The sequence below is a fragment of the Rhodoluna sp. genome (assembly GCF_024641065.1).
Lineage (GTDB): Bacteria > Actinomycetota > Actinomycetes > Actinomycetales > Microbacteriaceae > Rhodoluna.
Window position 1 is genome coordinate 1 of the sequence record NZ_JAHEDV010000004.1, and the last position, 57107, is coordinate 57107.

A 57107-nucleotide genomic window follows, 5' to 3' on the forward strand; every position below is an offset into this window, starting at 1 on the left:
TCAATGATCAGGTGAGTTTCATGGCACAGGGCAGCTCTACTACTTCTTACATGTATGACGCTTTGGGTCGTCGTGTTTCTGAGTCTTCTTCTGGTGTGGTTTCTACATCTCATTACAGTGATGGTTCTGATAATCCTGCTTGGGTTACTCAAACAGGTGGGGTTGATGCTGTGACAGAGATTTACAGTGCTTCTTTGGGTTCTGGTTTGCGGGTGTTTACTAAAGAGGTTTCTGGTTTAGTTTCTGCCAGTGTTCAGTTATCTGATGTGCGGGGCAATACGGTTACTAGTTTTGATTTGGGTTCTAAAACTGTTTCTGGTTGGTCAACTTTTGATGCATTTGGTAATGCTGAGGGTGTTGTTTCTAAGTCTGGTTTGTTGGGTTATGGGGCTTATGGTCAGATGCAGAGGGCTACAACTGCCTCTGGTTTGATGTTGATGGGTGTGAGGGTTTATAACCCGGTTACTAATCAGTTCTCTAGTGTTGATGCGGTTTCTGGTGGTAATGAGACACCGTATGGGTATCCGAATGATCCGGTGAATAAAAACGACTTCAGCGGGCTGCTTGGTTGGTTTGAGGCTGCTGGGTTGGCCGTGGGTATGGTGATTGCTGTTGGCGCTGCATCGCTCTTCTGCGGAGTTACTCTCGGTGCGGGTTGTCTACTGGCGTTAGTAGTTTCTGGCGCGGTTGGAGGGGTCGTGCAAGGTGTAGGCCATGTCGCCGACAAGAAGCAGACTGGCGCGCGAGCACAAAAAACTGTTGCAGACTATGCGATTGCTGGTGCTATCGCGGGGCCTATGAAACTACCAGCATGGAAACAACTCGCAAAGATTCCTGGATATCGACCTAGTTCTGGAAAGCTTTCCCTACCTAAGGCAGCGACTAAGGCGGTATTGAGCGCTGCGACGTCGGGCTCAGTTGGCGTTACCATTCATTACGCGCAACATGCGAGAAACAGGTGGGCCGATGCCAGGTGAAGCTCTAATTATGACCGTTGTGGGCGGATTTATTTTTGGCATCATGCCAGGAAAAAGTCGCCTCTGGTGGGGGATGGTATACGCAGTTTTTGTTTTTATCACGTTCTTGGCGTTGCCGCGGAACGAGTTTTTGGTTCTCTTTGGCGTTTCATTTGTCGCAATGCTTTTAGGATTCGTGCTGTGCTGGTTACTCTTTGTTAGGAAGTCTCGATGAGGATAACGGCCAGAATCTGGAGCGTGATTGATGGATTGTGTTGATTTTTGTAATAGGGACTTACCATTCGGTGTTCACTTGGCCTGGTTCAGCGCCTGGTAAATTTTCGCAGTCATGCTTTACTAAATATGGGTTGCAAATGATCCCTTTGACCATGGGCTGGGATTAAGATTCAAGTTACCGCTCGAAAGCCAGTGGCTTTGTTAGCCGGTTTGAAAGGGGGGCGCTTGGACATATTTTTGTTTCTTGGAATTCTAGGCTGGGCAGCTGCAGCAGCTGTGCCTATGGCTTTTATGCTCAGATCGCGCGCAATCCTATGCGTCGTTGTTGCTATAGCGACCCTGATTATGGTTCTCAACACCGAAAAGTCCCTCGGAATCGCATACTGTGCGTCGCTGGTACTTTTCGCCTCATTTGGCTATTGGTTTAGGGATTTGAATTGGTGGCGTCATCAGATCGACGACGCCCTAAGGCTCAGTTTCGATGACAAAGACGAGGAAATTCCTGCAAAAGAGCCCACCACTCCGTTCGGAACGGTTATCTGGCATTGGTATTCAGAGGCAGACATTCTGACGCTTGACCAATGTCGTCCAAGACATTTGAAAATACTCAAGAAATTGTTGTCGACTCGGGGTCTGCCAAGGAGAAAATTGGCCCGGGCCAGGGCTAGCGTCACCAGAAAATATGCCGAGTTGCCGATCTTTTTGCTTGTTGCCGATTCGAATTATCCCCATATTCAAAAAGATCAACCCACTCTTACGGCAGCACAAATGGATGAGGCTTTTCAAGCGATATCCAAAGCCTGCGATGAGCTGAAAATTCCGTCCAAAGTTGAGCTCGGGCAGTTAGCGCTAAAAGATCAACAATGGATTTTTATTGGCTTCCTTAAATTTTTGGCATTTTGGTTTCAGTGATTTGGGCTGCAAATCAGTCTTGCACTGATTAGCGCCCAGCGCGCTCAAGCGCATCCATGCCCGCTTGCCAAGTGATGAAGCCGCCATCGAGATTGCGCACCTGCTTACCACGACCTTTAAGAATCTGAACTGCGGTGTGACCGCGCTGGCCAACAGCACAGTGAACAATCACGTCGTGGTCTTGAACCTCGGCTAGGTGCTCGCGAAGGTCGTTCACGTCTATGTTGATGGCTCCGGGAATGCTCGCCGCACTGTGTTCGGCTTTGGTTCGCACGTCGATTAGTTGAGCCCCATTTGCCATAGCCGAGGTCAACTCATGCCACTGAATGCTTGGGGTGTTGCCGGTGATTACGTTGTTGCCAACATAACCGGCCTGGTTAATCGCGTCTTTAGCCGAACCAAATTGTGGGGCATAGGCAAGTTCAAGATCCATAAGGTCATCAATGTTTAGGCCTGCATAAATAGCGGTCGCAATCACGTCGATGCGCTTATCTACGCCGTCTTCACCGGTGGCCTGACCGCCGAGAATTTTGCCCGTTTCAGGGTCGAACAATAACTTGAGTGAAACGCGCTTTGAGCCTGGGTAATAGCCTGCGTGGTTGCTTGGGTGTAGGTGAATCACCTGGTGTTTGATTCCAGCTTTGATGGCTGCTTTCTCGGTTAGACCAGTGACTGCAGCTGTGAAACCAAATGCACCGATGATTGCTGTTGCAACTGCTGGGTGGGCTTTGGTTTCGATGCCGGCAATTGCGTCAGCAACCAAGCGGCCATGACGGTTTGCCAAGTTGGCCAGTGGCACCAAGATGTGCTCACCGGTTAATTGACCGTTCTTCTCAACGGCATCACCTGCGGCATAGATGTTCGGGTCGCTGGTTCGCTGTTGCTCGTCTACCCAAAGGCCGCCGGTTGTGCCGATTTTTAGCCCAGCTTCTCGAGCAAGTGCGTTATCTGGTGCAACACCAGCTGCAGAGAACACCAACTCGGCGGGCAGGCGCTTGCCGTTAGCCAAGACAACCTCGTCGGCAGTGATCTCAACTGGCTCATTGCCAAGCTCGAGCTTTACTCCGTTAGCAACCAGTCTGGCCTGCAGGGGCTCAATAACCTCTGCATCAAATTGGCTCAAGACGGTCGTTGAACGCTGAACAATCGTTGTGCTGATGCCCATGTGCTGAAGGTTTTCGGCCAGTTCAATGCCAATGAATCCAGCGCCGAGAATTACCGCGTGCTTGCCAAGATTTGCCTGGGCGGCAGACTTGACCTCGTCGGCGTCAAGAACGTTGCGCAGCACCATGGCCCGCTCAATTCCGGGTATGTCGAGCTTTCGTGGCTTGGCACCGGTAGAGATGATCAATTTGTCATAGCTGTCGGTTTTGGTTTCGCCAGTGGCAAAGTTGAGCACGGTGACGGTTTTGGCATCTTTGTTGATCGAAGTCACCATGTTGTTCACGCGCACATCGATGCGGAATCTGGCCCAAAGCGATTCTGGGGTTTGCAACAAAAGAAGTTCTCGCTTGGCGATGACATCACTAACGAAATATGGAAGGCCGCAGTTGGCATAGCTGACGTGCTCGCCCATTTCATAGACCACAATTTCGGCGTCTTCTTTGAGTCGACGCAAACGGGTAGCTGCTGACATTCCGCCAGCAACTCCGCCAATAATGATGATCTTCAAGGTGAACTAACCTTTCGTTTTACTTAGAGATGGTGAGGCCAGCGTTGCGCCAGCCGTTGGTGCCGCCAGAAACATTGATTACTTTGTAGCCTTTGCCTGCCAGAAAATTGGCTGCCTGAGCTGAACGCGCGCCACTCTGGCAAATCACCAGAATCTCGCGTTCGATCGGCAGATCGCGCAGGCGGTTTGAGATTGAACCGAGGGCAATATGCTTAGCGCCGGCTGCATGCCCCGATTTGTATTCGTGGTTTTCGCGCACATCAATCAGCAGCGCACCAGCATTCTGAAGTTCTTTTGCCTTTGCTGGTGAAACAGTTTCGTATTTCTTTTTGAACAAGTTGCCGAATAGGCCCATGAGAGATCCTTTGGGGTTGAGTTTGGCTAAGCCAGAGACATGAAAGCTTTTTCGAGAGTTTCTCGGTTTGCGGTGCCCTCGGGGTCATTGCCGCACTTGGCCATGCCGGTTGAGATGATGGTGAAGCCTGCTCGGGTCAGGGCGGTGCTCGCGGCTGAAAGTTGTGTTAGCAGCTCAGTGCAGTCGCGACCTTCATCCAGCATTTTCACAATGCCGCCGATTTGGCCCTGAACACGAACAAGTCGGTCGCGGGCCTTTTTTAGTTCTGCAGGTTCAATTTGCATTCGTTGCTCCTTTAACTTTGCTGCTATAGTTTTAGCATACCCTAGGGGGTATAACAAACGATAACTTTTTTTCGAGAGGTTTTGCAATGAAGAAGAATTTTTTCAAGCTAGTGGCTACCCTTGCAGTAGCGCTATTCGCTACTTTCTCACTTTCGGCTTGCAGCAATCAAGGATCAATCGACATGGCATCAGTATCAGCAGTAATTGACGTTCGCACCCCGGCAGAAACCGCAGACGGTTATCTAGAGGGCGCACTACTAATCGACTGGCAGGGCCCAGATTTCGCAACCGAAATCGAGAAGCTCGACAAGGCAGCCAACTATGTCATCTATTGCCGCTCGGGCAACCGCGCTGGCCAGGCAATTGAGCTTATGAAGACTTTGGGTTTCACCGGCACTCTAACGAACGCAGGTGGGCTTGACGACGCAGCAGCGTCAACCGGCTTGCCAATCGTTTTCTAAACGAGAGGCAATAGTCAATGCTCGATGCAGAATATTGGAACAAAAAGTTCGAAGTCGATGAATACATCTATACCAAAGATGTAAACCGCTTCGTCAAAGAGTTCGGTACCGAGATCATTGCCAACCGACCAGTGGGCAAAATGATTGACCTTGCTGGTGGCGAAGGCCGAAACTCAGTTTGGTTTGCCGAACACGGTTGGCAGGCTGAAATCATCGACTTCTCGCGAGCAGCACTAACCAAGGCATTGGCTTTGGCCGAGGAGCGCGGAGTTGCCGATAAATATTTTGCTCACGTTGCTGACGCAACTGGTTTTGAATCGGTGCTAACCCCGGTTGATGTAGGTCTAATTGCTTATCTTCAGGTTTCAAATGAGGACCTGTTTGATGCTCTCGACACTTTAATTGAGAACATCAAACCCGGGGGATACCTGCTTGGTGTCTGGCACGCGCGCGAAAACCTTACAGAAGGTTTCGGCGGCCCTCAAGACCTAAACATTTTGCCAACTGCCAGTGAAGTTCGCGAGTTTTTAGAATCACAACCGGTTCAGATTGAAGTGCTTGAAAACCGCGAGGGGCAAATTCAGACTCGCGAGGGTTTGAAGCCTTCAACCACCTTGGTCCTTCGGGCCAAGCACCTCTAAACCATCGGTCAAAGAGAGTAAACTCAGGAACATAAACATCCCTGGGAGCATCAATTGACGCGTGAATACAAGATTGCCGTTATCGGCGGCGATGGCATTGGGCCAGAAGTAACCAAAATTGCACTTGAGGCTATGACTCGTGCAACTGCTGACTCTGGCGTGAGCTTTAAAACCACCGAGTTTGATCTTGGCGCGCGCCGCTATTTGGCAAATGGTGAAACCCTCACCGATGCCGACATGCATTCACTTAAGCAGAACGACGCAATTTTGCTCGGTGCAATTGGAGACCCAAAGGTTCCATCTGGTGTGCTCGAGCGCCAGCTGCTTTTGAAGCTTCGTTTCTCTTTTGATCACTTTGTAAACCTGCGCCCAACCAAGTTGTATCCGGGTGTGGTTAGCCCATTGGCTAAGCCTGGCGAGGTTGATTTTGTTGTTGTTCGCGAGGGCACCGAGGGGCCTTATGTTGGCAACGGTGGCGCTATTCGAGTTGGCACCCCGGCCGAGGTGGCCAATGAGGTTTCAGTGAACACCGCATATGGTGTTGAGCGTTTGGTTCGCTATGCCTTCGAGCTTGCGCAGACCCGCGATCGCAAAAAGGTCACCCTGGTTCACAAGCACAACGTTTTGGTTCACGCCGGTTGGTTGTGGCAGCGCACCGTTAATAAGGTTGCCGAAGAGTTTCCTGGCATCACCCACGACTACCTTCACATTGATGCCGCAACCATTTTTATGGTCACCGACCCACAGCGCTTCGATGTGATTGTTACCGACAACCTGTTTGGCGACATCATCACCGACCTAGCCGCTGCAATCGGCGGCGGAATCGGTCTCGGCGCATCGGGCAACATTAACCCGACCGGCGAGTTCCCAAGCATGTTTGAGCCGGTTCACGGTTCAGCCCCAGATATTGCTGGCAAAAACCTTGCCGACCCAACCGCAGCCATTCTCTCGGCTGCACTGCTGCTAAGTCACCTAAACCACCCGGTGGCGGCTGCGCGAATTGAAAAAGCCGTTGCGGCCGACCTCGCAACTCGCGGCGACCAGAAGCGTTCAACCACTGAGGTAGCTGAGAGCATTTTTGCTCTTCTCTAAACCAAAGACTCAAGAAAGTAGCAGATCATGGCTGATCTAAAGTTTGCAGTAACTCGCAACCCTAACCCGACCCCGGAGGCTGAGCGCGAGGCTATCCTTGCTGCACCGGTTTTTGGTGCCAAACTAACCGACCACCAGGTAGTAATCGTTTGGGAGAAAGACAAGGGTTGGCACAGTGCTGAGGTCATTCCTTATGGCCCAATCATGATGGACCCTTCTGCTGCGGTTTTGCACTATGGCCAAGAGATCTTCGAGGGCATCAAGGCTTATCGTCACGCTGACGGTTCAATCTGGACATTCCGCCCAGAGGCAAATGGTGCGCGTCTGCAGAAATCAGCTCACCGCATGGCCTTGCCGGAATTGCCGGTTGAGCTTTTTGTTGAGTCGCTTCGCCAGTTGATTGCTGTTGACGGAGCCTGGGTTCCACAGCCGGTTGATGAGAAGACGCTATACATTCGCCCGTTTGAGATCGCTGCTGAAAACTTCTTGGGTGTGCGAGCAGCGCACCGCGCCGAATATCGCGTGATTGCATCACCGGTTGGCCCATATTTCACCGGTGGCCTAAAGCCTGTTTCAATCTGGATCGCCCTTGATTCAGCTCGAGCTGGACGCCACGGAACCGGTGAGGCTAAGACCGGCGGAAACTACGCCGCGTCTCTTTTGGCTCAGACCGAAGGCTATGAAAACGGCTGTTCACAGGTGATGTTCCTCGACGCCGAGTCGGCAACCTACATCGAAGAGCTTGGTGGCATGAACCTGTTCTTCGTCTATAAAGATGGCCACGTGGTTACCCCGGCACTAGACGGCACCATTCTTCACGGCATCACTCGTGCTTCTGTGGTTCAGCTAATCAAAGACCGCGGCCTTGCGGTTGAAGAGCGCAAAATCACCTTGGATGAAGTTCGCACCGGCATCAACTCTGGCGAAATCGTTGAGGTTTTTGCCTGCGGAACCGCTGCAGTTATTACCCCAATTGGCCAGTTCAAGTCTCGCGAAGAAACCATTGGTTCAGCCGAGACCGAGCCGGGCCAGCTAACCGCCAGCCTTCGTGCCGAGCTAACCGGAATTCAGTATGGAACGGTCGCTGACCGCCACGGCTGGATGGTAAAGCTAGCCGACTAACCGGCTCAACAGAAAGCAGTGCAACATGCGCGTAGCGCGCTTTAGCCTCAATGGTGAACCAAAGTTTGGTGTTCTCGACGGCCCAGAGCTTGTTGTACTTGCTGGTCACCCTCTGGTTAGCGGTTACGAAACCACTGGGCAGCGAGTGCCGCTCAAAGAGGTCAAGTTGCTTGCGCCCACCATTCCATCCAAGGTGGTTTGCGTTGGCAAAAACTATGCCGATCACGCAAGCGAATTGGGCCTCGAACTAAACGGTGACCCAACCATTTTCTTCAAGCCGTCAAGCTCGATTGTTGGCCCTGGCGACCCGATTGTTATTCCGGTTCAGAGTGACCGCATTGAGCTTGAAGTTGAGCTAACCGTTGTGATTGGCCAATTAGCAAAAAACGTGAGCGAAGAAGACGCCCTCGACTATGTTTGGGGCTTCACCATCGCCAACGACGTCACCGCGCGCGATTTGCAGTTCAGCGATGACCAGTGGGCTAGGTCAAAAGCTTTCGACAGTTTTTGCCCGCTTGGCCCATGGATCGAAACCGATTTTGTGCCCGACGGCCAACTGCTCGAGAGCCGCATTGATGGCGAAACCAAGCAGTCAGCCTCGATTGATTTGATGCTTCACGATGTTCCTAAAATCATCTCTTTTGTGAGCCACAACATGACTCTCTTGCCCGGCGATGTGATTCTCACCGGCACCCCGGCTGGCATTGCGCAAATTCGAAGCGGCGAGATTGTTGAGTGCGAGATCGAAGGCATCGGAACTCTGCTGAACCCAGTCATTTAGACTTGAGGCATTATGTCTTCAGTCATCACAGCACCTTTTACCGACGCAACCGGCCCTGATGTTAAGGTTCGTTTTTGCCCTTCACCGACTGGTTTGCCGCACGTTGGTTTGATTCGCACCGCACTTTTCAACTGGGCCTATGCCCGTCACACCGGCGGTTCATTCTTGTTCCGCATTGAAGACACCGATGCCGAGCGCGACAGCGAAGAGTCTTTTGAGATGATTCTCGATGCCCTCAACTGGCTTGGTTTGAACTGGGATGAAGGCGTTAACGTTGGTGGCCCGGCCGAGCCTTATCGCCAAAGCGAGCGCAGCCACGTTTATCTTGATGTGATCGAGAAGCTGAAGGCATCAGGTCACATTTATGAAAGCTACCTCACTGGCGAAGAGCTTGATGAGCGCAACAAAGCAAACGGCCGTGCAGTTCAGCTCGGCTATGACAACTCAGAGCGTGAGCTGAGCGAAGAGTCTAAGGCTGCTTATCGCGCCGAGGGCCGCAGCCCTGCTTTGCGTTTGCGAGTGCCAGATGTAGACATCACCTTCAACGACCTAGTTCGTGGCGAAATTACTTTTCCGGCCGGTTCGTTCCCTGACTTTGTTGTGGTTCGCCCTAACGGCCAGCCGCTTTACACACTGGTTAACCCGGTTGATGATGCCCTGATGGGTGTCACCCATGTGCTTCGCGGTGAAGACTTGCTTTCTTCAACCGGTCGCCAAATTGCCCTCTACAACGCACTTTATGAGGCTGGCGTAACCAAGTTCATTCCGCAGTTCGGTCACCTGCCTTATGTGATGGGTGAAGGAACCAAGAAGCTTTCGAAGCGCGACCCTGAGGCAAACCTCTTTCACCACCGTGACCGCGGATTTATTCCAGAGGGTCTGCTCAACTATCTAGCCCTGTTGGGTTGGGGTCTTAGCGCTGACCAAGACATTTTCACCATGGATGAACTTGCTGCCGCCTTCGACGTCACCAACGTAAACCCAAACCCGGCCCGCTTCGATCAGAAAAAGGCCGATGCAATCAACTCGGCACACATTCGACGCCTTGATGTAAATGACTTCAAGTCACGCCTGATGCCTTACCTTCAGAGCGCTGGAATCGTCGGAGCCGAACTATCGGCGGCTGAAGAGAGCATCTTGACCGCGGTTGCTCCGCTGATTCAAGAGCGCCTAGTGGTGCTTAGCGAGGCTCCTGACCTGATCAGCTTCTTGTTCAAGACTGCCGACCAGATTGTGGTTGAAGAAGATGCCAAGGCTGGCCTGCCAGAAAACACCGTTGAAGTTCTAAACGCTGGTGTGGCTGCGCTTGAATCCATGGATGAAAGCGCCTTCAAAACTGAGGCTATTCAGGCTGCTCTTCAAGCTGCCCTGATTGATGGCTTGGGCCTAAAACCTCGTGTTGCTTTTGGCCCACTGCGTACTGCAATTTCGGGTCGCCGAATCTCTCCACCGCTGTTTGAATCGATGGAAATTCTCGGAAAATCTGAAACCATCGCGCGTTTGAGCGCGTTTGCTCGCATCGCCTAAAAAGGCTAAGATTGGAAGTCGAGCCTCGGCTCGGTTTCATACTCTGGGGTATGGTGTAATTGGCAACACGGAGGTTTCTGGTACCTTTGTTCTTGGTTCGAGTCCAGGTACCCCAGCTTTAGAAAATGGCTCTTCTCTCAACGAGAAGGGTCATTTTTCTTTAAACTCGAAGCATGACTGCTCTTCAAATCTCAGCCCTAATTTTGGTCGGAATTCAAGTTTGCGTGGCTATGTTTCAGCTGGCTCTAGCGCTTGGTGCGCCGATGGGTGAGTATGCCTGGGGTGGCCAAAATGAGGCTGTTCTGCCTAAGCGCCTGCGAATCGCCAGCGCGGTGAATCTTCTGGTCTATGCGGCAATCGGTGGCCACTATTTGGCGCAAAGCGGCATTTTGAAGCCGCTGCTAGAGCCAAGCTTGAACACCATAGCCAACTGGGTTTTGGTCGGGTTCATGGCTTTGGGTCTATTGATGAATGGCATTTCAAAAAGCAAAAAAGAACGTCAGATGTGGGTTCCGGTGCTTTTGCTAAGCGTGGTTTGCTCGGTGATCGTGGCCCTAGGCTAATTGCCTCAAACCTGAGTAGATTCACCTGGCTGCAAGTATTCAAAACTGCCGCCGCCGGCTTCGGTAATCGCCTGAATTCGACCGTTATTTAGTGCGTGCCCGTTTTCGCTCAGCAGCGAGTTGTGAGTTGCAAAACTGCGCTTCGGTTTGATGGCATCAACAAAATCGATTACGTCGCCAATCTTCAACCATGGCGCCGATGCTGGGCAGGCCAGCAGTTCAACTGGGCGGTCGGGTTGGGTGTAGCTATCTCCTGGGTAATACAACTTGTCGTTGATCATTACGCCGCAGTTTTGCAGCAACGCAATTGATCGGTGAATTTCGGCGTGCAAATCGCCAAAGAATTCAATGGTGAATGAGCCTTCATTAAAAAAGTCTCCGTGGTGCACTGCGATTACCTTGAGGTTTGGGCGTGAGGAGGCTAGGCGAGCGCGAACTTCATCGGTGCCATAAATAACCAAGGATGCATTCTCTGCGCTGATGCGATCGAGTTGGGCTTCGAAGCAGTGATCGTCGTGCATGTGGGTAATGACAACGGCTCGAACATTCTTGAAACCAGCCATGTCGCGGGTGTAGAAGCCAGGGTCGATGATTAGTTTTTCGCCGTCTTGCTCAAGCACTAGGCAAGCGTGTTCGAATTTGGTGATCTGCATGCTCTCATTGTGCCAAGTATTGTTCGGCTCGGCATAAGATTTGGAGGTGAATCAGAATCAGCCAGCCCACCAGCACCTGCAGGCCCTAGCGCCAGGCGTTACGCCAGCGCTAACTTTGCAGCCGCGGGTTTATCGCAACAACTTTTTTGTTGCCCTTGGTCTGACTCTGGCCGGCGTGGTGCTGAGTGCGTTTTTTCAAGCCTTGATCGGTGTTGATTATGGTGTGCCGGCATTGGCAGAAATCGCCTCGCCCGCTCTGTTTGGCTTGTGCATTCTGATTTCAGGGCGAGTGTTTTTTATTCGTGCGGTTCGTGAAATTCGCGATGGGCTAATTGCCTCACACGGCTTGGTCTCGCTGGCAATTTTGCTGTTGTTGGCTACCGCTGTTGAATCTGGGCTAGCTGCTTGGTGGCAGGCATCCGCGGCAATCACCTTAGCGCTCTTGTTCAACTGGTTGACTGCTCGTCAGATTTATCAGGTGACCCAAGTTCGTGGTCAGTTGCGCAAATTATTGCCTCAGCAAGCCGTTCGCTTGGTTGGCGAAGGCGATGATCAGCTCGAAGAAGTAGTTTTTGTTGCGAATCTGCAACACGGTGATTTGATCGTGGTCAAGCCTGGTCAGCGAATAGCTGTTGACGGTGTTGTGGTTGAAGGCTCAAACGATGTCGATGAGTCGGCCATAGACGGCGTTGCCAAGTTTGTTTATAAAGAGGCCGGCGACAGTGTTGTAGCCGGGGCGCTCACGAAGGGTGAGCTACCTCTTGGGCAAGGCGTTCTCAAGATTCGAGTAACCGGAGTTGGTTCTCAAACCAAGCTGGGCATGCACCTAGAAATTCTTGATCGAGTTGAATCTCAGATTTCTCCGGGGCAGATTGGCGCATCGCACATTGCCAAATTTGTAGCCCTCGGCTTGTTGATCTTGGCAGGAATTGCTGCGGTTCTATGGGGCTTGGCCCCTGCGTTTTCGCTTAGTCAAATTCTTGCCCTTGCCGCTGCGGTGCTGCTAATTTTTGCCCCTGAGAGTTTGGCTCAAATTATTCCGTTGAGCATCGCTGCAGCAGTTCAAAAAGCCAACCGCGAGGGCGTGCTGGTGCACGATCGCGCGGCATTCGCACTCTTAGCCAAAGCCGACGTTGTTGCTTTTGAAAAGACCGGAACCCTGACTACGGCCGAGCGAACTTTTGAAGGTGCCTATTTGGCAGTTGGTTCTTCGTTGACTTCGGTAGATCAGCTGCTGGCACTGGCCGCTGGTCTTGAATCTCATGCCAAGCACTCGGTTGCCAGCCGCATTGTGCTCGAGGCTTCAATGCGCAAGCTCGACTTGCCCGAAGTTCTCGACTTTAGGGCAATTCCTGGCCAGGGTGTAACCGGAATCATCGAGGGCGACAACCTGAGCATTGGCTCGGCCGCTCTGCTTACCGCCAGAAACATCGACATCCATGTGTCTGACTTGGTGAGGGCAGATGCTGCCAACCAAAAAGGGAACACCGTGGTTTTTGTGCTGCGAAACAGTGAAATTCTGGGCTATTTCGAGCTTGGTGACGCCTTGAGGGCTTCGGCCAAATCTGCGGTTTATCAACTGCACGCTAACCGCAATCGTGTTGCTCTGCTAACCGGCGATGCCAAGGGTGTTGCTGACTGGATCGCCTCGCAACTGGGCATCGTTGAGGTGCATTCAGAACTTTCGCCGCTTCAGCGCCCGGCAACAATTCAAAAATTGAAGGCTGACGGCTCGATTGTTGCCGTGGTTGGTGACGCTCAAAATGATGCCGCTGCGCTGGCAGAAGCCCAGGTGCCCATCGCAGTTGGTGACGAAACGGTGTCGAACTTTGGTCTTCAGCTGCTTTCGCTTGACCCTCTTGCAATTGCTCACACAGTGCGTCTTGCTCAAAAAACTAGTCGTCGCATTTTCTGGTCTTTTGCTTGGGCGGTGGCAACCGGGTTGATTTCTCTTGCCCTTCTCGGGGCATTCAGCGCATTTGCGTTTAGCGCCGCACTGGCAGTAATTGCCGCTGCCCTAGGGCTAGTGCCTTCGTTGTTGGTTGCTGCTCGAGCCAAAGGGTTGGGTCGCTAGTGAAACGCATCGGGCTCATCGTCAACCCAACCGCAGGTAACGGGCAGGGCAGAATTGATGGTTGTGTTGCGAATAAGCAACTCGCCAAGCAAGCTGAAATCATCGATTTGTCAGGCACCAGCCGAGCTGAGGCTGAGGCCAATGGCACACGCGCAATCAAAGAGCATTTGATTGACGGGCTTGTGGTGGTGGGCGGCGATGGCACTGTGAATCTCGGTGTGAATCTTTGTGCCCAAACCGATGTGCCTCTAGGAATAATTCCGTCTGGCACCGGTAATGATGCAGCGCGCTCACTAGATTTAGTGGTCGGCGATGCTGAGGCTGCTGCCTGCCAGGTGATTTCATCCTTGGATAACCCGCGAATTGTTGACCTGGGCAAGGCACAGACCCGCAATCAGTCGTTTTGGTATTTCTGCACCATCTCGGCCGGTTTCGACGCTTTGGTAAACCAAACTGCAAACCGCTGGAAATGGCCCAAAGGCCCAAGCCGCTACAAGTTAGCTATGCTCGCCGAGCTGGCAAAGTTCAAGCCCATTCACTACCGTGCTGTGATCGACGGGGTGGCGCGAGAATTCGACGCCATGCTGTGCTCGGTAAACAATTCAAAGGCCTTCGGTGGAGGCATGCTGGTTACCCCAGACGCCAAAGTCGATGACGGTTGGCTCGATGTTTTCATCGTGCACAAAATCAGCCGGCTCGAGCTAATCAAGGTGTTCCCAAAGGTTTACACCGGCGAGCACGTGAGTCACCCGGCTGTTGAAATTATCCGTGCCAAAAAAGTTTCTATAGAGTCGGGCAACATGCCAGCGTTTTCAGATGGCGAGGCGAGAGGCTATTCGCCAATATCGGCAGAAATTGCGCCTCAAGCGTTGCGAGTTTTCGCGCCAAAGTAGGTCAATAGGCCAAGTGGCGAAGCAGGCTCACTTATGGCATAATTGTCAGGTTGCACAAAACGGTCCCATCGTTTAGCGGCCTAGGACACCGCCCTCTCACGGCGGCAGCAGGGGTTCAAATCCCCTTGGGATCACGAATTCTCCCTCTCGATGACTTGCTCTCGGGAGGGAGTTTTTTCTTAACTTGCCAGCACTAAAGGGCGGTAGGCGCTTTGAGTTTGCCGAAGGTTGCCGCCAACACAATCAAAACCACCGGTATCAAGGCCGCGGCATTCACACCCACAAAGGCAAATACCGCAAGGATGCTTCCGGCAACCCCTCCACCGAAGGCTCCGGCCAGGTTCATAGAAGAGTCACTCAGGCCTTGAACATTGGTCTTCTCAAGCGGTGGCAGGGTTTCGGTTAGAAGTGCTGAACCGCCAACCGTAGATGCCGACCATCCCAGGCCCAGCAAGAACAAACCGAGTGTAACCAAGAAGCGATCATCGGCACCAAAACCGGCAAAGGCAAGGGCTGCGACATAAATTAACTGGCCGAGCAAGATGGTGCGCATGCGCCCAAATTTGTCAGCGAACCAACCGAATATTGGGCTGAAGGCATACATTCCGGCAATGTGAAGGCTGATGGTGAAGCCAACCACCACTAGGTCATAGCCCATGCTCTTCATGTGTATCGGTGTCATGGCCATTACCGAAACCATCACCATGTGGCTCAACGCAATCGACATAACGGCGAAGGCTGCCAATGGATAGGCCTTGAGGGTCGCAATCGCCGAGGCAAATGAAACCTTGGGTTTGATGCCTTTGATTTCAACCTGTTGTGATTTCGCAACAAGTAGGGGGTCTGGTCTCAAACCAAACCAGAAAACCGTGGTTGCACCCAGTTGAGCCATGATGGTGAACAAAAACGGCCCGGTAAGGGTTGGCAAGCCGAGTGCGTGGCCAACAATTTCTCCAGGTCCAAACATGTTTGGACCAATTACCGCGCCAATGGTGGTTGCCCAGACCACAATCGACAAATCGCGAGCTTTTGAACCTTCGGTTGGAATATCAGTAGCGGCAAATCTAGCTTGGAGGCCAACCGCTGACCCACCGCCGAGCAAGAATAACGCCACCAGCAGTAACGGAAAAAAGTGAATTGCGGCCGCTGTGATGACTAACATTGCACCCGAAATGGCCAATGCAGCACCGGTGGCTAGCGAAACCCTTCTGCCCTTGGCAAAAGCCAATCTTGCGAGGGGTATGGCCCAGGTTGCTGCGCCCAAGGTGCTGAAGGTAGCGGCAGAACCAGCCCAAGCCTCAGACCCTGAAAGTTCGGCGGCTAGCAGTGAGCCAATTGAAAGGGTTGAACCAAGCCCAAACCCACCCAAAATCTGCCCAGAGGTTAGTACTTTGACGGTTTTACGCTGAAGAATATCCAGCTCTGAAGGGCGCATCCTCTCAGCCTAAAGGTAAACTTGAGACCTAAACGTTTTGAGGTGTTTGCATGACAAATAAGCCATTGACTTTGGCTGAGAAGGTATGGAACGACCACTTGGTGGTCAAGGGCAAAGACGGCTCTCCAGACCTGCTCTACATCGACCTGCACTTGGTGCACGAGGTAACCAGTCCACAGGCTTTTGACGGTTTGCGTTTGGCTGGTCGCCCAGTTCGCCGCACCGATCTGACCATTGCAACCGAAGACCACAACACCCCAACCTGGGATATCGACAAGCCAATTGCCGACCCGGTTAGCCGCACGCAGATTGAGGCCCTTCGTCACAACGCTGCCGAGTTTGGTGTTCGAATTCACTCGCTCGGTGATGCCGAGCAGGGCATTGTTCACGTGGTTGGCCCGCAGCTTGGTTTGACCATGCCTGGCCTAACCGTTGTTTGTGGCGACTCACACACTTCAACCCACGGTGCTTTTGGCGCCTTGGCCATGGGCATCGGCACCAGCGAGGTTGAGCACGTGCTTGCCACCCAAACCTTGCCACTAAAGCCTTTCAAGACCATGGCAATCAATGTCGAGGGCACCCTTCGCCCAGGTGTTACAGCCAAGGACATCATCCTTGCGGTTATTGCCAAAATTGGCACCGGTGGCGGCCAGGGCTATGTGCTTGAATACCGCGGCAGTGCTATCCGTGCGCTTTCAATGGAAGCCCGCATGACGATTTGCAACATGTCTATTGAGGCTGGAGCCCGTGCCGGTATGGTCGCGCCTGACCAGATCACCTATGACTACCTCGAGGGTCGCCCACACGCACCGATTGGTGCTGACTGGGATGCAGCGGTTGCTTACTGGAACACTCTGCCTACCGATGAGGGCGCCAAGTTTGACACCGAGGTTTTCTTGGATGCCAACACGCTTGACCCATTTGTCACCTGGGGAACCAACCCGGGCCAAGGCGTTAGCTTGAACGAAAACGTTCCAAACCCTGACGACATTTCAGACCCAAATGAGAAGGCTGCTGCACTGCGCGCCCTTGAATACATGGATCTAAAAGCCGGCACCCCAATGAAAGAAATTGCGGTGAACACCGTTTTCTTGGGCTCTTGCACCAACAGCCGCATTGAAGACTTGCGTGCTGCAGCAGCGATCATCGAGGGCCAGAAAAAGGCCGAGGGCGTTCGCTTTATGGTTGTGCCAGGTTCTGCTCGAGTGCGCTTGCAAGCTGAAGCCGAAGGTCTAGACAAGATCTTCAAAGACTTTGGAGCCGAGTGGCGTTTTGCCGGTTGTTCAATGTGTTTGGGTATGAACCCAGACCAGTTGGCACCGGGTGAGCGTGCAGCTTCAACCTCAAACCGAAACTTTGAGGGCCGCCAGGGCAAGGGTGCTCGCACCCACTTGGTTTCACCGCTGGTTGCCGCAGCTACTGCTATTCGCGGAACCCTTTCTAGCCCAGCTGACCTACTTGAGCAGAACGCAGGAGCCAACTAATGGAAAAGTTTGAAATTTTCACCGGCGTTGGCGTACCTCTTCGTCGCAGCAACGTAGACACCGACCAGATCATCCCTGCGGTTTATTTGAAGCGAATCACCAAGACTGGCTTCGAAGACGCGCTGTTCTCGGCTTGGCGCAACGACCCTGAGTTTGTGCTGAACCAGGAGCCTTATAAGGCAGGCCAGGTTTTGGTTGCTGGCCCAGATTTTGGAACCGGTTCGAGCCGCGAACACGCGGTTTGGGCTCTTCGCGACTATGGCTTCAAAGCTGTTTTCTCTAGCAAGTTTGCTGACATCTTTCGCGGAAACTCTGGCAAGCAGGGCTTGGTCGCTGGCGAGATTTCTGAAGAGGACACTGAGAAACTTTGGGCTGCGCTTGAGGCAAACCCGGGTGCCGAAATCACCGTGAATCTAATCGAGCAGACCGCCACGATTGGTGAGCTATCGGTTCACTTCGACATCGACGAATACACTAAATGGCGTTTGCTAGAAGGCTTGGATGACATCGGTCTGACCCTTCGTGACGAGCAGGCGATTACCGATTTTGAAGCCAAGCGACCAGCTTGGATGCCAAAAACCCTTCCAGCGAAGCACTAAGGAATCAGATGAGCCAGATCACCGTAAATGGTGGCAAGCCACTTCTTGGCCGCGTTGACGTCAAGGGTGCAAAAAACCTTGTTACCAAAGCCATGGTTGCTGCACTGCTGGGTGAGACCGAGAGCGTTCTCAAGGATGTTCCGTTCATCAGCGACGTAGACATCGTTTCAAGACTGCTTCAGCTTCACGGTGTGGCAATTACCCACTCTGAAGACGGCGTGATGACTCTTGACCCGAGCAATGTTGCCTCGGCTCGCATGGTTGACATCGATGCGCACGCTGGTTCATCACGTATTCCAATTTTGTTCTGTGGCCCGCTGCTTCACCGTTTGGGCGAGGCTTTCATCCCCGGTCTTGGTGGCTGCCACATTGGCGACCGCCCAATCGACTATCACTTTGAGGTGCTGCGCAATTTTGGTGCAGTTATCGAAGAGCTTGAAAACGGCACTCGACTTTCGGCCCCAAAGGGTTTGAAGGGCGCAAAAATTGCTCTCCCTTACCCATCGGTTGGCGCAACCGAGCAGGTATTGCTAACCGCAACTCGTGCTGAGGGAATCACCGAGCTTTCTGGCGCAGCAATCGAGCCAGAAATCATGGACCTAATCGCCATCTTGCAGAAGATGGGTGCGATCATCTCGGTTGACACCGACCGCGTCATTCGCATCGAAGGCGTAAAAGAACTTCGTGGCTACACCCACCGCGCATTATTTGACCGCAACGAGGCTGCATCTTGGGCCTGTGCCGCACTGGCAACCAACGGTGACATCTTTGTTGGTGGCGCGCGTCAGCAAGAGATGATGGCCTTCTTGAACGTGTTCCGCAAAGTTGGCGGCGCTTTTGAGATCGAAGATGACGGCATTCGTTTTTATCACCCTGGTGGCGAGCTTCGCCCGGTAGTGCTCGAGACCGACGTTCACCCAGGTTTTATGACTGACTGGCAACAGCCTTTGGTGGTTGCCTTGACTCAGGCAAAGGGCCTGTCGATCATTCACGAAACCGTGTATGAAAACCGCTTTGGTTTCACCGACGCCTTGGTTCAGATGGGCGCTCAGATTCAGATTTATCGCGAGTGTCTCGGTGGCACAGCTTGTCGTTTTGGTCAGCGCAACTTCAACCACTCGGCAGTTATTTCGGGCCCAACACCGTTGCACGCAGCAGACATCCGTGTGCCTGACCTTCGCGGAGGTTTCAGCCACATGGTTGCTGCACTGGCCGCAAAGGGCACCTCGAACGTCACCAATGTTCAGCTAATTTCACGTGGTTACGAGCACTTCTTGAAGAAGCTCGAAGCCCTCGGCGCAGACTTTAGCTACACCGAATAGTCATCATGGCCAAGCCAAAAAAAGAATTGCCAATGCCGAAGATCAGCTCTTCGGAACGTCACTTCACTCTTGCGCTGATTGCATCGATTCTGATTCCGATTGTGCGCGGGCTGTTTCGCCTTGAAGCTAAGGGCGTCGAAAAGCTTCCGAAGCAGGGTGCCTACATTTTGGTGGCAAACCACGTAACCAACGTTGATGCACTTGCCGTTGCTTATTTCGTTTATCGCGTGCTTCGTCGTGCTCCGCATTTCTTGGCTAAAGAGAGTTTGTTTCGCATCCCAGTGATTGGCCGCATTTTGCTAGCCGCTGGCCAGATTCCGGTCTATCGCTCGGGTCACCGCAACGATGCACCGATGCGCGCTGCAAATTCATACTTAGATGCCGGTCACTCGATTGCGATTTTTCCGGAGGGCACTCTCACCCGCCACCCAGACCTTTGGCCGATGCGTGGCAAGACCGGTGCGGTTCGCCTAGCTATTGAGACCAATGTGCCGGTTTACCCGATGGCTCAGTGGGGCAGCGAAAAAGTTTTGCCGCAGTATGGCAGCAAGTTTCGCCCTGGCTTCTGGAAGCCGGTGCAGATTTTGGTTGGCGATGAAATCAACCTGGATAAATATCGCAAGAAGCAGCTAACCCCGGCTGAGGTGAACGAAGCCACCGATTTGGTGATGCGCGAGATTACAGCTTTGGTCGAAAAGCTTCGCGGCGAGAAGGCTCCGGCTGATCTTTGGGACCCAATCAAGGCAGGTCAAACCACTTCAGGAAACTTCAAGAAAGCGGGCAAATAGTCATGGCTAAAATCGCAGTGATGGGTGCCGGTAGCTGGGGAACCACCTTTGCCAAAGTTCTTGCTGACAACCCTGAAAATGAAGTTACCCTTTGGGCTCGTCGCGCTGACGTTGCCGAAGAAATCAATGACGATCACCGCAACGGCGACTACCTGCCAGGCATCAATCTGCCACAGAATTTGAAAGCATCAACCGATGTTGCCGCGGTGCTTGAAGGTGCAGAGCAGGTTTACCTTTCAGTTCCATCGCAGACCCTGCGTGCCAACTTGGAGGAGTGGGGCCCGCTGCTTCCATCCAAGGCAATTTTGGTCAGTTTGATGAAGGGGGTTGAAAAAGATACCGGCCTTCGAATGAGCGAGGTAATCGCTCAGGTAACAGGCTTTGCCGCCGCTCAAATTGCCGTAGTTTCTGGCCCAAACCTTTCGCTTGAAATCGCGGCAGAACAGCCAACCGCTTCGGTTGCGGCTAGCCAAAGCCAGGAAACTGCATCGGCCGTTGCACATGCTGCCAGCAACAGCTATTTCACAACGTTCACCAACACCGACGTAATCGGCACCGAGTTTGGTGGCATTCTCAAAAACCTAATCGCGGTTGCCATCGGCATCGTTAATGGCGTTGGTTATGGCGAGAACACCAAGGCTTCGATCATGACCCGCGGCCTCGCTGAGATTTCACGATTCGCAGTTGCCTATGGGGCGCAGGCCCAGACCATGGTCGGTTTGGCCGGCCTCGGCGATCTAATAGCAACCTCAGAATCACCGCTTTCGCGCAATCACAAGGCTGGCGAAATGCTGGGCAAGGGCTACACCCTCAAAGAGGTAAAAAAGCGCATGTCACAGACCGCCGAAGGTCTCGCTTCGGTTGCGCCGATTTTGCAATTGGCCGCTGCTAAGAACGTTTCAATGCCAATTGTTGAGCAGGTTCAAGGTGTGCTCGATGGCACTATGAAACCCCGTGACATTGCTCCGCACCTGACTCACGAAACCGACGGCCCGAAGGGCGAATAACTTGGCCAAGCTAAAAGTTGTCATTCTGTTCGGCGGCAAATCGAGCGAGCACTCTATTTCTTGCGCGACTGCTGCCGGAGTTTTGGGCGCGATTGATCGAAGCAAATACGAGGTAATTCCGGTTGGTATCACCCAGCAGGGTGTGTTTGTGCCAGCCGAAGACAACGCTGAGCGTTGGGCCCTTCGCAAGGGCGAGCTGGCCACAGTTACCGACGAGGGTGCTCGGGTTGAATTTGCCATGGATGGCTCACGCCAGTTGTTCCGCATCGCAATCGACGGCAGCAAGGCATCACTCGGTGCCATCGACGTCGTGTTCCCAGTGCTTCACGGCCCATTCGGCGAAGACGGCACCATGCAGGGCTTTCTCGAGCTAGTCGGTGTTCCTTATGTTGGCAACGGAGTTCTGGCCTCAGCCGCCGGCATGGACAAAGAATTCACCAAGGCGCTGTTCCAAGACGCCAAGATTCCGGTAACCCCTCACGTGGTGATTCGCGCTAACCAGTGGCAGCGCGACCCAGAGACTTCGCTTGAGGCGGTTCGTGGCCTAGGCGGGTTGCCAGTGTTTGTGAAGCCTGCACGCGCAGGTTCATCGGTGGGTGTTTCAAAAGTAAAAACCTGGGATGAATTCGCAGCAGCGGTTGCCCTGGCATTTGAGCACGACAACAAATTGGTGGTCGAGCATGGCTTGGTCGGTCGCGAGGTTGAGTGTGCAGTAATCGAAGGGCGAGAGGGCGCACGCCCTCGAGTTTCGGTTGCTGGCGAGATTGTGGTTACTGGCCGCGATTTCTATGATTTTGAGGCTAAATACCAGGATGAAGATTCAGTTGACCTGATCATTCCGGCCAAGCTCAGCGAATCTGAATTACAAGAAATGCAGTCAATTGCGCGCCGAGCTTTTGAATCGCTTGGTTGCGAAGGCCTAGCCCGAGTTGACTTTTTCTTGACCGCCGATGGGTTCTTTGTAAACGAGATCAACACCATGCCTGGGTTCACCCCGCTTTCGATGTTTCCTTCGTTGTGGCAGGCAACTGGCCTTGAATATGTCGAACTAATCGACGAATTGATTGGTTTAGCGCTAGCTAAAAACTAACCCAGGCAGCGTTCGGTTGCCTTGATGTTTTGAATAGCCCCGGCTACTGCCTCAAGTGCGCTAACACCGGCAACGGCTGTTGAATCAACAATCACCTCGGTTGCCGGCTTGCGGCCAAAGGTAATGAATCGGTAAGACGGCTTTTGGGTGTCATCGACCAGCCAGTCGACATCGCCCGCTGTTACGCAAGGCAGTGTGCTCACATCAGCAGGCTCTAAACCGCAACGCAAAATAACCGCGGTGGGTTCACCCCAGGCGGCAGTTGCTTGAGCATTCGTGTTGCGAATAGGCAACAGGGCTACTTCTTCGGGCAGGCGCACGATGATTTCAGCGCAGGTCGGGTCATTGGCCAGCTCAGCGGCATCTAGATTCACGGTTGCGGTGCAGGCGCTGAGGCTCAAACCCAAAGTCAAACCAACCAGGGCAACTGCTACGGCACGAAAAATTCTCATCTCCAACAGGCTACCTTTGTTATGTGACTCACACAGAAACCATTCGCACTCTTGGCGAAAATGAAAGCCTAAAACGCACTATCGCGCGCCTGAATAGCTCTGATCACGCACTGGTAGGCCCTGGCGATGACTCAGCTGTCATTGCCGCTCCAGATGGTCGTTTTGTGGTCACCACCGACACCATGATCGAAGACCACGATTTCAAACTCGACTGGTCAACCGGTTATGACCTCGGATGGAAGGCTGTGGCATCTAACGTTGCCGATGTAGCCGCCATGGGTGCAGTGCCAACTGCTTTGGTGGTTGCTCTTGCGGTTCCGGCTGACACTGAAATTTCTTGGCTCGAAGCTTTTGCCGACGGTTTGCGTGATGCTTGCCAGAAGCTTGCACCGGGCTGCGGTGTTGTCGGGGGAGACCTAGCCGCTGCGAATCAGGTAATGATTTCGGTTGCCGCTCATGGCTCTCTAGAGGGGCGCGAACCGGTTTTGCGTTCTGGAGCCCAGGTTGGTGACATTGTTGCCGTAGCCGGCACTCTGGGGCGCGCTGCCGCTGGTTTGGCGCTTCTGCAAAGTGGCAACACCGACGCGATTAACTCTTATGACGCTGTTGTGAATACACAACGCCGCCCAAACCCGCCGGTTGCCGAGGGAGTTGCTGCCGCTATTGCCGGGGCAACATCCATGCTCGATTTATCAGACGGCTTGGCCAAAGATGCCGCGCGCATTGCCAAGGCATCAGGAGTTTCGATTCAAATTGATCGCTTGCAGTTGCAGGGCTTTGAAGCCATTCTCGAAGAGCCGGCGCGAGCAATCGAAGCAAATGAGTTTGACTGGGTGATTGGCGGGGGAGAAGACCACTCGCTGTTGGCGACCTTCTCGCCAGAGGCAAAATTGCCACGGACGTTCAAACCAATTGGCGTGGTTATTCCTGCTGGCCCAGCGCCTGTTTTGCTTGGCCTACAGCCACTGCCCGAGCATGGCTGGGATTCAGTCCGCGGCTAATTCAGCATTGAGGCTTTAGCCGTGCAGTTGGCTGTTCAGCACAATGCCAACACCTGCGCGAGGCAAAACCTCCACGCGGCCGCTCACCGAGTTTCTGCGGAACAAAAGATTTGCAACGCCAGATAGCTCGGCTGCCTTTGCGCTGCGCTCACCTTCAGCATCGATAATCGTCACCTTGGTGCCGGCGGTTACATAGAGGCCAGCCTCTACAACCGAGTCGTCACCGATTGAAATTCCTACGCCGGCGTTTGCGCCCAAAAGTGCCCGTGCGCCAATAGCAACGCGCTCTTTTCCGCCGCCAGAAAGGGTTCCCATGATTGAGGCGCCGCCACCGATGTCAGCACCATCGCCAACTGCAACACCCTGAGAGATTCGACCTTCGACCATAGAAACGCCAAGTGTGCCGGCATTAAAGTTCACGAAACCTTCGTGCATGATTGTGGTGCCCGGGCTGAGGTGTGCACCCAGACGAACCCGAGATGCGTCAGCGATGCGAACCTTGCGCGGAGTCACATAGTCGACCAAACGCGGAAACTTGTCGATGGCATAAACGCTTATTCCAGCGCGGGTTAGTGCCGGGCGAAGCTCATCAAGATCATCAAGCGCAACTGGGCCAACGTTGGTGAAAGCAACAATTGGTAGTGCCGGAATCAGGCCATCCAAGTTGATGGTGTTCGGCTTTACCTGAAGGGTTGAAAGCAGGTGCAGACGCAAATAGGCATCTGCGGTGTCGGCAACCGGAGCGGTTAGGTCGACCTCGGTAAGAACCACCTTGCTGCTCACGCGACGACGTGCGTCTTCGCCAACCATCGAAGAGATGGTCTCAGGTGCAACCGCATCGCTCGGTGCTGTGCCTAGCTGAGGGTTTGAATACCAAACATCCAGGATGCTGCCATCGCTTGAAATGGTTGCCAGGCCGAAGCCCCATGCTTTTGAATCTAGAAAACCTGCTTGAGTCATAGGTTCAAGGTTACAAGTTAGGCTCGTTATATGGCGCCTGTAACCCTGAATCTAGAAGCTGATGTAGTTGAACTGACTCGCGATATTTGCGACATTGAGTCGGTTTCTGGCAATGAAAAAGCACTTGCCGACGCGATTGAGGCTGCACTGCGTGGTTATTCCCACCTCGAAGTCATTCGCGATGCCGATGCGATTGTTGCCCGCACCAATCTTGGTCGTTCTTCGCGCGTTGTAATCGCCGGCCACATCGACACTGTTCCGGTTGCCAATAATTTGCCGGTCAAACTGCTTTCAATGGAGCGCGAACAGGTGCTTTATGGTCGCGGAACCGTAGACATGAAGGCTGGTGTTGCGGTTCAACTCAAACTTGCCGCCACCGTAGCCGAGCCTCTGGTTGACGTCACCTGGATCTTCTATGACCACGAAGAGGTTGAAGCCACCAAGAACGGCCTCGGCCGACTATCACGCAATCGCCCAGACCTGCTTGAGGCAAACTTTGCCGTACTTTGCGAACCAACCAATGCTCAGGTTGAGGGTGGTTGCAACGGCACCATGCGCGTTGACCTGACCTTTAGCGGTGTGAAGGCACACAGTGCCAGACCATGGATGGGCAAGAACGCGATTCACGCAACCGCCGAGGCGCTCACTCGTTTGGCTGCCTACCAGCCGGCTGAAGTCGAAGTTGATGGCCTGGTTTATCGCGAGAGTTTGAATGCCGTTTTGATCAACGGCGGAATCGCAACCAATGTGATTCCTGATCTTTGCAATGTGACCGTGAACTACCGATTCGCTCCGAGCAAATCTGGTGCCGAAGCCGAGGCGCACCTGCGTGAGGTTTTTGCCGGCTTTGATTTGACCGTGACCGATCTAGCCGAGGGTGCTCGCCCAGGGCTTGACCGAGAAGAAGCGAAGGCATTTGTGGCTGCGACCAACTCGGTAGCACGGCCAAAATACGGCTGGACCGACGTAGCGCGTTTCAGTGAACTTGGCGTGCCAGCGGTGAACTATGGCCCTGGTGATCCGAGCAAGGCGCACGCCGATGACGAGGCGGTTCCGGCCAGCCAGATCTATGCCTGCGAAACTGGGCTTCGCAACTGGCTAACCGTGGGATAATAGAACTTCGGCCCGAAAGGGTCAGTTATTCAAGGAGTTCTCAATGGCAGCAATGAAGCCACGTACCGGCGACGGACCAATGGAAGCAGAACGCGAACCTCGCGGACTGATTATCCTTCGTGTACCTCTAGAAGGCGGAGGTCGCTTGGTAGTTTCAGTGAATGACGAAGAGGCGAAGAACCTACACGAGGTTCTAGCGGGGGTCGTCAAAAAATAAGTTTCAATAAAAAAGTCCAGTCAGTGATGACTGGACTTTTTTTATGCTCGAAAGTTTGCGGTGTCTAGTTTCTTTTGCTCGCCAACAGAAGGCCATCGCCAACCGGTGACAGTGCCGAAACAAAAGCCTCGTTGTTGCTAAAGAATCGCAGAACGTCTCGATAAATTGCAGTGGCATCGTCGCGCATTGCTGGGTCAGGAACCCGGTCGCGCCAAAGAGCGTGGGCAATCGCGACCACGCCGCCTGGGCGCAATAACCTTGACGCCTCGTGCAACTGTGATTCAAGGGTTTCGCGATCTGCATCCAAGAAAACTAAGTCATAGGCGGCATCCGCCATGTTCGACATGACATCAATTGCGCGACCGTTGATAACACGAGTGCGATTAGCTGGGATGCCCGCCTCAGCAAAAGATTTCTTAGCGGCAAACTGAATTTCTGGCTCGTTGTCAATGGTTGCCAAAACGGCTTCGGGTGCGCCTGATAGCAACCAGAGGCCTGATACTCCGGTTCCGGTTCCGGCTTCAACAATTGCTTTGGCGCCGAGCGCCGAAACCAAAAGGGCAAGGTGTGCGCCAACTGCTGGAGTGATGCATTCGACCCCAAGTTCTTCAGCTCGAACGCGCGCGTCTCTAAACGCTTCTGGCTCTGATGTGAAGTCTTCTGCAAACTTCCAGCTGCTGATTTTGTCTACCAATTGGGCTCTCCTTGCTCAAAGCATAAACGGCACTTTGCCCAATGCTCGGTAGCGAGGCGGTAATCTGAAAGGGTGTTTGGTCTAAGCGGCGAGAAGCTCCTCATCCTGGGGTTAATTGCTGTTTTTGTAATCGGCCCAGACCGACTGCCCGGCTATGCCAAAAAACTTGCAACGCTGATTAAGCAATTGCGAGTTATGGCTGAAGGCGCCAAGGGGCAAATCGAAAATGAAATCGGCGAAGAGCTCGATTGGCAGAAGCTCGACCCACGTCGTTATGACCCTCGTCGAATTATTCGTGAGGCACTAGCCGAAGAAATTGAACCGGTGAAAACTGCAGTTGGTGGTGCGGTTGCATCGGTTAACGCTGCTGGCGCTCCGGGCAATTCAACGCCCGCTCAATCTAAGGTTTCTGCTGCAGAACCGCTCAAAAAGGGTGACCCTGCGCCTTTTGACTCAGAGGCAACCTAAGCTCAAATCAAGCTCGCTGTTTTAGCGTTTCTGTTTAGAGCGTGATGCGGCGAAGAACTTTGAGCAGCACTCGCATCAGCGGGGCCATTTTTTCGTAATCTTTTGCGCGGCTTGGCAGACGCAATGCTGTGCTGGCAATTCCAATGACCTTGGTTTCGGTGAATCTAAGCAGCCCGCCTGGCCCATTGCGGCGACCTTGGCCTGAGGTTTTGGTTCCGCCCATCGGTGATTGCATGGATGCAAAGCTTGCCCTGAAACCCTCGTTGATGTTCACGCTTCCTGCGTGCAAATAGCGAGCAACCTCTTTAGCCGATTTCACCGGACCAACCACCGATGCGTTCAAACCAAAATCGCTGTCGTTGGCTTTCTCGATTGCCTCATCGATGCTGTCGTAACCCTCAACGTTGACCACTGGGCCAAAGACTTCACGCCGAACCATCCGGGCAGTTTCAGGAACATCGGTGATCACTGTTGGGGCATAAAAGTATGGGCCGATCTCTGGCAACGCTTTGCCGCCGGCTACAACCTCGGCACCCTGCGCCACAGCATCGTTGATGAAACCTGAAACTCGCTGAAGTTGGTTATAGCCACCGAGCGAACCGATGTCGACGCTAAAGTCGTTTGATTTGCCAACCTTGAGCTCTTGGGTTTTGGCAGCCAAGATCTCTAAGAACTTAGCTTTGTCACTGTTGGCCACATAGACACGCTCGATTGAAACGCATAGTTGACCGGCCGAGCTGAACGCGCCGCTCAAGACAATTTCGGCGGCACGTTTGAGGTTGGCACCCTCGAGCACGATCATCGGGTTTTTGCCACCAAGTTCGAGTGAACATCCAATCAGGCGCCCGGCTGCACGCTGAGCAACCTTTCGCCCAGTTTCGGTAGAACCTGTGAACGCCACATAGTCAACGTTGTCGACAATGGCATTGCCCACCGTTGCGCCGTCGCCGGTGACCACAGTCCAGGCATCCTCGGGAATACCGGCTTCAACGGCTAGGTGTCTGGCAAACAACACTGTGAGCGCTGTTTGGTTGTCAGCTTTTTGAACCACGGCGTTACCTGCGGCGAGCGCCGGCAGGACATCAAGCATGGTGAGAGCTAGCGGATAGTTCCACGGAGTGATCACACCAACCACGCCAACGGGAATGTGGTCGACATAAGTTTTGGTCAGCAATGGAACGCCAGCTTTCGTTCGCTTGCGTGCCAGAGTTTTGCCAGAAATTTTGCCGTAGTAGGCAGCTGCCGAAATCGCTCCAGCGGTTTCTTCAAAAGCGTGTGCGCGTGATTTGCCAGTCTCTAGCTGCAGCAGGTCAAGAAGTTTCTCTTCGTTGGCAAGCAAAATATCGTGAAGTCGCAATAACGCTCGCTCACGTGTGTAGACCGGGGTTTGCGACCAATCATCCTGGGCGGTTTTTGCATTTTTTACCGCGGCAACCACTTGGTGCTCTTGAAGTTGCGGCAGATCAAAGATCTTTCGGCCATTGCTCGGGTTCAAAACCGTGGCAGCTGCTTCGGTTGAAGGTAGGTGTGCAATCAGGGTTGCAATGCTGGTTTCGCTCACACGCTAACTCTAAGCAGTTTGCCCGCCAAACCAATCTTGTCTTGGCTGATTTTCACAGCAATTTCACGGATAGCCTCGGCAGCTGGGTCGGTCGGATTCGAGCTCACCACCGGCTTGCCGGCATCTGAACCTTCACGCAGGGCCACGCTGATGGGTATCTGCCCTAGAACCGGCACAGGAGCGCCTGAGATGCCCGACAAGCGGTCAGCAACAGCTTGCCCGCCTCCGGCACCAAACAGCTCGAAACGGCTGCCATCGGGCTGCACAAGCCAGCTCATGTTTTCGATTACCCCGAACACGCTCTGACCGGTTTGTAGGCCAACTGAACCAGATCTCTCGGCTACCTCAGCGGCTGCAACCTGCGGTGTAGTAACCACGATGGTTTTGGCTGTTGGCAGCAATTGACCGAGGCTGATGGCGACATCGCCGGTGCCCGGAGGTAGGTCAACCAACAAGAAATCAAGGTCGCCCCAATAGACATCACATAAAAATTGTTCAACCGCGCGGTGAAGCATCGGGCCACGCCAGGCCACCGGCTTGTTGTCTTCGAGGAACATGCCAATCGAAATGACTTTTACGCCCCACGGGCCAGCCTCTGCTACCGGCGGCAGAATGAGTTCGTCAACCCTGGTTGGTTTGTCGGTTATGCCTAGTTGACCCGGAATCGAGAAACCAAAGATGTCAGCATCAACTAGGCCGACACGAAAACCTAGCTCGGCAAGCGCAATGGCAATGTTTGCCGTGGTCGAAGATTTACCCACGCCACCCTTGCCCGAACCGATTAGATAAACGCGGGTGAGGGTGTCTTTGCCAAAAGGATTGAAGCGCGGTGGCTTGCCATCACGCAGCTTCACTCTTAGTGCATCGCGTTCTGCAACGCTCATGACGCTCATGATTACTTCGAGGTTGAATTCGGCTACGGCCTTGCGAACATCGACTTCAATTCTTTGAGCAGCTGGGCAACCGGCAACGGTGAGTTTTACGGTCACCGAGTTCTCGCCAATTTCAACCATGTCCAGTTCGGTCAGTGGCAACCGAAGCTCAGGGTCAATAACGGTGGCGAGGGCGCGCTCAATCGCGCTTGCGCTCATCCAAGATCTCTTTCAACAGGTCGCGAAGTTCGTCGCGAACAAAGTCTTTGGTTGCCAAATCTTCAATGGCCAAACGCAGGGCAACCACCTCGCGAGCCAGGTACTCGGTGTCGGCAAGGTTTCGCTCAGCACGCTGGCGGTCCTGCTCGAACTGCACGCGATCGCGGTCATCCTGGCGGTTTTGAGCCAAAAGAATAAGTGGCGCAGCATAAGAAGCCTGCATCGACAAAATCAAAGTCATGAGGGTGAAGTTAGTTGCGCGCGGGTCGAACTGCGCAGCCTCGGGTGCCAGGGTGTTCCATATAAGCCAAATGGTGACCACAACGGTCATGCCAATCAAAAACGCGCCGGTGCCCATTGCGCGCGCAAAAGCCTCGGATGCGCGGCCAAACTGCTCACGGTCAATCGAAATCTTTGGAGCCAAGCGCTGACGTGAGCGCAGCGGTGAATCTAGGCGGTCGTTAGCCATGCTGTGCCTCCTCATCTTCGGTTCGCCAGTCATCAGGCAATAGGTGGTCAAGTACGTCGTCAACGGTAACCACACCAATCAGGCGGTGGTCTGCGTCAACAACCGGCAGCGCTACCAAGTTGTAGTTCGCCAGGGTTCGGTGAATTACCGAAATGTGAGTGTCTGCCTTTACCGGTTCGAGCTCGGTATCAAGCAGGTTTCCGAGGCGCTCATGAGGCGGGTAACGCAACATGCGCTGAAAGTGAACCACGCCGAGGTATCGCCCGGTGGCAACTTCATAGGGTGGCAAAGTTACGAACACCGATGCCGCTAGCGCGGGAGCAACCTCAACGCGACGAATCAATGCCATTGCCTCGGCAACGGTCGCGTCAGCCGCACAGATGATTGGCTCAGTGGTCATCAAACCACCAGCGGTGAACTCATCAAACTGCATCAACATACGAATGTCGTCAGCTTCTTCTTCATCCATGAGATCAAGAATTGCCTCGGTGCGAGCTTCTGGCAGATTTGCCATAAGGTCGGCGGCGTCATCAGGTTCCATCAGGTCGAGAACCTCTGCGGCGCGCTCGTCATCAAGCTCGGTGATGATGTCAATCTGTTCGTCTTCTGGCAGCTCTTCAAGAACATCGGCAAGACGCTCGTCGTCGAGCTCTTCGGCAACCTCAAGCATGCGCTCGTCAGGTAGGTCTAGAAGCGCGCTCGCCAAGTCGGCAGGGCGAAGGTCTGAATAGGTAGCAATCAGCTGCTGTGCGCTCTGGCCTTCTTCACCGCGAGCTTCTTCAGAAACTTGCTCCCAAGCAGCAAAAAGGGTGGCTCCGCGGGCAAATGGTGAAGCCGAGGTCTTTGGGCGGCGAAGGAACAGTTCAGAGATGGTCCACTCTTTGTTCTTGCCCTGTTCAATAGCGAGGTCTTCAATGCTCGCTGCGCCGCTGCCATCTAGCAAGCGAACTTTGCGGCCGAGCATCTCGGCAATTACGCGAACCTCTTGGCCTCGTTGAGTAAAACGACGTAGGTCAATCAGGCCGGTGGTGATTACCTGCCCGGCTGAAATAGAGGTAACTCTTGAGATCGGAACGAAAACTCGGCGTCGACCAGAAATCTCAACCAACATGCCTGTTGCGCGAGGCGATCCAGATTTACGGTAGGCCACAAGAACGTCAATGACCTTACCTACGCGGTCTCCCGCAGGGTCAAAGACGCCACAGCCAGCCAATCTGGCGACGAATACTCTAGTTGCGCTCACCGTTCAACCTTAGACGAGAGGCAAGAGCCATGCCAGAATGAAAAGGTGAACAACAAGCCAAAGAATTCAAGAAACCAGCCGCCAGCCCTACCAAAGGGTGAAGTGCTCGCCACTTTTAAGACTCATCCAGAGGCGGCCGCTTTGGTAGAAAAGCTAATCGCCGGCAAGTTTCCGGCTGGTGCGATTGCCATTGTGGGTTCAGATTTGCGTTCGGTTGAGCGAGTGCGCGGCAAAATCAATTACGCCCGCATGGCCATTGCCGGTGCAACAACCGGTGCTTGGGTTGGTTTGGCCTATGCATTGTTGTTTGGCGCAAACCCTGACCCAGCAAATTTAAACTCAAGCATCAACCAGATTTATTCAGGTCTTGGGTCTTCAATCGTTATTGGTGCCGGCATCGGAATGCTGGCTAACGTTATTCGCTACAGTCTGGCCAAAAACAAGCGAACCTTTATTGCGCAGTCAACTTTGGTAGCCGCGAAATATCAGGTTCAGGTGCCAAGCAGTCTTTTTGAGCAAGCCAAGCTAATCGAAGCTCAGCAAATCATTACCGAATAACTAAAGCCTGATTAGCTGTATTTTTTCAGCCATTTTTCAACGGCCTTTGACTCCCTAGGCAATGCAGCGCTGAGGTTTTCAGCACCTTTTTTGGTGATCAAAATATCATCTTCAATTCGAACGCCAATGCCTCTAAATTCTTCAGGAACCAAAAGGTCATCAGGCTGAAAATAAAGCCCAGGTTCAATCGTGAAGACCATTCCTGGCTTCAACTCGGCCTCAAGATACATCTCGCGACGAGCCTGTGCGCAGTCGTGAACATCTAGTCCGAGGTGGTGGCTGGTGCCGTGAACCATCCAGCGTCGGTGAAACTGTTGGTCAGGTTCAAGTGAACGCTCGGCACTCACCGGCAGCAAGCCCCACTCGGCAGTCTTGGCAGCGATTACTTCCATCGCCGCTGCGTGAACATCCTTGAATTTGGCACCGGGTTTGGCAACCGCAAATGCCGCATCGGCAGCCTCGCGAACGGCCTCATAGATTTTGCGCTGAACATCGGTGAACTTGCCATTGACCGGCAGGGTTCGAGTGATGTCAGCGGTGTAGAGGCTATCCATTTCAACACCGGCATCGAGCAGCAAAAGGTCGCCGTTTTTCACTGGTCCGTTGTTCACGATCCAGTGCAAAGTGCAGGCGTGTGGGCCAGAGGCGGCGATGGTGTCATAGCCCAGGTTGTTGCCCTCGAGTCGGGCCTTTGAATAGAAGGCAGTTTCAACAATGCGCTCGCCGCGGTGGTGCTTTCTGGCCTGTTTCAGATTTCTAGCTACTTCTTCAAACCCACGGATGCTCGCCTCGACAGCCAGACGCATTTGCTCAATTTCATACTTGTCTTTGATTAGGCGCAGCTCTGATACGAACTGGGCCAAATCGGCACTCTTGTTCAGGTTGATAAGTTGCGTATTCGCAACAGAACGCTTGAATGCATTGAATGCCTTGAGTGGTTGGGTGTTGATGTCGAGCAGTTTCGAAACATCACTCAGGCTTGGTCGAGCACCAACCCAGAATTCACCGATCGCTGAGTTGGCAAAAAACTCGTCACTGTCACGACCAGCGGTCTCTCGAAAATAGAGGGTTGAAACTGGTTTTGCTTCGCGAGCGTCGATCACCAAAATTGAGTCGGCTACGGTGTCTGAGCCCCACCCGGTCAGATGAGCGAAAGCTGAGTGAGGGCGATACATGTAATCGGTGTCATTGGAGCGAACCTTGAATGCCCCAGATTCGAAAACCAACACGTTGCCAGCAAACTCGGCGGCAACTGCGGCTCGGCGCTTGGCAGCGAATTTTGCGACCTCGGCAGTTTTGATCTTGTGCTTTTCAGGAGCGGCCCAGTTTGAACTTATGTAATTCAAGAATTGGCTGCTGTGCGGTGTGCGACTCCTCATGCCTTTATTCTGGCACTATGACCAGGATTGATTTACACAGCCACTCCACGCGCTCTGATGGCAGAGAGACTCCGCGTGAGGTTTTTGAGCAGGCTGCGCTCGCAAAAGTAGACATCCTGGCGCTCACCGATCACGACACCACCTCTGGCTGGGCCGAGGCTGCTGAGACCGCATCTCGTCTGGGGCTGGGTTTTGTGCCGGGCATTGAGGTAACTACCAGGGCTGAAACCGCATCCAAGGATGGAAAACCTCGCGGCATCAGCGTTCACATGCTGGCCTACCTGCCTGACCCAAATTATGAACCCTTGGCCCGCGAATTAGCGGCAACGGTTTTGTCACGCGAAACTCGCGCTCAACGAATTGTTGAACTGCTCTCGGTTGACTATGACATCACCTGGGAGCTCGTTACCAACATGCTTGAAGAGGGTGCAACCATTGGCCGCCCGGCGCTGGCAGATGCGCTAATTCACCTGGGGCATTTTGAGAATCGAGCCCAGGCCTTTGACGGCCCACTAGACAAGCACGGCCCTTACTACGTTGCAACCAAGACCACTGACACGCTCGAAGCTATTCAAATGATTCGGGCCGCCGGGGGAGTACCAATCATTGCGCACCCTCTTGGTGGGGTGAAAGGTTCGCTCAATCGAGGCGACCTACCGCAGGCATATTTTGAAACCATGATCGAAGCAGGTTTGGCTGGCTTCGAGGTTTATCACCGCGAGGTTTCGGAACAGGCACGTGAATGGTTGCTTGAGCTAGCTGAACAGCACGACCTCATTGTTACCGGCTCTAGCGATTATCACGGCATAGATGGCAAGCCGAATCGACTAGGTGAAAACAGCACCGAGCGAGAGATGCTCGATCGAATTTTGGCTCAGGGTTCGGGCACAAAAGCCCAAATCTAGAACTAGCTCTGCTGGCTCTTATTTACGCGACGGCGAACTCGGTTGCGCTCAGGGCGCGGGTGTTCGTGACCACCGTGCGACTCAGACTTTGCTGCCGCTTCGCCCTCGGTCTTGTGAGGCTTGTCGCCCTGAGGTCGTCGGTTTTTGTCACCGCGGTTTGAGCCTTCGCTGTGACCGCGACCAGACTGTCCACCTGGGCGACCTGAGTTTGAACGGCCACCGGCTGAACGAGAGCCGCGAGGCTTTTCGTCGTCGCCTGGCTTCCAGCCTTCAGGGCGCTTGCTCTTGGCAATTCGACCTTTGGTTCCGGCTGCAATCTCAAGATCTGCAAACAGGTGAGCTGAGCTCGAGTAGGTTTCGGTCGGTTCAGGCTGACCAAATTCGAGTGCGGTGTTGATGTGACCCCAGCGAGTCAGGTCTTCCCAGTCAACAAAAGTAACGGCGATGCCGGTGCGACCAGCGCGACCGGTGCGACCAACGCGGTGCAGGTAGGCCTTCTCGTCTTCAGGAATTGTGTAGTTGATTACGTGAGTCACGTCGTCAACGTCGATTCCACGAGCTGCCACCTCGGTTGCAACCAGGATGTCTTTTTTACCTGAGCGGAAGGCTGCCATCGAACGCTCGCGCGCCTCTTGGGTCATGTCTCCGTGAAGGGCAGTTGCATTGAAGCCGCGGTCTACCAATTCTTCAGAAACTTTAGAAGCCTGGCGCTTGGTCTTGGTGAAGATTACGGTTTTGCCGCGACCTTCAGCCTGAAGAATTCGGCCGACAACTTCATCTTTATCTAGTGCGTGAGCACGGTAGATGAACTGCTTGATGTCAGCCTTGGTCTGGCCCTCATCCGGGTCATTGGTGCGAATGTGTACCGGGCGGTTCTGATACTTGCGCGCCATGGTGACGATGGTGCCTGGCATGGTTGCCGAGAAAAGCATGGTCTGGCGGCCATCCGGGGTGTAAGCGAACAGGCGCTCAACATCTGGCAAGAAACCAAGGTCGAGCATCTCGTCGGCCTCGTCAAGAACCATGAAGCGAATGTTGCCAAGGTCGAGAAGCTTTTGCTTTGAGAGGTCGATCAAACGACCTGGGGTGCCCACGATTACCTGTGCGCCGGCGTTGATTTCGGCAACCTGCTCTTCATAAGCCTTGCCACCATAAATGGCAGCGACCATGGTGGCGCGGTTTGCAGAAGCAAGTTTTAGGTCATCGGCAACCTGGATTGCAAGTTCACGAGTTGGCACAACAACCAGTGCCTTGGCGCCCTTTTCAGGGTTCTTGCCCAAGCTCTGAAGCAGTGGCAAACCAAAACCCAAGGTCTTGCCGGTTCCGGTCTTTGCCTGACCAATTACGTCTTGACCAGTTAGAGCAACTGGGATGGCCTCTTCCTGAATTGGGAAAGGGCTGGTGATGCCTCGTGATGCGAGGGCTTCAACGATGTCTTCATCGATGCCTAATTCGGCGAAATTCAATAGTGCTCCTAAGTCTTGACCAGTCTACTCGCGAGAGCATGGCGAGCCACGGATGAGTGAGTATCCTTATCAATGTGTTTGATTGGTTTAAAAGAATCCGCGCTGGCGCTCGCAAGTTCACATTGCCGCCGCGTGAAGAGCGTGCTGCCCGCAACACCGGCGAGGTCAACCTAAAGCCATACACCCCAGAGCCAAAGGCATTCTTGGGCCAGCTGGCTTATTTGCAGCTCAGTCAGTTTGAGATTCTCACCAGCGAGCTGAAGTATTCACCGAACACCCAGTACAAAGCTGAACTTGGTGAAGCTGCTGCCAAGAGTTTTGAAAAATACCGCGCAATTTCTAAGAAAATTGCCGGTCTCGGCGTTGACCCAACCGACGCCATGGATCCATACGTAGAACGCATCGAAACCTTTCACTCGCGCACCAATGGTCTTGACTGGTTCGAGAGCGTTATCAAGGTTTATCTAGTTTCAGGTTTGCTAGACGACTTCTATCGCCGCCTTGCAGTGGGCCTCGAGCCAACTCTGCGTGCAGATGTTGAAAAGGCGCTCAGTGACAAGAAATTTGAACAATTTGCTAAACGCGTATTGCTTGAGGCAATGGCTTCAGACCCCCAGTTGGCTTCACGCCTTGCACTTTGGGGTCGTCGTTTGATGGGCGATGTTTTGCTTGAGCTTCGAGCAGCTTTTGATAACCGCAAATTGGCGGGCATCTCAAAGACCAAAAAACTTAGCCTCGAAGAAGAGCGCGAAGTTAACCTGGCTTCTTATTCAAAGCTCGAGCCACTGGTCACCGAATTGATAGGCGCCCACACCATTCGCATGGATGCCCTGGGCCTTACCGCCTAAGTGCGAATTTTAGTTAGGCGCTTAGCGCCCAACCACATGCCAACCGGCATGCTCAACATGACAATTAGCCAGATCCAGGCTTCGTCGTAGTGAAAGCCTGCCCAAGTCAAAATGCTCCAGACCAAACTGCCGGTAACGATTGCCAGCGCGGTTGGAACCAGCGCACCAAACTTTGAGCTCGACAAATTGATGTACGGAGCCACTAGGCCAAGAATCAGCGCGTAGACAACTACAAATGCCAGGCTGAGCAGGTTGATTGGATCCATTAGGCGATGAACCCAACTCGACGAGCTTCTTCAGCGCCGATTTCTACATAAGCAAGTGCCTCGGTTGGAACTACAAAAAGGCGACCCTTGTTGTCAGAAAGTTTTAGCACCTTCTGGCCAGCTTCTAGACAAGCAGCAACTGCGCTTTCAACATCCTTGGCAGATTGATCTGACTCAAAGCTAATTTCGCGGGCGCTGTTTTTGATACCGATTCTGATGTCCATGAAGGGCCTTTCTTGCTTGCTTTTAGATTACGACAGCCTCGGGCAAGTTGTGGCCAGGTGTCGAGGGTTTTCAATTTTGTCGGCAGCTCGAGGTAGTTTTGAGGGCATGACTTTCACCACTGTTTTTGGAGCGCCCGGCGCTGGCAAAACCACGGTTTTGAAGTCAAAATTTGAGGCTGCCTTAGCTGATGGTCTTGGCGCAAATGACATTCTGGTCATCGCCGCCAGCCGCGAGGCTGCTAATGACTTGCGAGATGAACTAGCACTCAAACTTCAGGCTGCGACCTCGGGCGACCTGGCCCGAACGCTAAATTCCTGCGCATTCGAAATTTTGCTTGAGCGAGCCGCAGCGCAGGGCTCCCGAATGCCCGAGCTAATTAGCGGTAGCGAACAAGATCGAATCTTGGCCGAGATAATCGAAAGCCACCTCGATGATGATCTTGAGCAGGCTGGTTGGCCCAAACACATCAACAAGCAGGTGGTTGCGCTAAATGGTTTTAGATCTGAGCTTCGCGATTTGATTTCGATTAGCCTCGAGCACGGGGTAGACCCTGATGAACTTCGGGGGATTGGCTTGCAGTTTGGTCGTGCTGAGTGGGTTGCCTCCGCCGATTGGTTTGACGAATACCTTGTTTCAGTTGGGGCATTCGAAAACCGATTCGACTCGGCTATGTTGCTTCGCGAGGCTATTTCGATTCTCAAGACTTATAAGTGGCCTCAACGGTTGCTAGACCTCAAGTTGATTTTGGTCGACGATGCCCAAGAGTTGACCCCGGCGGCTAGCGATTTCATCGCTGTTCTGGCAAGCAAGGGTGCTTCACTTGTGCTGCTTGGTGACCCAGATTCTTCAACCCTTGGCTTTCGCGCGGCTGACCCACGAGCCATGGCAAACCTTGCTGATCGAGTGGCGGGCATCCAAGGCAAAAAAGTTGACATCGAGGTGCTTGATGCTTCATTGATGGAACGTGCCGAGGCGATCAGTGCCGCACTTGGCCGAGTCTCAGCGCAAATAGATACTGCTCGGGCAGGTCGCCAGCGAAAGGCCTTGGTTGCCAGCAAGCCTGACGCTGAGACAGTTATTGGGCGAGTGTTCAATCAGCCTCAAGAAGAGTTGGCCTGGTTGGGTCGAAGCCTGCGCGAGGCTCACCTATATGACGGCATCGCTTGGAATGAAATGGCTGTGGTTGCCCGTTCGCGCGCTGCTCTAGAGCAATTGTCAGCGGCCCTGGCCTATGAGTCTGTTCCGCTCCAGATTGTCGGTTCTCAATCGCCACTGCGCGATGAATTTGGCTCTCGAGTGCTGCTGCGCTTAGCGCAAGCTTGTTTTTCATCCGAGGCAATTCAAATCGAGCAGGCAATTGAATTTTTTAGTTCGCCGCTTTGTGGGCTTGACTCACTTGGGCTGCGCAGATTGCGAAGAGCTCTTCGGCGCGAAGAATTGCAAAACGAGGGTTTACGCAATAGCGATGAGCTGATTGTCGAGCTGTTCAATGCCGAAGGTTCAATCGCAACAGTGGCTAGCCAAGAGGGCAAGCGGGTCGATGCCTTTTTGAAGCTTTATTTCGAGGCACGCAAGATTGCCGGCGACGATTCAGCATCGATTGAAGATTTGCTCTGGCACATTTGGAACACTTCTAACCTAGAAAAATCATGGAGAGAGACAGCCCGAGGAGTAGGCGAGGTTGCGGTTCAAGCTAACCGAAACCTCGATGCGGTAGTTGCACTTTTTGCTGCCGCCAATAGATACGTCGAACGAAACCCGGGCGCTGATCCGAGGTTGTTTGTGAACCAACAACTTGCGCTTGGTCTACCCGAAGACACCTTGGCTCTCAACAATCAATCAGCCGATTTGGTTTCGCTGGTTACCCCATCTGGGTTGATTGGCCGTCGATTCAAACTGGTTGCTTTGCCTCAACTGATTGAGGGTGTGTGGCCAAACTTGCGACCAAGGTCTTCTCTGCTGGGTGCAACCGCACTGGATGCACTGAAATCTGGTCGAGTTGACGATCCAAATGAATTGAAGCGCTCAGAACTGCCAGACGAGCTTCGAATGCTCTACAAATCGGTAGGCGCTGCGAGTCAAAAAATCTTGGTGTCGGTGGCTAACAGTGAAGACACTCAAACCTCGCAATTTGTGAACCTTCTGTTGGGCGGTGTGCCTGAACCGATCAGCCATTCCACCGCAGCTTTGAGTTTGCGTGGAATGGCCGGCTCACTTCGTCGCCGATTGGCTACCTCAACTGTTGAATCTGAAACAGATTCATTGGCTTTGGGGTTGGCTCGCTTGGCCTCTGCCGGTGTTGCCGGTGCGCATCCTGACAGTTGGTATGGAATGTTGCCACTGTCGACCATTGAGCCTCTGACTGATTTGCAAGACCCAGAGGCACAGGTTTATGTGCGACCTTCTCAACTCGAAAGTTTTTTGAAGTGCCCGCTGCACTGGTTCCTTGGGGCACATGGTGGTTCTGATTACACTTTCTCGGCAAACCTTGGAACTCTGCTGCACAAGTCATTCGAACTGGCCACCGAGATTAACGAAGATGCCCTCTGGCAATTAGTTGATTCAAAATGGCACACGCTCAAATTTGAGTCTGACTGGTTAGAACAAGCCGGTCGCCGCCGAGCGAAAAAGATGATTGCCAACATGGTTCAGTACATCCGAGAATTTGAATCGGCCGGCGGGCAGGTAATCGGCAGAGAAGTGAATTTTGAGTTTGATCTGGGTCGGGCCAGAGTTCGCGGTCAGGTAGACCGCCTTGAGCTTTACCCAGATGGTCGCGTGATGATTGTCGATCTCAAAACTGGTGCAAAAGATTTCACCAAGGATGAAGCCCAAAACCATGCGCAGCTGGGGCTCTATCAACTGGGTTTTGAAAATGGCGCTTTCAGTCATTTGGATGGCCTGTCTAAGGCCGAAACACTAGGTGGCGCAAAATTGCTGTTGGTCGGATCGAAACTCGCAGAGCGAACTCAAGACAGCATCGCGACAGACGAGTTTGCTAAAGAAAAGTTCGAGCAAATGGTTGCTTCAGCAACAACGGGTATGGCAATGACAGACCACGTCTTTGTGGCCCAGGTTGGCTCGCATTGCACCAACGAGAACGAATTCGGAAGTTGCAAACTGCACTTGACCAAGGCGGTGTCATTTGGTGGCTAAATTCACTGCAAACCAGGTTTATCGAGTAATCAAACCTTTCGACCTAACTGCCGAGCAAGCAGCTGCCGTCGAGCTTGCCAGCACTAATTCGCCTTCGCTAATTGTTGCTGGTGCTGGCAGTGGCAAGACCGAACTAATGGCAGTTAGAGTGCTCTGGCTCGTTGCAAATGGTGTGGCAACTCCAGAACAAATTTTGGGCCTCACTTTCACCCGAAAAGCCGCAGCCGAATTGAGCAAGCGAATTTATGAGAGTCTGCTGAAACTTCGTGACACCGAGATGTGGCCCGAAGATCTCGACTATGACTTTGTGGCACCGACCATTTCTACGTACAACGCCTATGCCAATAACTTGTTTCGCGATAACGCACTCGCAATTGGTTATGAACCCGAAGCTGTGCTGCTATCAGAAGCCGCGGCTTTTCAATTGGCGCGCGAGGTTGTTCTCAAACAGGGAGCGTCTGTAGATTCTCGACTTGCTGATGTTGAGTCGAATCTGAATTCGATTGTTGAAGCGGTGCTGGCCATGGCTGCCTCGATGAATGACAATCTGGTTTCGGCGCAAGAGGTTGAAGGCGTCATCGAATCGGTGGTTTCAGCCTTAGATAACCTGCCAAAGCGTGAGGGTTCTTCTGATCTAGCCAAATTTGCCTACATGGATTCTCTGTTCACGCCGATTCTAGGCACCCCAATCATTGCCAAACTTGCAGACGCTTATCGAGCTGAAAAACAGAAACAGGGATTTGTTGATTATTCAGACCAGGTAGTGCTGGCCGAGCGAGCTGCGCGATTGATTCCTGGTGTGGTTGCGCAGGTTCAAGAGTCTTTCAAACAGGTTTTGCTAGATGAATATCAAGACACCTCGTTCTTGCAGACCAAACTGCTTCAAAACCTATTCGGTGGCACGTCGGTTTTTGCTGTTGGCGACCCGAATCAGTCAATTTATGGCTGGCGTGGGGCAAGCGCTTCAAACCTCACCAACTTTTACCGAGACTTTGGTGCCGAATCGGCAAGCGCCAACTTCACGCTCTCTACATCTTGGCGAAACCCGGGTGTAGTTCTCGAACTGGCGAATGACCTAATCGGTGACCTCAAAGTCGTTGAGCTGAAGCCCTCGCCACATGCTGAGCAAGGCGAGATTTCAATCGATTTTTGCCAAGACCTAAAGAGTGAAGCCGAGAGGGTTGCTCAATGGTTTAAGGCTCGAAATTCTCCTGACCAGACTTCAGCGTTATTGCTTCGTAAACGCAGCCAAATGCATCTATTCGTTGAAACTCTAGAAGCCGCAGGTCTCGAGGTTGAGGTAGTTGGTCTCGGCGGGCTGCTAGAAATGCCTGAAATTGTTGATTTGGTTAGTGCCCTCAGGGTTTTGCATAGTCCGCAAGCGGGTTCTCAACTAATTCGGCTACTCACTGGCCCACGCTGGAGGATCGGTGCCAAAGATATTGAGCGCCTCAGTCGCTATGCAAGTCGCCGGGCCAAGATTGACGAAAATCTGCGCGATCGCCAACAAGAAGGATTCGCCCCTGAAGATGCAGTTTCGATAGTCGATGCACTTGACCTTCTGATCGAAGACAAAAGCCCAGAAAAAGCTGGCTTCTCTGATGTTGGCCTAGCTCGAATGCTCGATGCGGCGCGGCTACTCAGAACTATGAGGCGCCAGGTAGGTCTTTCACTGGTTGATTTTGTGAGGTCGGTCGAACAAGAGCTGTGGCTCGACATCGAGGTTCTAGCGAATCCACGACGCAAGAATCCGATGGCACATCTAAATGCTTTTGCCGCGATCGTTGCCAACTATTCCGCAAATAATCAGCAGGCTTACCTCGGAGCATTTCTCGATTGGCTTGATTTTGCTGATCAACGCGAAAAGTTTGAAGTTCCAACCTCTTCACCTGAACGAGGTGTTGTGCAAGTGCTCACCATCCATGCGGCTAAAGGTCTTGAATGGAACAACGTTGCAGTTGCAAACCTCATCGAAGGTGATTTTCCGAGTAATCGCGGCGGATCGGGCTGGATTAAATTTGGCGAGCTGCCATACCCGTTGCGCGGCGACCACGACGCGCTTCCGGTTTGGAACTATCAAGGGCTCAGTTCGCAACCGCAGGCTAAGAGCAGCGTCGAAGATTTCAAGTTGGCCATGAAGAACCATCAGCTGAATGAAGAACTGCGCCTGATGTATGTTGCCGTTACCCGCCCGAAGTCTTCACTGTTACTCACCGGTTCTTACTGGAAGCCAGGCAATAAAAAACCTCGCGAGGTCTCACGTTTTCTAGGTGCGGCACTCGAAAAAACCAAAACTGAAATCTCTGCAATCGAGTCCGAGGTGAATCCACTAGAAGCAGTTGCCCTGGTTGAGCAGTGGCCGTTAGACCCTTTGGGTGAGAAGCACAGAAAAGCGCTTCAATCGGCATCTGAACAAACCCTGGATGCCATTGAGAGGTTAGAGCTTGAGAAAGCTGGCATAGATTTTTCTAACCAAATTCAGGCCGACATTGATCTGTTGCTTGCTGAACAGGCCGAGCGGCTAGCTAGCCAAGCTGTGGTCAAGCTGCCGGTGCGAGTTCCTGCTTCGAGTTTCAAAGACTATGTGGTTTCAATCGAAGAATTGCTCGAAAGGTTCAGAAGACCGGTTCCGGCGAAGCCATACAAAGAAACCCGAAAGGGCACACTGTTTCACGGCTGGGTAGAACAATATTTTGGTGTGCCGACAAATAACGATGTGACTGAAATTGAAGACCTCATTGAGAATTTTGAGGCATCCCGCTGGGCCAAAATGAAGCCCGTTTCGGTTGAGCAAGAGATTCAATTCACGGTTGCCAAAAATACCTTCATTTGCAAACTTGATGCTGTTTTTGAGATCGATGGAGGCATTGAGATTGTCGACTGGAAGACCGGAGAACCGCCTAAAGACGAGCAAGATTTAGCCGATAAATCATTGCAATTGGCGCTGTATCGTCTTGCCTACTCGAAATTCTCTGGGCTTTCACCTGATCAGATTTCGGCCAGCTTTTATTACGTTACCCAAAACCTTGAGATTCGACCAAATCATCTGCTCGACGAAAAACAATTGCTAGAACGTTGGCATGAAGCAATTGAAAAGGCTAGCGCCACAGCAGGCGAGGCAGAGTAAAACTAGAAGAGTTCGTTGTCAGTCTTTGCTGGCAGCTCGATTGGTCGAGTTTTGTTGTCGTTGTACTCAACTGCAACTTCAACTTCTTCAACTGACTCGACAGTTAGGTCGATGATTTCAAGGTCGTCTTCATCGGCAGCCATGGTGAATTCTTCGGCACTCAAGGTTTCGAATGCCTCAACCGGTTCGATCACTGGTTGGCTTATGGCTAGGCGCCCAATAGCCCCAGTTTCTACGTCGTTGGCCAGCAATTCGAGTGTGCTGGTCGCATCGGCAATGGCATCTTCGTCACCGGTTGCAATGGCGTGCAACAACCACTTAGCAATGTCGAGTTCGTTATAAAGCGTTGCGCGGTGACGCAGGCCTTCATCTTGGTGGCGGTGATTTTGGCGATAAACATCAAGAATGCTGTCGCTGAGTTCATAAAGGCCAGTTCCGAGAATCCAAGCAAAGTCTTCGGCTGGGTCGCCGATGTGCAAGCTGGTCCAGTCGAGAATGCCGGTGACTTCACCGTCAGCCTGAAGCACGGTTTCTGAGCTGAGTCGAGAGTGAATGACGGTTGGCTTGAAACGGAACAGGCTGATGTCTTCGAAGGCTGATTCCCAGCGGCCAAGCAGCACTGCTGGAACCTTGCCCGATTCAAGGATTCGGTCAAGCTCAGCAACTTTTTTGGCAGCTACCTGGGCCACATCGTATTCAGGCAAGTGTGCATCCTGAACAAGTTCGAGTGGCAGGTTGTGAATGCCTGCGATTGCCTTACCGATGCTGGTTGACAGGCTTGAATCAGCTTGAACTGTCTCGATTTGAGTTTCGTTGCCGTACACGTATTCATAGACGTAAACCGAAGTACCAAATTCATCCTTGGTTTCGCCAACCATACGCGTGACACCAAACGGCAATTGTTCTCGAACCTCAGCAGTCAGCGCTTTCAGGGCACGCAATTCAAGTTCCTGATCGGTTCCTGCCTGTGCGCTGTTAGCAACGCGAACCACAAAATAGCTGTTGTCATTAGCAGTCAGGAGTGCTGAGTCGTAGTGGCCGGCGGCGCCATTAGAAATTCTGCGCACCTGGTGAAAGTCAATGCGGGGCACTGCGTCTTTAGCAAGCGCCGCTAAAATCAAAGAAGATTTGGCCATGAAATTCAGAGTAGAAGATAACCATTGCTTCACCTCGCAGCGCCACGCGAATCACGACAGAGAGAAGCCATGAACGAGCCCTTGAACTTGCCGCTGGCACGCTCAGCTGTCGACCGCGATTACCTTTCTCGAACTGATGAAAACCTTTTCGAAACGCTAGCCGCAAATGCAAACACCCGGATGGTTGCCTTGCACCAGGGCAAAGTTTTGCTCGAAGAGTCTGGCAGCGCCCTGCTTCCGCAACTTCGTCTAATTTCTCTGGCCGAAACTCTCTCGACTCAAAAGCTCGATGGCTCGCTGATGGTCTATCTCGGCAAAACCGAATACTTAGAACGTGATGTCGAGCCTGGCTCGGCGTTGGTCCTCGTGGTTCTCGACGAAGGTCAGGCCATGGCGATCGAGCCAATTGCTAAGAATTGGCACCAACTGAGACGCACGGGTGCCGGCCTATCTGAGCGCGACGCCGGAATATATGCCCAGGCTTTAGCACTTGCCAACTGGCATGAAACCCACCTATTCTGCCCTCGATGTGGCTCAGCGACCCAGGTTGTGCAGTCGGGCTGGGTTCGTTTGTGCCCGGTTGATGCTCACCAGAACTTTCCGAGAACAGACCCAGCAATCATCGCTGCTATTACAGATTCGCAAGATCGAATTTTGCTTGGCTCGCAGGGCATCTGGGAGGACAACCGCTGGTCAATTTTGGCTGGTTTCGTTGAACCAGGGGAGTCACTCGCAGCTGCTGTGAAGCGAGAGATTTTTGAAGAGGCCGGAGTTCGAGTTATCAACCCGCAGTTTCAGGGCAGCCAGGCTTGGCCTTTTCCATACTCCCTGATGGTTGGGTTCACGGCTCAGGTTGACCCAAATTTTGAGCACCTTGAATTGAACCCAGATGGCGAAGAAATTGAAAAACTTCGCTGGTTCAGTCGCGAAGAAATTCGATCTGAGGCTTCTAATTTGTTGTTGCCAAATCGAATTTCAATCTCGAGGGCGCTTATTGAGCAATGGTTTGGTGGGCCAATCGAATCTGCCACCGAGCGGTAGGTAGTGATGGATCCCGAACAGATTCTAGAAAACCTCGACCCCGAGCAGACTCTTGCCGCTCGATCGTTAGTCGGCCCAACCTGCATCCTTGCTGGTGCTGGAACAGGAAAGACCAGAACCGTCACGCACCGAATTGCCTATGGCATTGCAACTGGTTACTACGCTGCCAATCGAGTTTTGGCATTGACTTACACCAACCGTGCTGCTGGTGAATTGCGAGCCCGACTGAGACAGCTCGGAATCGGTGCAGTTTCAGTTAAGACTTTTCACGCAGCTGCGTTGGCCCAACTTGAGTACTTCTGGCCGCAATTCGCTGGTGTGCCAGCCCCGAGCATCATTCAGTCAAAGTCAAGGGTGATCGCTCAGGTTGCCGATGAGGCCAAAATTCGCCTGGATGCCGGAGCGCTTCGGGATTTTGCCGGCGAGATCGAATGGCGCAAGTTTTCGATGCTGAGCCTCGACGAATATGCGCAAGTAGCCAAAACCCGAGACAAAGTTGCTGGTTTGAGCTACGAAAAAAATCTTGAATTACAAAAAGCCTACGAAGAAGCAAAAATCAAAGCCCAGAAGATTGACTGGGAAGATGTCTTAATTCTCACCCTGGGCATGCTTCGGGCCGAACCGCGCGCTCTGGCCCATGTTCAACAGCAATACCGTTTCTTTACCGTCGATGAATATCAAGATATTTCGCCGCTTCAGCACGCCTTGCTCGATGCTTGGTTGGGTAATCATTCAGATCTCTGCGTTGTGGGCGATCCAAACCAAACAATCTATTCATTCACCGGAGCCACCAGCGAATATCTAAGAAACTTTGCTTCGCGCTATGAAGGTGCAACTGAGATTCAGCTGACTCGCAACTACCGCTCAACTCAACAAATTGTGAATTTTGCGAACCGTCTGACCGCAGATTCTGATTTGGTAGAGCCATTGGCATCTCAGGGCGAGGTTGGTTTAGCTCCTAGAACAATTGCTTTCGCAACTGTGGCCGACGAATGTGCCGCGATTGCCAACGCCATCAAGACCAAGATCGAACAGGGTGTGAAGCCAAGTGAAATTGCGGTTTTGTACCGAGTCAATGGGCAATCCGAAGCCATTGAGAACACGCTAGCCCAGGCCGCAGTCGACTATCAAGTGCGCGGCGGAGAACGATTCTTCAATCGTCCAGAGATACAAGCCGCGATTCGAGCGATTCGTGCTGAGGCAGTATCGCCAACCGACAAAGACCTTTTTCACGCCGTTTCAGATATCTGTAGGTCTATGGGTTGGCAGTCGCAACAACCGACCGAACAGGGTTCTGCTCGCGAAAAATGGGAATCATTGAATTCGCTTTTGGCCATTACCGAAGAGTTGCCAGCAGGGGCAACCATGATGGATTTCGCAAAAGAAATTGAAGAGCGTCAGCGTTCTCAGCACGAGCCGGTAAAAGCCGCGGTAACCCTTTCAACTATTCACGCGGCCAAGGGCCTCGAATGGGACGTAGTTTTCATCATGGGGCTTACCGAGGGTTACCTGCCGATTACTTATGCGCTTACTGACTCAGCTATTCGCGAAGAGCAACGTCTGCTCTATGTTGGCCTTACCAGGGCCAGACGTGAACTTAATTTGAGTTGGGCACGACAAGAGCTAACCAGTTCGCGCGAGCGTGAACAGTCACGGTTCTTAGTGAAATTGCAGGCCCGAGGCTAAATATTTAAGCCTGCGAGTTCTACCGACCCACTAGCGTTGGCAATCGCAACCGTCTGCAACGGGCCACGTGACAGCGGTGACTTCACCAGTTTCTAGATCAAGCTCGTATCCGGTCGAATTTTTTGATTCAATTTGAAAACCAGCCCAAGCGTCGAGTGTTGCTAGACATTTTTGCAAGGCCAAGCCGGCACCAAACATCGAACTCGCGGCATCATCAAACTTCTGTTTTCGACCGATTAGCTGGCTAGCAATTACCGGCCAGTTTGCGTCTTCGTTCGCTTTGAAGTGCTCGAGGCAGAGAAGGCAAGCGCTTTGGCTAGCCAGAATCATCGGGCTGATGAAAACGCGGTGGCTCGAAAAGGTGATGGCAAGGTGAGGAATGTCTCGATTGAGCCAGCGCGCATATCGCTTTGGCTGAATAACCTGTTGACCGATCAAAATTGCGCAATCAACCGCGTCGAAATTTCGGCTCACATTTTCGTCGATAAGAATCGCTTCTGATTGGTTCGGAGAAGCCGCCAACAGCGAATTGACCGCATCGATTTTGGGTCTACCGAGAAGTTGCTGAACATAGCCACTGGGGCCAAGGTTCTCTACTTGAACTGAACTGTTATCGGTGGTAAAGATCTTGCCAACCCCTGCTGCTGCCAAACCCAACGCCAAAGTCAAACCCGCACCTGCAAGGTCGTCGATAAATACTTTTCGAAGGCCTCTAATTGCCAAAACTCGTTCTCCGTCAGAGCCGGTGTTCAAACTCGCACGGATAATCTCGGCAAACGCACTCTGAACATAATCAGCTGAGATTAGCGGGGGCTTGGCCTTGCCATTGGTTTCGACCGGCGTCTCGAGCAGTGGGCCCAGCGCTTCAAGCACAGTTTGAGTTTCAGATTGCTTGAGCCCCAGGCCGGCCGCAAAGTCGGGCAAATGCTGGTCGGCAATACCTTGATAAAGTGCCGCAATTAGGCGCTCTTGAGCAGGAGTGATTTGACCGATTACTGCACGTTTGCGGCCAAGGCCGATTTGCAAGGTTCTAGTGTCGTGCCAGACCGATTGTTCTTGAGGATTAAGTCGAATAACCATGACCAGATTCTGGTCGAGGTGAGTTCAATCTGCGCTAGTTATCCCCAAGCAAATCGCGAAGGGCTTGATCAAAGTCTTCATTCTCAGCTTTTGAATTTTGTAGACGCGAAATTAGCGCGTGTGGGTCGGCAATGTCCTCGGCTGTAGGCACAAGATCTGGGTGATTCCACAGGTCATCACGCTTTTCGATGCCCAATTGATTGGTGATTTCACGCCAAAGGGCAGTTGCCTCACGCAGTTTGCGTGGGCGAAGTTCCAACCCAACCAAAGTTCCAAAGGTGAGTTCGGCCGGGCCACCGGTAGCTCGACGGCGTCTAACCGCTTCACCAATAGCTGCCGATTTTGGCAATAACTTTGTTGATTCTTCGGTCACCACGTCAACCCAGCCCTCAATTAGAGCAAGCAATGTCTCTATGTTGTCTAGCGCCTGCTGCTGGTCTTGGGTGCGGTCAGCGATGAAAGCACCGGTTTCGAGGGCCTCGCGCAATTCATCCATGTTGTTTGGGTCAAAGTCTTGAGTCATCTCGGTAACTCGGTCGTTGTCGATCGTGATTTCGCTCGCATATTTTGCAATCTGAGAAACCACTGCATCGCGTAGCCACTTGCTGTGCTTGAAAAGTCGCGCGTGAGCCATCTCACGGATAGCGAGGTAGATGTAAGCCTGGTCAGGTTCGACTTCAAGACCGGCCACGAATTCATCGAGATTTTGGGGAACAAACGCTGCTCGCTGATCTTTGAAAAGTGGCAATCCAATGTCGCCGCCTGAGATCACCTGGCTCGACATTTTTCCGATGGCCTGGCCAAGCTGCACGGCAAACAAGGCCCCGCCGGCGGACTTCATCAATCCGGTAGCGCTGCCGAGAATAGAAGCCAATTCTTCAGGTGCGTTCTGGGTCAAGTTTTCGCTAAGTGCGGTGCTCATGCGATTGCCAACCGGGTTTGCAAGGTCTTCAAACAAAGGCATGGCGTCGGCAACCCACAATTCACGGCTTTGCAACTTAGGTTCGCTGGTCAGCTCTGAGATTGCGGTGGCTGCATTCAACCAAAGTGAACCAACTGAAACCGCAGCGTGCAAGGCTCCTCGGGTTGAATCTTTGATTGCCACGGATGCTTCGCCGGCAACTGTCTTGGCTTGATTCGCAGCGAGTTGCCAGTTGACGCCACTCTCGCCGGGGTTAGCACCAGAGAGGCCACTTGCTCCCATCGCGTTTTGCAGGTGCTTTAAAAGATCGGCTAGGGCGGCAGGGTCTTTTGGCAAGCCAATAGCCTCAGCTAAAGCTTCTGGGTCTTGACCATTTTGATTCGCGAGAAAGGCTTTCATGAAGGCCTCGAACTCGTCCTTGCTCATGCCGCCGTTTGACTCATTGTTGTCGTTCATGTTTTCCTAACCTTTGATAAACATAATCCGCCTTAGGCTTAAGTCATTCCAGCCAAAGAAAGGGTTTCGTTGAGTCTTCAAACTCCACCAGATTCAGCCGAACCTCAGAATGCTGCACCCAAGACCCGCAAGTTAGTCGGTTTAGTTCTTGTGCTGTTTTCAGCTATCGCTCTAATGGCTACCGCATTTGTTCCAATGCCTTATGTCATCGAACAGCCGGGACCAACTTTCAACACCCTCGGTGGTGAGATGGGCGAATACGTAATTGAGATTGAAGACACAGCAAGTTACCCGACCACCGGTCACCTCGAACTTTTGACGGTTGGCATTGTTGGTTCTCGAGATAGTGCGCCTACTCTGCTGCAGGTGCTTTTAGCTTGGATAGACCCTCAAAAGAGTGTTTTACCAATCGATCAAGTTTTTCCGATCGGCCAATCATCAGACGAAGCTGAAGCTGAAAGCTCAGCCATGATGGAGATCTCTCAACAAGACGCGATTGCGGTTGCCTTGACCAAACTAGGCTATCAGGTTCCACTGCACCTTTACATCAGCAAGGTTTCTAAGGCGATGCCGGCGTCGGGCAAATTGGTTGCCGGTGACTTCATTATTGGCATGGATGACCAGGTCATCGACACCTACGAGCAACTGGTTGCCTACCTAGATAAATCAGATGGCAAAAAACCCATTGCTGTCACCGTGCTTCGTGATGGAGTGAAGAAAACCTTCGACATTACTCCGACCAAAAACAAAGCCGCAAAGCTAGTTATGGGCGTAGAAGTTAGTTATAAATATGACTTTCCGGTGAAAGTGAAATTGCAACTTGCTGATGTGGGCGGCCCGTCAGGCGGAATGATGTTTGCGCTAGGTGTGTATGACAAACTCACCCCTGGTGAGCTCACCGGCGGAGCGTTTATTGCCGGTACCGGCACCATCTCGCCAACCGGAAAAGTTGGCGCTATCGGCGGAATCAGCTACAAAATGCTCGGTGCTAAAGCAGCTGGAGCAAAATATTTCTTGGCACCTGCCGATAACTGTTCAGACGTAATTGGGAACATCCCAGCCGGTCTCGAGGTTTTCAAAGTAGATAACTTTGACCAGGCCCTTGCTACCGTTGAGAAAATTGGTTCAAAGCAATCGCTCTCAGGGTTAGCCCGCTGCACCAAATAGCTTTTAGCAACAACCTGCACACTACGCATCAGGAGAAAAATGTCATCTGCTTCAACGCCGACTCAAAACCGCCGACGTTCACCGTTCAGAATTGCTCTGATCATTGTGGCAGTGATTGCCGTAGCGCTAATCGGCGCATCCAGCCTCTATGTAGATAACCTTTGGTTCGCCCAGCTTGGCTACAGTGAGGTTTTCATCACACAGATTCTGGCTCAGATTGGCGTGTTCACTGCGGCCGGTTTGTTCATGGCTTTGGTCACTTGGCTAGGTTTTTACCTTGCATATCGCACCCGCCCGATCTATGCAAAATTCCCAGATGAGAACAACCCATTTGCTGGCCTTCGCCAGTTAGTTGAGCAGCTGCGCAAGGTAGTCATGATCGGCCTGCCACTTTTGCTTGGAATCTTCGGTGGCGTTGCTGCAGTTTCAAAATGGCCAGTGGTTATCACCTGGTTGAACCGCACCTATACCGGTGAAGTCGACGCCCAGTTCGGTCTAGACATTTCGTTCTATCTATTTGACCTACCTTTCTTGAAGGCATTGGTCGGTTTCGTGTCGGCAGGTGTACTTATCTCAGGTCTAATTGCGGTTGGCGTGCACCTCGCCTACGGCAACCTGCGCTTTGGTGTTCGCCAGGGCCGCATGGGCAAGTCTGCTCGCATTCAATTGGCGGTCACCGCTGCGATCTACCTGGTTGTTCAAGGTGCTTCACTGTGGCTTGACCAGTATTCAACTATGACCAGCTCATCTGGTCTATACACCGGTGCAACCTACGCTGACGTGAACGCGACCATCCCAGGTTTTCAGATTCTGGCATTGATTGCCCTGGTGCTAGCAGCGCTATTTTTGGTCGCCGCAGTTATCGGAAAGTGGCGCTTGGCAATTATGGGCACCGCGCTCATGGTGGTCAGCACTATGGTTCTAGGCGGCCTCTACCCGTGGTTGGTTCAGCAGTTTCAGGTTGGCCCGAACGAGCGAACCATTGAGGCTGAATACATCGATCGCAACATTGCGGCAACTCGCGCGGCCTATGGCCTAGACGCTGTTGAAACCTCTGAGTACGCGGCTAAGACTGATGCCACCCTTGGCGCTTTGCGAAAAGATGCCGAGACCACTGCCAACATTAGAATCATCGACCCAGCTTTGGTTAGCGCATCGTTCAAGCAGCTTGAGCAGTACAAGCAGTATTACAACTTTGCGACCCACCTGGATGTTGACCGTTATTCAATCGACGGTAAAACTCAAGACACTGTTTTGGCAGTTCGAGAGCTAGACCAGGCTGGCCTAGGCGACTCTCAGTCTTGGTACAACAACGTTGTGGTTTATACCCACGGATACGGTGTGGTTGCTGCCTACGGTAACCAGCGATCAACCGAGGGTCAGCCAGTGTTCTTGCAGAAGGGTATTCCATCTGATGGATTGCTCGGAGAGTACGAACCACGCATTTACTTTGGCGAGAAGTCTCCGGTCTACTCAATCGTTGGTGCCAAGTCAGATGTTCCACTTGAGCTTGACTACCCAGCGGGCGACGGTGAAGCAGACCAGACCTACACCACCTTCTCTGGCAACGGTGGTCCAAAGCTAGACAACATTTTCACCCGTTTGTCCTACGCGATGAAGTTTCAGAGCGAGCAGATTTTGCTCTCTGACGCCATCACCAACGACTCGCAAATTCTCTACAACCGCGACCCTCGTGAGCGCGTTGCGGCAGTTGCGCCTTACCTAACTCTCGACAGCGACAGCTACCCATCGATTGTTGATGGGCGAGTGGTTTGGATCGTCGACGGTTACACCACTTCGGCAAACTACCCATACTCGCGCGCTGAAGATTTCGGTAACGCAATCACCGACAGTAGCTCAGTCGGCACCGGCGGCAAGATCAACTACATTCGCAACTCGGTGAAGGCCACCGTCGACGCTTATGACGGCAGCGTCAAGTTGTATGCCTGGGATGAAAAAGACCCGATCCTAAAGACCTGGTCGAAGATTTTCCCAAGCACCCTGCTTCCTATCTCTGAAATGTCAGGCGAACTGATGTCACACGTTCGCTATCCTGCCGATTTGTTCAAGATGCAGCGTGCCATCCTTGGCACCTATCACGTAGATGACGCCGGTTCGTTCTACTCGCAAGAAGACGCATGGATGACCCCGAATGACCCGGTGTCAGCAAGCTCTTCAAGTAGTTCGGCTAACCTGCAACCGCCTTATTACTTGACCATGCAGGTTCCTGGAACCACCTCGCCAGCATTCTCGATCTATTCGACATTCATTCCGCGTTCAACCGGTGAGGCAAGTCGAAGCGTCTTGAAGGGTTACTTTGTAGCCGATTCAGATGCTGGTTCGGTAAAGGGCAAGGTTTCGCCAAACTATGGCAAGTTGCGTCTGATGACGCTGCCGGCTAGCACGATTGTGCCGGGCCCAGGTCAGGTTCAAAACTCGTTTAGCTCAGACTCAGAAGTTTCAAAGCTTTTGAATATTTTGCGACAGGGTTCAACCACCGTACTTAACGGAAACCTCTTGACACTGCCGGTTGGTGGCGGTTTGCTCTATGTTCAGCCGGTTTACATCAAGTCAACTGGTGAAACCAGCTTTCCGCTGCTCAAGAAGGTGCTGGTTGCCTTCGGCGACAAAATCGCTTTTGAAGACACCCTGGATGGCGCCCTAGACGCACTATTCGGTGGCGATTCAGGCGCCAATGCTGGCGATGGTGATGGCACGGTGAGCCCTGAGCCGGTAGACCCTACCGACCCGGGCACCACCACAAACGTTGCTCTGCAAAATGCTTTGGCCAAGGCTAAGGCAGCAATGCTCGCTCGTGACGCAGCTATGGCTGCTGGTGACTGGACTCTCTATGGAGAAGAAGATGCCAAGCTAAAGGCTGCAATTGAGGCAGCCATCGCGGCTTCGAAGTAACTGAAACTGCTGGTTTTACCCCGCAGCTGATCTCGATTAGAGCAATCGCCTTTGGCGTGTTATAGTTGAGGTTCGCCGCGGGGTGGAGCAGTTCGGTAGCTCGCCGGGCTCATAACCCGGAGGTCGTAGGTTCAAATCCTGCCCCCGCAACTAGAACGAAAAACTCGATTGGTCTTTGACCGGTCGAGTTTTTTGTTTAACCGACCGGTTTGGTGGTCTACTTCAGTCGCTGTGCATAACTTAAATCCGGTTTATCGCAGAGCTTTAGCCTCGTGGCATGTTCACTTTTCAGAAAATACCGATGGCTGTTGGTCTCGCGCTGATGTTCAGTTTGTTGGCACCGATGGCAAATTCTGCTCATGCGGTAACTCCTTGTTCGGCTAGCGCAGGTTCAGCAGGCTTTCAGCATGGCTCCTATGTGTCGGGCAGTACGGTGATTATTTGTGCCGTAACCAACGTGGTGGTGCCCGCCAGAACCGTCACCACGGTCGTGAGCGGCCGAACCAACACACCAGGGTCAACAGCGCCGGTGACCCGACCGCCAGCCCCTCGATTGCCAGCCTGGCAAAATCACTGGCAACCTGGGCAGCACATCGTGGTAGCCCCGGTGAGTCATGTCGTCACAACTCCGCAGCGTTCGGTTACACCGCCGGCCCAAAACACCAATAACGGCCAAGCGATTTTTACCCCAAGCGGGTTAGTCGCTGCGGTGAGCCCATCGAGTTCGCTCACTATTGGCCAGGCTGCGACCCTCACTTCTAACGCCAAGACACATTTTCGCCAGGGAATCATCCTCGGAAGATCTGCCGAAGTTAGGTTCTTGCTTCAGTCGGTTAGTTGGAAGGTCGATTCAGCTTCTGCGTCAACCAAGACCTTTGTTTGGTCTCCCGATCAAGCTGGCAATTATTCGGCAACCGTGAAGGCAAATTACAGCGTTGCCTATCGCTTCTTGAGCGGGGGAGCCTGGGTGGTTGCGGCAAATTCGGTGACACTGAGTGATTCCTTAGCGCTCAACGTTGATACCCAGCCTCAGACTCAAGCCAGCGTGGTTGAAAGTAGTCCTGCTCAGGTACTACTGGTCGGTGCGCCCTGCAGTCGGTATTCGACGAGTTTCGGCTGCCATTGAGACATTGCCCCACACGGGAATAACCTTTCAGGTTTCTTTCAGTTAGTTTTCATAAACTAATCAGGCTGGGTTGGCATTCTGTAGCCAATCGATAAAGCATGAAAGGTTCCAATGTCTGACTACAACCGCCAATTCACCTTCGATGTGGCCCAGGCCGCTTATCCGGTTAAGGTAAAGCGAACCCTTCGTCAGAAACTTGCCGCCAAAACAACCTTTCTAACCGGAACCGCAGCTCTAGCAGTAGGAGCGATTGTCGGCGGAGGAGTAGGTGCCGGCGTAGGTATCACTGCTTTCAACTACTTTTCTCAGCCAGCACCCGTCGTGGTGAACAACACCTCGCAGGTTAATTGGGTAACGGCCGCAGCATCGGTGGCCTCGCCATCAGTAGTGACCATCAGTGTTGCCGGCGCCGACGGCGGTGGCACCGGTTCAGGTGTGTTCCTAACCGAAGATGGCTACATTTTGACTAACACTCACGTGGTAACTCTCGATGGTGCAACCGCCGACCCAACCATTGAAGTCAAAACCTGGGATGGCCACGTGCTTGACGCCAAGATTATTGGAACTGACCCAACTAACGACCTCGCGGTAATCAAGGTTGAATCTCCGCTAACTTTTACTCCAATTCAATTCGCAGATTCTTCAGCGCTAAACGTGGGTGAACAGGTTGTAGCACTTGGTGCGCCGCTAGGCCTCGAGAACACTGTGACCGAAGGTATTGTTTCGGCGCTAAACCGAACCATACAGGTTGCTTCTGCTGCTGCACCAGATTCTTCAGGTGGCAGCCTGCAGCTTTTCAACGGCTCTGGTAACGCCACCAACCTTCGCGTTATTCAGACCGATGCAGCGATTAACCCTGGCAACTCAGGCGGAGCGCTAGTTAACGAGAAGGGCCAGTTGGTTGGCATCAACGTAGCTATTGCCACTGCAGGTTCGGCCACCGGTTCATCTGGAAGCATCGGTGTTGGTTTTGCGATTCCTTCGAACGTGGCTCACCGAATTGCAACCGAGATCATGGCCACAGGTAAGGCCAGTCACGCTCTCCTTGGAGCCTCGGTTGGTGATGCCGCTGCATCAAAGGCAGCCGGCAGTTTCACAGTCGGTGCTGAAGTTATGGCACTTACCGATGGGGGAGCCGCGCAGGTTGCTGGCATCCAAGTTGGTGACATCATCATTGGTTTCAATGGCGTAGACATCAACTCTGCAAAAGAACTAACCGCAGCTGTTCGTCAAGAAGCCGCAGGTGCTGAGGCCGAAGTGGTCTTCATCCGCGACTCAAAAGAACAGACCGTAAATGTAGTCTTGGGAGATGCAACCGAACTCAAGTAGTTGGTTGGCCTAAGACACCGCAATAAGGAGCATCATGAGTGATTTTGGATCAGAGACCGTTGGTGGCCAGAGTTCTGGCTCAACTCTGCTCGAAGAGGTAACTCAGAATGTTGAGCCAGGCGACCACGAGCGCAATTCGCACTATGTTCGCAAAGAAAAGATCGTTGAGTCAGCAGTTCTAGGCACCCCGGTGATTGCGCTTTGTGGCAAAGTTTGGGTGCCCGGTCGCGATCCACAGAAGTTTCCGGTTTGCCCAACCTGCAAAGACATTTATGACGGGCTTCGACCAGAAGACCCTAAGAGCAAAGATCAGGGCTCGGGCGAAGGCAATTAGCCGGCAGTTCTGGTGCCAAAGGTAGACTTAGCAACGTGAATGACGCTCCTATTGGCATTTTTGACTCCGGTGTTGGCGGGCTTACCGTAGCCCGTGCAATCATCGATCAATTGCCCAACGAGTCGATCATTTATGTCGGTGACACCGCCAACACCCCATACGGCCCAAAGAGCATCCCAGAGGTTCGCGAGTTAGCGCTCGCCGTAATGGATCGCCTGGTTGATGAGGGTGTCAAAGTTTTGGTCATTGCCTGCAACTCGGCCTCAGCAGCCGTTCTTCGCGACGCTAGAGAGCGCTACACGGTTGGTCGCGGTATTCCGGTGGTAGAGGTTATTCAACCCGCTGTTCGCCGTGCAGTAGCCGCCACTCGCAATCGCAAGGTAGGCGTTATCGGCACTCAGGCCACCGTTACTTCGAAAGCCTACGACGACGCATTTGCGGCCGCGGTAGACCTTGAAATCACCAGTGCGGCTTGCCCAGCTTTTGTAGATTTTGTTGAGCGCGGCATAACCTCTGGCCCTGAACTCCTGGCCGCTGCCGAGACCTACCTTGGCCCGATTCGCGCTGCTGGTGTTGACACCCTAGTTCTTGGTTGCACCCACTATCCGCTGCTCACCGGTGCCATCTCTTATGTCATGGGCGAAGAGGTAACTCTGGTCTCTAGTGCAGAAGAAACCGCCAAGGATGTCTACCGAACTCTGGTGGCACACGATTTGCTTCGCACAGCTAAGTCAGCACCGAGTCTGCGTTTTCAAGCCACCGGCGATGCC

At 52.8% G+C, this 57107-nt stretch carries 53 protein-coding genes and 3 tRNA genes (1 of these 56 running past the window's edge); 37 read left to right on the plus strand and 19 right to left on the minus strand.

Going from position 1 to position 57107, the window contains the following annotated elements:
• Both Q0L26_RS03925 and Q0L26_RS03930 read left to right on the plus strand, forming a co-directional pair.
• Window positions 1-977 (plus strand): hypothetical protein (locus Q0L26_RS03925; protein WP_296647698.1); only part of this gene is annotated, 977 nt, incomplete at its 5' end.
• 441 nt (window positions 978-1418) lie between these two features.
• Window positions 1419-2105 carry a hypothetical protein gene (locus Q0L26_RS03930; RefSeq protein WP_296647700.1) on the plus strand — a complete coding sequence of 229 codons (687 nt, stop codon included), beginning with the start codon at window positions 1419-1421 and terminating at the stop codon, window positions 2103-2105.
• A 28-nt stretch (window positions 2106-2133) separates the two neighbouring features.
• Here Q0L26_RS03930 and Q0L26_RS03935 read toward each other — a convergent pair whose 3' ends face one another.
• Genes Q0L26_RS03935 through Q0L26_RS03945 form a run of 3 tightly spaced genes read right to left on the minus strand, consistent with a single transcriptional unit; the run spans window position 2134 to window position 4416 of the window.
• Window positions 2134-3777, minus strand: a complete 1644-nt coding sequence (locus Q0L26_RS03935) for an FAD-dependent oxidoreductase (RefSeq protein ID WP_296647702.1) — start codon at window positions 3775-3777, stop codon at window positions 2134-2136.
• Window positions 3778-3796: 19 nt separating this feature from the next.
• Window positions 3797-4132, minus strand: a complete 336-nt coding sequence (locus Q0L26_RS03940) for a rhodanese-like domain-containing protein (protein ID WP_296647704.1) — start codon at window positions 4130-4132, stop codon at window positions 3797-3799.
• A 26-nt stretch (window positions 4133-4158) separates the two neighbouring features.
• The gene (locus Q0L26_RS03945) at window positions 4159-4416 is read right to left on the minus strand and encodes a metal-sensitive transcriptional regulator (RefSeq protein WP_296647706.1); all 258 of its coding nucleotides are present in this window, start codon (window positions 4414-4416) and stop codon (window positions 4159-4161) included.
• Between the two features lie 86 nt (window positions 4417-4502).
• Here Q0L26_RS03945 and Q0L26_RS03950 point away from each other — a divergent pair, with 86 nt between their 5' ends.
• The 8 genes from Q0L26_RS03950 (at window position 4503) to Q0L26_RS03985 (ending at window position 10603) form a co-directional block, all read left to right on the plus strand.
• Window positions 4503-4877: a rhodanese-like domain-containing protein gene (locus Q0L26_RS03950; RefSeq protein WP_296647708.1), complete on the plus strand. Its 375-nt coding sequence runs from the start codon at window positions 4503-4505 to the stop codon at window positions 4875-4877.
• Between the two features lie 17 nt (window positions 4878-4894).
• Window positions 4895-5518: a methyltransferase domain-containing protein gene (locus Q0L26_RS03955; protein ID WP_296647710.1), complete on the plus strand. Its 624-nt coding sequence runs from the start codon at window positions 4895-4897 to the stop codon at window positions 5516-5518.
• Window positions 5519-5572: 54 nt separating this feature from the next.
• The gene (locus tag Q0L26_RS03960; protein ID WP_296647713.1) at window positions 5573-6610 is read left to right on the plus strand and encodes a 3-isopropylmalate dehydrogenase; all 1038 of its coding nucleotides are present in this window, start codon (window positions 5573-5575) and stop codon (window positions 6608-6610) included.
• Window positions 6611-6637: 27 nt separating this feature from the next.
• A complete protein-coding gene (locus Q0L26_RS03965; protein WP_296647715.1) occupies window positions 6638-7732 on the plus strand; it encodes a branched-chain amino acid aminotransferase in 1095 nt (364 codons plus the stop codon).
• A 25-nt stretch (window positions 7733-7757) separates the two neighbouring features.
• Window positions 7758-8513, plus strand: a complete 756-nt coding sequence (locus tag Q0L26_RS03970; RefSeq protein WP_296647717.1) for a fumarylacetoacetate hydrolase family protein — start codon at window positions 7758-7760, stop codon at window positions 8511-8513.
• 12 nt (window positions 8514-8525) lie between these two features.
• Window positions 8526-10040 (plus strand): glutamate--tRNA ligase, encoded by a 1515-nt coding sequence (gltX, locus tag Q0L26_RS03975; protein WP_296647719.1) that lies wholly within the window; start codon window positions 8526-8528, stop codon window positions 10038-10040.
• A gap of 44 nt (window positions 10041-10084) precedes the next feature.
• Window positions 10085-10156, plus strand: a tRNA-Gln gene (locus Q0L26_RS03980).
• Window positions 10157-10213: 57 nt separating this feature from the next.
• Window positions 10214-10603, plus strand: a complete 390-nt coding sequence (locus Q0L26_RS03985) for a hypothetical protein (RefSeq protein ID WP_296647722.1) — start codon at window positions 10214-10216, stop codon at window positions 10601-10603.
• A gap of 5 nt (window positions 10604-10608) precedes the next feature.
• On the opposite strand, the gene Q0L26_RS03990 is transcribed toward Q0L26_RS03985, so the two are convergent.
• Window positions 10609-11256, minus strand: coding sequence for an MBL fold metallo-hydrolase (locus Q0L26_RS03990; RefSeq protein WP_296647723.1), 648 nt, complete (start codon window positions 11254-11256; stop codon window positions 10609-10611).
• Window positions 11257-11302: 46 nt separating this feature from the next.
• Between Q0L26_RS03990 and Q0L26_RS03995 the strand changes: the two genes are divergently transcribed.
• The 3 genes from Q0L26_RS03995 (at window position 11303) to Q0L26_RS04005 (ending at window position 14357) form a co-directional block, all read left to right on the plus strand.
• Entirely contained in the window at window positions 11303-13330 is a 2028-nt protein-coding gene (locus Q0L26_RS03995) for an HAD-IC family P-type ATPase (protein ID WP_296647726.1), read from the plus strand.
• The gene (locus Q0L26_RS04000; protein ID WP_296647728.1) at window positions 13330-14223 is read left to right on the plus strand and encodes a YegS/Rv2252/BmrU family lipid kinase; all 894 of its coding nucleotides are present in this window, start codon (window positions 13330-13332) and stop codon (window positions 14221-14223) included. The genes Q0L26_RS03995 and Q0L26_RS04000 overlap by 1 nt, the downstream gene beginning before the upstream one ends.
• A gap of 61 nt (window positions 14224-14284) precedes the next feature.
• A tRNA-Glu gene (locus Q0L26_RS04005) sits at window positions 14285-14357 on the plus strand.
• Between the two features lie 59 nt (window positions 14358-14416).
• Here the strand turns inward: Q0L26_RS04005 and Q0L26_RS04010 are convergent.
• Window positions 14417-15658, minus strand: a complete 1242-nt coding sequence (locus Q0L26_RS04010) for an MFS transporter (protein ID WP_296647735.1) — start codon at window positions 15656-15658, stop codon at window positions 14417-14419.
• Window positions 15659-15708: 50 nt separating this feature from the next.
• Here Q0L26_RS04010 and leuC point away from each other — a divergent pair, with 50 nt between their 5' ends.
• The 6 genes from leuC to Q0L26_RS04040 are packed head-to-tail and all read left to right on the plus strand — an operon-like array spanning window position 15709 to window position 21948.
• Complete coding sequence (gene leuC / locus Q0L26_RS04015) at window positions 15709-17142, plus strand: 3-isopropylmalate dehydratase large subunit (RefSeq protein WP_296647738.1); 1434 nt, start codon at window positions 15709-15711, stop codon at window positions 17140-17142.
• A complete protein-coding gene (leuD, locus tag Q0L26_RS04020; protein WP_296647741.1) occupies window positions 17142-17741 on the plus strand; it encodes a 3-isopropylmalate dehydratase small subunit in 600 nt (199 codons plus the stop codon). Before leuC ends, leuD begins: the two co-directional genes overlap by 1 nt.
• Window positions 17742-17749: 8 nt before the next feature.
• Complete coding sequence (gene murA / locus Q0L26_RS04025) at window positions 17750-19063, plus strand: UDP-N-acetylglucosamine 1-carboxyvinyltransferase (protein WP_296647743.1); 1314 nt, start codon at window positions 17750-17752, stop codon at window positions 19061-19063.
• 32 nt (window positions 19064-19095) lie between these two features.
• The gene (locus tag Q0L26_RS04030; protein WP_296647745.1) at window positions 19096-19851 is read left to right on the plus strand and encodes a lysophospholipid acyltransferase family protein; all 756 of its coding nucleotides are present in this window, start codon (window positions 19096-19098) and stop codon (window positions 19849-19851) included.
• A 2-nt stretch (window positions 19852-19853) separates the two neighbouring features.
• On the plus strand, window positions 19854-20858 hold the full coding sequence (locus tag Q0L26_RS04035; protein WP_296647748.1) for an NAD(P)H-dependent glycerol-3-phosphate dehydrogenase: 1005 nt from the start codon (window positions 19854-19856) through the stop codon (window positions 20856-20858).
• A gap of 1 nt (window position 20859) precedes the next feature.
• The gene (locus tag Q0L26_RS04040; protein ID WP_296647751.1) at window positions 20860-21948 is read left to right on the plus strand and encodes a D-alanine--D-alanine ligase family protein; all 1089 of its coding nucleotides are present in this window, start codon (window positions 20860-20862) and stop codon (window positions 21946-21948) included.
• On the opposite strand, the gene Q0L26_RS04045 is transcribed toward Q0L26_RS04040, so the two are convergent.
• Entirely contained in the window at window positions 21945-22400 is a 456-nt protein-coding gene (locus Q0L26_RS04045) for a DUF3515 family protein (protein WP_296647753.1), read from the minus strand. The genes Q0L26_RS04040 and Q0L26_RS04045 overlap by 4 nt on opposite strands.
• Before the next feature lie 23 nt (window positions 22401-22423).
• Here Q0L26_RS04045 and Q0L26_RS04050 point away from each other — a divergent pair, with 23 nt between their 5' ends.
• The gene (locus Q0L26_RS04050) at window positions 22424-23401 is read left to right on the plus strand and encodes a thiamine-phosphate kinase (protein WP_296647754.1); all 978 of its coding nucleotides are present in this window, start codon (window positions 22424-22426) and stop codon (window positions 23399-23401) included.
• Between the two features lie 15 nt (window positions 23402-23416).
• Here the strand turns inward: Q0L26_RS04050 and dapD are convergent, their stop codons facing one another.
• Window positions 23417-24361 (minus strand): 2,3,4,5-tetrahydropyridine-2,6-dicarboxylate N-succinyltransferase, encoded by a 945-nt coding sequence (dapD, locus tag Q0L26_RS04055; RefSeq protein WP_296647757.1) that lies wholly within the window; start codon window positions 24359-24361, stop codon window positions 23417-23419.
• Window positions 24362-24391: 30 nt separating this feature from the next.
• Here dapD and dapE point away from each other — a divergent pair, with 30 nt between their 5' ends.
• The gene (gene dapE / locus Q0L26_RS04060; protein WP_296647760.1) at window positions 24392-25474 is read left to right on the plus strand and encodes a succinyl-diaminopimelate desuccinylase; all 1083 of its coding nucleotides are present in this window, start codon (window positions 24392-24394) and stop codon (window positions 25472-25474) included.
• Between the two features lie 43 nt (window positions 25475-25517).
• Window positions 25518-25691, plus strand: coding sequence for a DUF3117 domain-containing protein (locus tag Q0L26_RS04065; protein ID WP_296647762.1), 174 nt, complete (start codon window positions 25518-25520; stop codon window positions 25689-25691).
• 64 nt (window positions 25692-25755) lie between these two features.
• Here Q0L26_RS04065 and Q0L26_RS04070 read toward each other — a convergent pair whose 3' ends face one another.
• A complete protein-coding gene (locus tag Q0L26_RS04070; protein ID WP_296647764.1) occupies window positions 25756-26385 on the minus strand; it encodes an O-methyltransferase in 630 nt (209 codons plus the stop codon).
• 72 nt (window positions 26386-26457) lie between these two features.
• On the opposite strand from Q0L26_RS04070, the gene Q0L26_RS04075 reads away from it, so the two are divergent.
• Window positions 26458-26853: a Sec-independent protein translocase TatB gene (locus Q0L26_RS04075; protein WP_296647767.1), complete on the plus strand. Its 396-nt coding sequence runs from the start codon at window positions 26458-26460 to the stop codon at window positions 26851-26853.
• A gap of 34 nt (window positions 26854-26887) precedes the next feature.
• Here the strand turns inward: Q0L26_RS04075 and Q0L26_RS04080 are convergent, their stop codons facing one another.
• Genes Q0L26_RS04080 through Q0L26_RS04095 form a run of 4 tightly spaced genes read right to left on the minus strand, consistent with a single transcriptional unit; the run spans window position 26888 to window position 31217 of the window.
• Window positions 26888-28414 carry a succinic semialdehyde dehydrogenase gene (locus tag Q0L26_RS04080; RefSeq protein ID WP_296647769.1) on the minus strand — a complete coding sequence of 509 codons (1527 nt, stop codon included), beginning with the start codon at window positions 28412-28414 and terminating at the stop codon, window positions 26888-26890.
• On the minus strand, window positions 28411-29505 hold the full coding sequence (locus tag Q0L26_RS04085) for an Mrp/NBP35 family ATP-binding protein (RefSeq protein WP_296647773.1): 1095 nt from the start codon (window positions 29503-29505) through the stop codon (window positions 28411-28413). Before Q0L26_RS04085 ends, Q0L26_RS04080 begins: the two co-directional genes overlap by 4 nt.
• Window positions 29486-29974, minus strand: coding sequence for a DUF1003 domain-containing protein (locus Q0L26_RS04090; protein WP_296647774.1), 489 nt, complete (start codon window positions 29972-29974; stop codon window positions 29486-29488). The genes Q0L26_RS04085 and Q0L26_RS04090 overlap by 20 nt, the downstream gene beginning before the upstream one ends.
• Window positions 29967-31217 (minus strand): CBS domain-containing protein, encoded by a 1251-nt coding sequence (locus Q0L26_RS04095; RefSeq protein WP_296647776.1) that lies wholly within the window; start codon window positions 31215-31217, stop codon window positions 29967-29969. Before Q0L26_RS04095 ends, Q0L26_RS04090 begins: the two co-directional genes overlap by 8 nt.
• 45 nt (window positions 31218-31262) lie before the next feature.
• Here Q0L26_RS04095 and Q0L26_RS04100 point away from each other — a divergent pair, with 45 nt between their 5' ends.
• On the plus strand, window positions 31263-31775 hold the full coding sequence (locus Q0L26_RS04100) for a general stress protein (RefSeq protein ID WP_296647780.1): 513 nt from the start codon (window positions 31263-31265) through the stop codon (window positions 31773-31775).
• Window positions 31776-31786: 11 nt separating this feature from the next.
• Here the strand turns inward: Q0L26_RS04100 and Q0L26_RS04105 are convergent, their stop codons facing one another.
• Window positions 31787-33154, minus strand: a complete 1368-nt coding sequence (locus Q0L26_RS04105) for an aminopeptidase P family protein (protein WP_296647781.1) — start codon at window positions 33152-33154, stop codon at window positions 31787-31789.
• A 17-nt stretch (window positions 33155-33171) separates the two neighbouring features.
• On the opposite strand from Q0L26_RS04105, the gene Q0L26_RS04110 reads away from it, so the two are divergent.
• The gene (locus tag Q0L26_RS04110; RefSeq protein WP_296647783.1) at window positions 33172-34059 is read left to right on the plus strand and encodes a PHP domain-containing protein; all 888 of its coding nucleotides are present in this window, start codon (window positions 33172-33174) and stop codon (window positions 34057-34059) included.
• Window positions 34060-34061: 2 nt separating this feature from the next.
• Here the strand turns inward: Q0L26_RS04110 and Q0L26_RS04115 are convergent, their stop codons facing one another.
• Entirely contained in the window at window positions 34062-35525 is a 1464-nt protein-coding gene (locus tag Q0L26_RS04115; RefSeq protein WP_296647785.1) for a DEAD/DEAH box helicase, read from the minus strand.
• A gap of 56 nt (window positions 35526-35581) precedes the next feature.
• On the opposite strand from Q0L26_RS04115, the gene Q0L26_RS04120 reads away from it, so the two are divergent.
• Window positions 35582-36373, plus strand: a complete 792-nt coding sequence (locus Q0L26_RS04120; RefSeq protein ID WP_296647788.1) for a ferritin-like fold-containing protein — start codon at window positions 35582-35584, stop codon at window positions 36371-36373.
• Here Q0L26_RS04120 and Q0L26_RS04125 read toward each other — a convergent pair.
• Complete coding sequence (locus Q0L26_RS04125; protein WP_296647791.1) at window positions 36370-36639, minus strand: hypothetical protein; 270 nt, start codon at window positions 36637-36639, stop codon at window positions 36370-36372. The two genes, Q0L26_RS04120 and Q0L26_RS04125, sit on opposite strands and share 4 nt — an antisense overlap.
• On the minus strand, window positions 36639-36863 hold the full coding sequence (locus tag Q0L26_RS04130; protein ID WP_296647793.1) for a DUF3107 domain-containing protein: 225 nt from the start codon (window positions 36861-36863) through the stop codon (window positions 36639-36641). The genes Q0L26_RS04125 and Q0L26_RS04130 overlap by 1 nt, the downstream gene beginning before the upstream one ends.
• A 106-nt stretch (window positions 36864-36969) precedes the next feature.
• Between Q0L26_RS04130 and Q0L26_RS04135 the strand changes: the two genes are divergently transcribed.
• Both Q0L26_RS04135 and Q0L26_RS04140 read left to right on the plus strand, forming a co-directional pair.
• Window positions 36970-40020, plus strand: coding sequence for a UrvD/REP family ATP-dependent DNA helicase (locus tag Q0L26_RS04135; protein ID WP_296647796.1), 3051 nt, complete (start codon window positions 36970-36972; stop codon window positions 40018-40020).
• Window positions 40013-43147 carry an ATP-dependent DNA helicase gene (locus Q0L26_RS04140; RefSeq protein ID WP_296647798.1) on the plus strand — a complete coding sequence of 1045 codons (3135 nt, stop codon included), beginning with the start codon at window positions 40013-40015 and terminating at the stop codon, window positions 43145-43147. The genes Q0L26_RS04135 and Q0L26_RS04140 overlap by 8 nt, the downstream gene beginning before the upstream one ends.
• A 2-nt stretch (window positions 43148-43149) precedes the next feature.
• On the opposite strand, the gene Q0L26_RS04145 is transcribed toward Q0L26_RS04140, so the two are convergent.
• Complete coding sequence (locus Q0L26_RS04145) at window positions 43150-44283, minus strand: phosphotransferase (RefSeq protein WP_296647801.1); 1134 nt, start codon at window positions 44281-44283, stop codon at window positions 43150-43152.
• Between the two features lie 69 nt (window positions 44284-44352).
• Here Q0L26_RS04145 and nudC point away from each other — a divergent pair, with 69 nt between their 5' ends.
• Together nudC and Q0L26_RS04155 are read left to right on the plus strand one after the other, a co-directional pair.
• Complete coding sequence (gene nudC / locus Q0L26_RS04150) at window positions 44353-45324, plus strand: NAD(+) diphosphatase (RefSeq protein ID WP_296647804.1); 972 nt, start codon at window positions 44353-44355, stop codon at window positions 45322-45324.
• Window positions 45325-45330: 6 nt separating this feature from the next.
• The gene (locus Q0L26_RS04155; RefSeq protein WP_296647807.1) at window positions 45331-47010 is read left to right on the plus strand and encodes an ATP-dependent helicase; all 1680 of its coding nucleotides are present in this window, start codon (window positions 45331-45333) and stop codon (window positions 47008-47010) included.
• Window positions 47011-47040: 30 nt separating this feature from the next.
• Here the strand turns inward: Q0L26_RS04155 and Q0L26_RS04160 are convergent, their stop codons facing one another.
• Together Q0L26_RS04160 and Q0L26_RS04165 are read right to left on the minus strand one after the other, a co-directional pair.
• The gene (locus tag Q0L26_RS04160; protein ID WP_296647811.1) at window positions 47041-48090 is read right to left on the minus strand and encodes a hypothetical protein; all 1050 of its coding nucleotides are present in this window, start codon (window positions 48088-48090) and stop codon (window positions 47041-47043) included.
• Between the two features lie 34 nt (window positions 48091-48124).
• The gene (locus Q0L26_RS04165) at window positions 48125-49468 is read right to left on the minus strand and encodes a zinc-dependent metalloprotease (RefSeq protein WP_296647813.1); all 1344 of its coding nucleotides are present in this window, start codon (window positions 49466-49468) and stop codon (window positions 48125-48127) included.
• A gap of 69 nt (window positions 49469-49537) precedes the next feature.
• Here Q0L26_RS04165 and Q0L26_RS04170 point away from each other — a divergent pair, with 69 nt between their 5' ends.
• The 7 genes from Q0L26_RS04170 to murI all read left to right on the plus strand — a co-directional run.
• The gene (locus Q0L26_RS04170; protein ID WP_296647816.1) at window positions 49538-50635 is read left to right on the plus strand and encodes a S16 family serine protease; all 1098 of its coding nucleotides are present in this window, start codon (window positions 49538-49540) and stop codon (window positions 50633-50635) included.
• A gap of 39 nt (window positions 50636-50674) precedes the next feature.
• On the plus strand, window positions 50675-53548 hold the full coding sequence (locus Q0L26_RS04175; RefSeq protein WP_296647819.1) for a UPF0182 family protein: 2874 nt from the start codon (window positions 50675-50677) through the stop codon (window positions 53546-53548).
• Window positions 53549-53624: 76 nt separating this feature from the next.
• A tRNA-Met gene (locus Q0L26_RS04180) sits at window positions 53625-53698 on the plus strand.
• 127 nt (window positions 53699-53825) lie between these two features.
• Window positions 53826-54674: a hypothetical protein gene (locus Q0L26_RS04185; RefSeq protein ID WP_296647822.1), complete on the plus strand. Its 849-nt coding sequence runs from the start codon at window positions 53826-53828 to the stop codon at window positions 54672-54674.
• A gap of 111 nt (window positions 54675-54785) precedes the next feature.
• Entirely contained in the window at window positions 54786-56003 is a 1218-nt protein-coding gene (locus tag Q0L26_RS04190) for a trypsin-like peptidase domain-containing protein (RefSeq protein ID WP_296647824.1), read from the plus strand.
• A gap of 34 nt (window positions 56004-56037) precedes the next feature.
• Window positions 56038-56337 (plus strand): DUF3039 domain-containing protein, encoded by a 300-nt coding sequence (locus tag Q0L26_RS04195; RefSeq protein ID WP_296647827.1) that lies wholly within the window; start codon window positions 56038-56040, stop codon window positions 56335-56337.
• Window positions 56338-56372: 35 nt separating this feature from the next.
• Window positions 56373-57107: the 5' portion of a glutamate racemase gene (murI, locus tag Q0L26_RS04200; protein WP_296647830.1), read on the plus strand. The gene runs 69 nt beyond the window's last position; 735 of the gene's 804 nt are visible here — the first part of the coding sequence; the start codon lies at window positions 56373-56375; its stop codon lies off the right edge, out of view.

Excerpts from the sequence above, each read along its gene's own strand:
- Q0L26_RS03945 (WP_296647706.1), bottom strand. The coding sequence starts at position 4,416 with ATGCAAATTGAACCTGCAGAACTAAAAAAGGCCCGCGACCGACTTGTT.
- Q0L26_RS03965 (WP_296647715.1), top strand. The coding sequence starts at position 6,638 with ATGGCTGATCTAAAGTTTGCAGTAACTCGCAACCCTAACCCGACCCCG.
- Q0L26_RS04105 (WP_296647781.1), bottom strand. The coding sequence starts at position 33,154 with ATGAGGAGTCGCACACCGCACAGCAGCCAATTCTTGAATTACATAAGT.
- Q0L26_RS04110 (WP_296647783.1), top strand. The coding sequence starts at position 33,172 with ATGACCAGGATTGATTTACACAGCCACTCCACGCGCTCTGATGGCAGA.
- Q0L26_RS03970 (WP_296647717.1), top strand. The coding sequence starts at position 7,758 with ATGCGCGTAGCGCGCTTTAGCCTCAATGGTGAACCAAAGTTTGGTGTT.
- gltX (WP_296647719.1), top strand. The coding sequence starts at position 8,526 with ATGTCTTCAGTCATCACAGCACCTTTTACCGACGCAACCGGCCCTGAT.
- Q0L26_RS04125 (WP_296647791.1), bottom strand. The coding sequence starts at position 36,639 with ATGGATCCAATCAACCTGCTCAGCCTGGCATTTGTAGTTGTCTACGCG.
- Q0L26_RS03990 (WP_296647723.1), bottom strand. The coding sequence starts at position 11,256 with ATGCAGATCACCAAATTCGAACACGCTTGCCTAGTGCTTGAGCAAGAC.
- Q0L26_RS04030 (WP_296647745.1), top strand. The coding sequence starts at position 19,096 with ATGCCGAAGATCAGCTCTTCGGAACGTCACTTCACTCTTGCGCTGATT.
- dapE (WP_296647760.1), top strand. The coding sequence starts at position 24,392 with ATGGCGCCTGTAACCCTGAATCTAGAAGCTGATGTAGTTGAACTGACT.
- Q0L26_RS04145 (WP_296647801.1), bottom strand. The coding sequence starts at position 44,283 with ATGGCCAAATCTTCTTTGATTTTAGCGGCGCTTGCTAAAGACGCAGTG.
- Q0L26_RS04135 (WP_296647796.1), top strand. The coding sequence starts at position 36,970 with ATGACTTTCACCACTGTTTTTGGAGCGCCCGGCGCTGGCAAAACCACG.
- Q0L26_RS03950 (WP_296647708.1), top strand. The coding sequence starts at position 4,503 with ATGAAGAAGAATTTTTTCAAGCTAGTGGCTACCCTTGCAGTAGCGCTA.
- Q0L26_RS03985 (WP_296647722.1), top strand. The coding sequence starts at position 10,214 with ATGACTGCTCTTCAAATCTCAGCCCTAATTTTGGTCGGAATTCAAGTT.
- Q0L26_RS04195 (WP_296647827.1), top strand. The coding sequence starts at position 56,038 with ATGAGTGATTTTGGATCAGAGACCGTTGGTGGCCAGAGTTCTGGCTCA.
- leuD (WP_296647741.1), top strand. The coding sequence starts at position 17,142 with ATGGAAAAGTTTGAAATTTTCACCGGCGTTGGCGTACCTCTTCGTCGC.
- Q0L26_RS04085 (WP_296647773.1), bottom strand. The coding sequence starts at position 29,505 with ATGAGCGCAAGCGCGATTGAGCGCGCCCTCGCCACCGTTATTGACCCT.
- murA (WP_296647743.1), top strand. The coding sequence starts at position 17,750 with ATGAGCCAGATCACCGTAAATGGTGGCAAGCCACTTCTTGGCCGCGTT.
- Q0L26_RS04160 (WP_296647811.1), bottom strand. The coding sequence starts at position 48,090 with ATGGTTATTCGACTTAATCCTCAAGAACAATCGGTCTGGCACGACACT.
- Q0L26_RS04155 (WP_296647807.1), top strand. The coding sequence starts at position 45,331 with ATGGATCCCGAACAGATTCTAGAAAACCTCGACCCCGAGCAGACTCTT.
- dapD (WP_296647757.1), bottom strand. The coding sequence starts at position 24,361 with ATGACTCAAGCAGGTTTTCTAGATTCAAAAGCATGGGGCTTCGGCCTG.
- Q0L26_RS04165 (WP_296647813.1), bottom strand. The coding sequence starts at position 49,468 with ATGAACGACAACAATGAGTCAAACGGCGGCATGAGCAAGGACGAGTTC.
- Q0L26_RS04010 (WP_296647735.1), bottom strand. The coding sequence starts at position 15,658 with ATGCGCCCTTCAGAGCTGGATATTCTTCAGCGTAAAACCGTCAAAGTA.
- Q0L26_RS04175 (WP_296647819.1), top strand. The coding sequence starts at position 50,675 with ATGTCATCTGCTTCAACGCCGACTCAAAACCGCCGACGTTCACCGTTC.
- Q0L26_RS04190 (WP_296647824.1), top strand. The coding sequence starts at position 54,786 with ATGTCTGACTACAACCGCCAATTCACCTTCGATGTGGCCCAGGCCGCT.
- Q0L26_RS04045 (WP_296647753.1), bottom strand. The coding sequence starts at position 22,400 with ATGAGAATTTTTCGTGCCGTAGCAGTTGCCCTGGTTGGTTTGACTTTG.
- Q0L26_RS04065 (WP_296647762.1), top strand. The coding sequence starts at position 25,518 with ATGGCAGCAATGAAGCCACGTACCGGCGACGGACCAATGGAAGCAGAA.
- nudC (WP_296647804.1), top strand. The coding sequence starts at position 44,353 with ATGAACGAGCCCTTGAACTTGCCGCTGGCACGCTCAGCTGTCGACCGC.
- Q0L26_RS03940 (WP_296647704.1), bottom strand. The coding sequence starts at position 4,132 with ATGGGCCTATTCGGCAACTTGTTCAAAAAGAAATACGAAACTGTTTCA.
- Q0L26_RS04035 (WP_296647748.1), top strand. The coding sequence starts at position 19,854 with ATGGCTAAAATCGCAGTGATGGGTGCCGGTAGCTGGGGAACCACCTTT.
- leuC (WP_296647738.1), top strand. The coding sequence starts at position 15,709 with ATGACAAATAAGCCATTGACTTTGGCTGAGAAGGTATGGAACGACCAC.
- Q0L26_RS04090 (WP_296647774.1), bottom strand. The coding sequence starts at position 29,974 with ATGGCTAACGACCGCCTAGATTCACCGCTGCGCTCACGTCAGCGCTTG.
- Q0L26_RS04130 (WP_296647793.1), bottom strand. The coding sequence starts at position 36,863 with ATGGACATCAGAATCGGTATCAAAAACAGCGCCCGCGAAATTAGCTTT.
- Q0L26_RS04185 (WP_296647822.1), top strand. The coding sequence starts at position 53,826 with ATGTTCACTTTTCAGAAAATACCGATGGCTGTTGGTCTCGCGCTGATG.
- Q0L26_RS03955 (WP_296647710.1), top strand. The coding sequence starts at position 4,895 with ATGCTCGATGCAGAATATTGGAACAAAAAGTTCGAAGTCGATGAATAC.